This is a genomic window from Kitasatospora sp. NPDC093806 (assembly GCF_040683335.1).
Taxonomy (GTDB): Bacteria; Actinomycetota; Actinomycetes; order Streptomycetales; family Streptomycetaceae; genus Kitasatospora.
Genome location: NZ_JBFBDO010000029.1, coordinates 1 through 57075 on the forward strand (window position 1 = coordinate 1; position 57075 = coordinate 57075).

A 57075-nucleotide genomic window follows, 5' to 3' on the forward strand; every position below is an offset into this window, starting at 1 on the left:
CTGCCCTTCGTCGTCGCCCTCAACGGCTTCGACGGCCACCAGCCGCACACCCCCGACGAGGTCCGCGAGGCCCTCCAGCTCGGCCCCGACACTCCCGTGGTCACCCTGGACGCCCGACGCCGCGACAGCGCCAAGAGCACCCTGATCACCCTCGTCGAGCACGCCCTCCTCGCCCGGCTCCGCTGAACCCGCTTCTGCTGAACCCGGCTCCGCTGAACCCGGCTCCGACCCGCGACGACGCGGTGCGGCCCCCGGACCCTCCGGTCCGCGGGCCGCGCCGCCGCGCCGGTCACTGCGCGCCCGGCTCCACGCCGACCCGCAGCAGTCCGTAGGTGTAGGCGTCCTCCAGTGCCAGCCAGGAGGCGGCCACCACGTTGTCCGCCACCCCGACGGTGGACCAGGTGGCGGTGCCGTCGGTGGTGTCGATCAGCACCCGGGTCTTGGAGCCGGTGCCGTGCTGGCCCTCCAGGATGCGGACCTTGTAGTCCACCAGCTCCAGCTTGGCCAGCTGCGGGTAGATCCGCTCCAGCGCGGTGCGCAGCGCCTTGTCCAGCGCGTCGACCGGGCCGTTGCCCTCGCCGGTGGCGATCATCCGCTCGCCCTTGGCCCACAGCTTGACCGTCGCCTCGTTGCCCGCGGTGCCCTCCGGGCCCTGCTCGCTGATGGTCCGCCAGGACTCCAGCCGGTAGTAGCGCTCGCGCCGGCCGCGCACCTCGTCGCGCAGCAGCAGCTCGAAGGAGGCGTCGGCGGACTCGTAGGTGTAGCCGAGGCTCTCCTGCTCCTTGACCCGGGCGACCACCCGGCCGGCCAGGTCCCGGTCGGTGGACAGGTCGTAGCCGAGCTCCTTGCCCTTGAGCTCGACGGAGGCACGGCCGGCCATGTCGGAGACCAGCATCCGCATGGTGTTGCCGACCGTCTCCGGGTCGATGTGCTGGTACAGGTCCGGGTCGACCTTGATCGCCGAGGCGTGCAGGCCGGCCTTGTGGGCGAAGGCGGAGAAGCCGACGTAGGGCTGGTGGGTGGACGGGGCGAGGTTGACCACCTCGGCGATGGCGTGCGAGATCCGGGTCATCTCGGCGAGGCTGCCGGCCGGGAGCACCCGGCGGTCGTACTTCAGCTCCAGCGCGCCGACCACCGGGAAGAGGTTGGCGTTGCCGACCCGCTCGCCGTAGCCGTTGGCGGTGCACTGGACGTGGGTGGCGCCGGCGTCGACCGCGGCCAGGGTGTTGGCCACCGCGCAGCCGGTGTCGTCCTGGGCGTGGATGCCGAGCCGGGCCCCGGTCCGGGCGAGGACGTCGGCGACGATCTCGTGGACGCCGGCCGGCAGCATCCCGCCGTTGGTGTCGCACAGCACGACCACCTCGGCGCCGGCCTCGTGGGCGGTGCGGACCACGGCCAGCGCGTACTCCCGGTTGGCCCGGTAGCCGTCGAAGAAGTGCTCGCAGTCGATGAAGACGCGGCGGCCCCGGGAGCGCAGGTACGCGACGCTGTCGCGGACCATCTCCAGGTTCTCCTCCAGGGTGGTGCGCAGCGCCAGTTCGACGTGCCGGTCATGGGACTTGGCGACCAGGGTGATCACCGGCGCGCCCGAGTTCACCAGCGCGGCCAGCTGCGGGTCGTCGGCCGCGCTGCCGCCGGCCCGGCGGGTGGCGCCGAAGGCGACCAGCCGGGCGTTGGCCAGCTCCAGCTCGGCGGCGGCGCGGGCGAAGAACTCGGTGTCCCGGGGGTTGGCGCCGGGCCAGCCGCCCTCGATGTAGCCGACCCCGAACTCGTCCAGGTACCGGGCGATGGCCAGCTTGTCGGCCACCGTGAGGTTGATGCCCTCGCGCTGGGCGCCGTCGCGCAGGGTGGTGTCGAAGACGTGGAAGGCGTCGTCGGGAAGGTTGCTCGCCTGGGTCATGACCCTGGGTTCTCCGTTCCGGGAGGTCGGGTACTGCTCTGCCGGTTCTGATCCGGCTCCACTGTCCAGCATCCCGCGCGCTCCCCGGTGTCCCTCGGCCCCTTGTGGGGGCTCCGGCCGGTCCGGGGGAAACAAAAAGACCCCTCGCGGGTGCGAGAGGTCTGCGCGCGGGTCTGGACGCTGGTGGTCGCTCCGCATGGGGTCCTGCGGAAGCGGTCACTGCGGACCGGCGCGCCTGCTGCTAATAATCAGGGACAGCGTGGACACGTTCGCAGTGTGGCACACGCGCTCGCCATGCGGCCCACCCGTCTCGCGATCCGGGACGGGTGGGCCAGTGGGGCCGGTGGGGCCGGTGGGACCGTCCGATCAGACGATCTTGTGCATCCAGCCGTGGGTGTCCGGGTGCTGACCGCCCTGGAGGGCGAGCAGGGTGCGGCGCAGCTCCATGGTGATCGGGCCGGGCTCGCCGGTGCCGACCGTCCAGTCGCCGCCGTTGGACTTCACCGAGCCGACCGGGGTGATCGCGGCGGCGGTGCCGCAGGCGAAGACCTCGGTGAGGGTGCCGTCGGCGTTGCCCCGCTTCCACTCCTCGGTGGAGATCTTCCGCTCCTCGACCGCGTAGCCGAGGTCGGCGGCCACCGTCAGCAGCGAGTCACGGGTGATGCCGGGCAGCAGCGCGCCGGACAGCTCCGGGGTGACGATCCTGGCGTCCTCGCCCTCGCCGAAGACGAAGTAGAGGTTCATGCCGCCCATCTCCTCGACCCAGCGGTGCTCGACGGCGTCGAGCCAGACCACCTGGTCGCAGCCCTTCTCGCTGGCCTCGGCGAAGGCCATCAGGGAGGCGGCGTAGTTGCCGGCGCACTTGGCGGCACCGGTGCCGCCGGGGGCGGCGCGGACGTAGTCCTCGCACAGCCAGACCGAGACCGGCTTCACGCCGCCGGGGAAGTAGGCGCCGGCCGGCGAGGCGATGATCACGAAGAGGTAGGAGTTGGCCGGGCGGACACCCAGGCCGACCTCGGTGGCGAACATGAACGGGCGCAGGTAGAGGCTCTGCTCCGGCTCGTTCGGGACCCAGTTCCGCTCCTGCTGGACGAGCAGCTCGACGGCCTCGACGAAGGTCTCGGTCGGCAGCTCCGGCATCGCCAGCCGGCGGGCCGAGGCCTGCAGGCGGGCCGCGTTCGCCTCCGGGCGGAAGGTCGCGATCGAGCCGTCGGCCTGGCGGTAGGCCTTGAGGCCCTCGAAGATCGCCTGGCCGTAGTGCAGGGTCATGTTGGCCGGGTCCATCTCGATCGGCGCGTACGGCGCCAGCTGGGCGTCGTGCCAGCCCCGGCCCTCGGTCCAGCGGATGGTGACCATGTGGTCGGTGAAGACGCGACCGAAGCCGGGGTTGGTCAGCCGGGCCTCGCGCTCCGCGTCGGACAGCGGGTGGGCGGAGGGCTTGAGGTCGAACGTGATGGGCGCCTGGGTGGGCGTGCTCATGGCTGTGTGTCCTTCACCGTGGGGTTGGTCCGGGCCGCCTCCGCCGGGTGAACGTTCCGGTGCACCACACCGGAACGGACGCACGACGACACGGCCCACTGTCGATACTCGCATCCAGAGGGCCGTGCCGAACAGCCGCGGTCTGCTACGAGATCCGCAAGCTGCCGTTATGGGGTCCGGCCCACCTGGGCCGGAACACCGTCTGTCGGGTTCCGGCCTCCTAGGCGGATACTCGGGCGGCGAGCGCGTCGCCGACCTGGGCGGTGGTACGGGTTCCGGTCCGCTCGGCGAGGTCTGCGGCGACCGCGGCCTCGATCCGGGCGGCCTCGGGGGCGTGGCCGAGGTGGTCGAGCAGCATGGCGACCGACAGCACGGTGGCGGTCGGGTCGGCCTTGCCCTGGCCCGCGATGTCCGGCGCCGAACCGTGCACCGGCTCGAACATCGACGGGAACTCGCCGCTCGGGTTGATGTTGCCGCTGGCGGCCAGGCCGATCCCGCCGGTGACGGCGGCGGCCAGGTCGGTCAGGATGTCGCCGAACAGGTTGTCGGTCACGATGACGTCGAACCGCTCGGGCTGGGTGACGAAGAAGATGGTCGCCGCGTCGACGTGCAGGTAGTCGGTGGTGACCTCGGGGTACTCCTGGCCGACCTGCTCGAAGATCCGGGTCCACAGGTGGCCGGCGTGCACCAGCACGTTGTTCTTGTGGACCAGGGTCAGCTTCTTGCGCGGCCGCGCCTGGGCCCGGCGGTAGGCGTCGCGCACCACCCGCTCGATGCCGTACGCGGTGTTGAGGCTGACCTCGGTGGCCACCTCGTGCTCGGTCCCGGTGCGCAGCGTGCCGCCGTTGCCGACGTACGGGCCCTCGGTGCCCTCGCGGACGACCACGAAGTCGATGTCCGGGTCACCGGCGAGCGGCGAAGGGACGCCGGGGAAGAGCCGCCCCGGGCGGAGGTTGATGTGGTGGTCGAAGGCGAACCGCAGCTTCAGCAGCAGCCCGCGCTCCAGCACGCCGGACGGCACGCTCGGGTCGCCGATGGCCCCGAGCAGGATCGCGTCGTGGGCCTTGAGCTCCGCCAGGACGCTGTCCGGCAGGGTCTCCCCGGTGCGGTGGTAGCGCCGGGCCCCGAGGTCGAACTCGGTGGTCTCCAGCTTCACGTCGGCGGGAAGCACCGCGCCGAGGACCTTGAGGCCTTCGGCCACCACTTCCTGGCCGATGCCGTCACCGGGGACTACTGCGAGACGAATGGTGCGAGACATGCTCGGAGGCTACTCCGGCATCCCAGAGCCTGACATCCCACGTCCACCATCCGGACAGGAAGCCCTCCGGAGAGGGAGCGCCCGGGTTTTGGTGGGCGCTCCCTCGGTGGGGTTACGGGAGGGTGAGGATCTGGGTGTGGTGGTCGGGGGTGTTGAGGTGGTGGAGGAGGAGGACGCGGGACTTGTCGCCGTCGGCGCGGCGGATGTCGAGGACGGTGGCCGGGTGGACGGGGGTGGCGATGGCGGCGGGGCCGCCGGGGCCGGTGCGGACGTCGACGGCGGGGTTGAGGACGTCGATGGTGAGGGTGGGCCGGGTGCCGCGCAGGCCGATCGCGGAGAAGGCCTCGGCCGGGTCCGGCTTGCCGCCGGTCGCGAGGCCGGTCCACAGGGCGTAGCGGACGGTGCTGTGCCCGGGGCGGACGCCCGGCAGGGCGCTCAGCCGGACCGGCAGCACCAGCGCGTCGCCGTCCAGCAGCGCGGTGTCGGTGTCGCCCCAGCGGGCGTTGAGCGGCTGGACGTCCAGCTCGGCGCCGGTGCGGGCGTCCAGGGCGCGGGCCACCAGGACGTCGCTGCCGCGCAGCCGGTCGGCCTTGACCAGGACGTCGGTGACGCCGTCCCCGTCGGTGTCCAGTGAGGCGCGGACGCCGAACAGGCCGACCGGGGTGGCGGCCTGGGCCCAGACCTGGGCGCCGAGGTAGAGCAGGCCCTGGGCGAGCGGGTCGCCGGTGACGGCGGGCGCGTCGCTGGCGGCCCCGGCGGCGCGCAGGTTGGCGGCCCGGTCGCCGGCGCGTTCGACGCACACGTCCCGGACCTCGGCCGCCTCCTCGGTGCTGTCCTCGGGGACGATGCCCGCGCCGGGGCCGACCGCAGCCCCGCTGTTCGGCGGGCAGTCCGGCCAGCGCGCGCCCTCGCCGCCCAGCGCGAAGGCGCTGAGCAGGCCGGGCCGGTCGCCGGGCGCACCGGTGCCAGTGAGCACCGCCAGCGCCCCGGCCCGGCCGCTGCGGACCTGGAGGCCCGCGGTCAGGTCGGTGGCCGGGCGGGGGGCGGCGAGCAGCGGCACCCGGAGTTCGGGGGCGGCCGGGTCCTCGGGGGTGAGCAGCAGCCGGCCGGAGAGTTCGCCCCGGTAGCTGCGGGCCTTGCCGCCCTGGAGCCGGGCGATGGTCGGGTCGGGGACGCGGTCGAGGGCGCCGGGCACGGACAGGGTGACCCGGACCCGGGCGGTGCCGCCGGCCGGGACCTCGACCCGGTCCGGGGCGAGGTCGAAGCGGGCGCCGGGCAGTTCGGTGGCGGCCGCGTAGCCGGTCCGGTAGGCGACCGGGGCGGCGGAGAGGTTGCGTACCTCGACCTCGCGCACCAGGGCGAGCGGTCCGGTGACGGCGACCGGCCCGAAGGAGACGCCGACGGCGCCCTCGACCGCGCCCTCCCCCGCCGCGTAGGCGACGGCGGGGGTGCGGACGGCCCGGTCCACCCGGGCCCGGCCGGCGCCGGTGCGCTCGGGGCCGTAGACGGGGCCGGTGCCGCCGTCGCCGAGCCAGGTGTCGCCGGCGGTGTTCATCAGCGCGGCCTTGACCTGCTCGACGGTCAGCTCGGGGTGGGCGGCGCGGACCAGCGCGGCCAGCCCGGCGATCAGCGGGGTGGCCATCGAGGTGCCGTCGTCGCGCTGGCCGCCGGTGCCGGTGCCGACCTTGGCGGACCAGATGGTCTCGCCGGGGGCGGCCAGGTCGGGCTTGACCACGCCGGGCACGCCGATGCCGCGCGAGGTGAAGTCGGTGAGGGTGTCCAGCCGCTGCGGCTGGTCCTGCGGGACGACGCCGTGCAGCGGGTTGCCGGGGGCGGCGAGCCGGACCCGGACCGGGCCGGCCGCGGCGCCCTGGCGCAGCCGCTCGCCGTCGGCCCGGGCGAGCAGGGCGAGCGGGACCCGGTCGTTGCCGGCGATCTCGGCGAGGTGGTCGTCGTCGGCGGCGAGCAGGGCGCCGATCGCGCCGGCCTCGGCGGTGTGGTCGGCGCGCGGGCCGGAGCCGCAGGCGCGCTCGGACTCGCGGGTGCGCCAGGCGAGGACGGCGATCTTCCCGGCGAGCCGCTGCCGGTCGGCCTCGGTGAAGGCCGCGCAGCCGTCGGACTGGTCGGCGGGCAGGGCGAGTTCCCCGGCCACGTCGGCGGTCGACCAGCCCTGGTAGCGGGCGCTCCAGTGGGCCGGGACGACCCCGGCGAGCGGTTCGGGGGCGAGCACGGTGAGGCCGTCGGCGTCGCTGTGCGGGTCGACGGAGGCGGCGACGGCGAGCGCCCGGGGGGCGGTGCCGGGGCTGCCGCCGACGCCGTAGACGTCGCCCTCGTTGCCGGCCGCGGCGACCACGACGGTGCCGAGGGCGGCGAGCTTGTCGACGGCGAGGGCGTCGGCGTCGTCGGTGGCGCCGAACCGGCTGCCGAGGGAGAGGTTGAGGACGTCGAGCCGGTCGCCGAGGTCGCCGTCGCCGTTCGGGTCGGCGGCCACGTCGAGGGCCTGGGTGAGCTGGTCGGTGGAGCCGTCGCAGCCGAAGACCCGGATCGCGTACAGCTGGGCCCCGGGGGCGGCGCCGGGGCCGATCCGGAAGCCGGCCGGGTCGAGGCCGGGCCGGTAGGGGCCGCGGTAGGGCCGGCCGTCGGCGGTGACGCCGAGGCCGGCGGCGGTGCCGGCCACGTGGGTGCCGTGGCCGTTGCGGTCGCAGTCGATCGGGTTGTCGTCGGGGTGCGGGTCGGGCTGGTAGTGCGGGGAGGCCGGGTCGGGGTTGTAGTCGTCGCCGACCAGGTCCCGGCCGCCGATCACCTTGGCGTTGGGGAACAGCCCGGCGGGGGCCGGGGCGGCGCCGTCGACGGAGCGGAACGCCTCCTCGGTGCCGGGGCCGCCGAAGTCGGCGTGGGTGTAGTCGATGCCGCTGTCGGCGACGCCGATCCGCACGCCCTCGCCGGTGGTGCCGGCGGTGTCCGGGGCGGCCCAGACCGCGGGCGCGCCGGTGACCGGCACCGCGTGCGCGTTGTCGCGCTGCTTGCGGACGATCGGGTGGACCGCCGCGACCCCGGGCAGGGCGCGCAGCGCGGGCAGCCGGTCGGCGGGCGCGGTGACGGCGAGGCCGGTGACCAGGGTGCGGGTGCGGTAGAGCTCGCGGGCGGCCGGGACGGCCTGGTGGACGGCCCCGGCGAGCCGGTCCAGCGCGCTGCCGGCCAGCGCCCGCTGGGCGGCGCCGGCCCGGGCGGCCTCCCGGCGGACGGCGTCCGGGGAGCGCTGGGCCCGCCGGGCCTCGGCCCCGGCCCGCCGCCAGGCCGGGGCGGCGGGCTCGGTGCCGAGTTCGAGCAGGACCGAGGCGGTACGCCCGGCGGCGGCCGGCGGCGGACTGCCGGCGGCCGGGGCGGCGCCGGTGAGCAGCGCCGGGCCGGCCAGCAGGGACAGCGCGAGGCCGATCCGGGCGAGCGGCCGGTGGGCGCGTGGTCGGCGGACGAGCGGTCGGCGGACGTGCGGCTGACGCATGGGTCCTCTCCCCCGGCCGGGGGAACCGATCCGCGTGCCGTACCGCTGACGCCCGCCCGTGCGGCCGTCGATCACCCTCCCGGGGGCCCCAAGTTAGGAACGTCGCGGCGGTCGGGGCGAGCAATTTCCCCCGAACGACGACGACTTGCACTCTCCGGGGTGACGGACCGTCACCCCGGACGGCCCATTCGGCGGATGAACGCCACCGGGCGGCGCGCCCGGGCCCGCGGTCAGTGGTGGCCGGTCACGCCGCCGTTGTCGCGGCGGTCCAGCGCCCGCTGGAGCGCGGCGGCGGCGAACGGGTTCCGCTCGGCGGCCCGGCGGCGGCGCGGGGCGCGGGTCTGCGGGGCGGCGGGGGCGGAGGTGACGTGGCGGTCTGCGGTCGAGGGCATACCGGGCTCCTTGGAAGCGGCACGCGCGAGGGCGCGGCGGACGAGCGGGGAGGGGTACGCGCGGGGCAGGGATCACCTGCCCGTGGAGGCGCACGCGCACACGGGCCGCACGCCCTGGCTACAGGGGCGGCACACCGTATGGCTCTTCCACGGTACGGCCGGAGCCCGCCGGTGTCTGCACGGATACTTGGATTTCCTACTATCTGAGACGGCCCTCACCCGGAGGCAGCAGCCGGAGGCCCGCAGCGGGGCCCGGAGGCCCGCAGCGGGGCCCGGAGGCACCCAGCGGGGGCCCGGGGGAACGCGACGGGGCCCGGACCGCCGTTCACACGGTGGTCCGGGCCCCGGGGGGCGCCGAGGTCAGGCGCCGAGGTCGACCGAGCGGGCGAAGCGGGCGCCGATCTCGGCGGCGATCGCGGTCAGCACCTCCTGCGGGATCTGGCTGTCCACCGTGATGGAGGCCAGCGCGCCGCTGCCGTCCCGGGCCACCTGCATGCCCGCGATGTTGATGCCGGCGTCACCGAGGTGGCGGCCGAGGACGCCGACCACGCCCGGGCGGTCCTCGTACTTGAAGAAGGCCATGTGGTCGGTGAGCGCCACGTCCACGTCGAAGGCGTCCACGCCGACGATCTTCTGGATCTGCTTCGGACCGGCCAGGGTGCCGGAGATGGCGATCTCCTCGCCGCCCGCGAGGGTGCCGCGCACGGTGATCACGTTGCGGTGCTCGGGGCTCTCGCTGGAGGTGGTCAGGCGCACCTCGACACCGCGCTCCTGGGCGAACAGCGGGGCGTTGACGTAGGACACCGTCTCCGCCACCACGTCCTCGAACACACCCTTGAGGGCGGAGAGTTCGAGCACCTTCACGTCGTGCTGGGTGATCTCGCCGCGGACCTCGACGTCGAGCCGGACGGCGACCTCGCCGGCCAGCGCGGTGAAGATCCGGCCGAGCTTCTCGGCCAGCGGCAGGCCCGGGCGGACGTCCTCGGCGATCACGCCGCCCTGGACGTTGACCGCGTCCGGCACCAGCTCGCCGGCCAGCGCGAGGCGCACCGACTTGGCGACCGCGATGCCGGCCTTCTCCTGGGCCTCGTCGGTGGAGGCGCCCAGGTGCGGGGTGGCCACCACGTTGTCGAAGGCGAACAGCGGCGAGTCGGTGCACGGCTCCTTGGCGTACACGTCCAGGCCGGCGCCGGCCACCCGGCCGTCGCGCAGGGCGGCGGCCAGCGCCTCCTCGTCGACGATGCCGCCGCGCGCGGCGTTGACGATCCGGACGGTCGGCTTGACCTTGTGCAGCGCCTCGTCGCCGATCAGGCCGATGGTCTCCGGGGTCTTCGGGAGGTGGACGGTGATGAAGTCCGAGACCTCCAGCAGCTCCTCCAGCGAGACCAGCTTGACGCCCATCTGGGCGGCCCGGGCGGCCTGGATGTAGGGGTCGTACGCGACGATCTTCATGCCGAAGGCGGACATCCGCTGGGCGACCAGCACGCCGATCCGGCCGAGGCCGACGACGCCGAGGACCTTCTCGCTCAGCTCGACGCCGGTGTACTTGTTGCGCTTCCACTCGCCCTGCTTGAGCGCGGCGTTGGCCGGCGCGATGTTGCGGGCGACGGAGATCAGCAGGCCGCAGGCGAGCTCGGCGGCCGTGACGATGTTGGAGGTCGGCGCGTTGACGACCATGACGCCGGCCTTGGTGGCGGCGGAGACGTCCACGTTGTCGAGACCGACGCCGGCCCGGGCGACGACCTTGAGCTTGCGGGCGACGGCCAGCGCCTCGGCGTCGACCTTGGTGGCGGAGCGGATCAGGATGGCGTCGACATCCGCGATCGCGGTCAGCAGTTCGGTGCGGTCGGCGCCGTTGCAGTGGCGGATCTCGAAGTCGGGCCCGAGGGCGTCGACGGTGGCGGGCGACAGCTCTTCGGCGATCAGTACAACGGCGGTCTTGGATGTCACAGTGCTCACGACAGTGTGTCCTTAACTGTCCGGTTCCCCCGGCACGTAGGTGGCGTGGAAGGCGGGGGGAAGGTGGCATGCCGCGTAGGTAGACGCACGACGCTGTGGGCCTGACGCGCACTCGGAAGTGTATCGACGGGCTGAGTGCCAGGCTGCTCCCGTCCGGCGAAATCACCCGGACGAGAGCAGCCTAGTTGTACAAGGGCGTTACAAAATCGGTAGCACCCGGAACGGGCTTGGGCCCGGGGAGACTCAGGCCTCTTCCTTGACCCAGCTCATCAGCTTGCGCAGCTTCTTGCCGGTGGTCTCCAGCAGGTGGTCCTCGTCGGCCTTCTTGTACTCGTTGTACTTGGGCAGGCCGGCCTTGTACTCGGCGATCCAGGTGTTGGCGAAGGTGCCGTCCTGGATCTCGGTGAGGACCTTCTTCATCTCGGCCTTGGTGTCCGCGGTGATGATCCGCGGGCCGGTGACGTAGTCGCCCCACTCGGCGGTCTCGGAGACCGACCAGCGCATCTTCTCCAGGCCGCCCTCGTACATCAGGTCGACGATGAGCTTCAGCTCGTGCAGGCACTCGAAGTAGGCGATCTCCGGCTGGTAGCCGGCCTCGACCAGGGTCTCGAACCCGGCCTTCACCAGGGCGGCGGTGCCACCGCAGAGGACGGCCTGCTCACCGAACAGGTCGGTCTCGGTCTCCTCGGTGAAGGTGGTCTTGATGACGCCGGCCTTGGTGGCGCCCAGGCCCTTGGCGTAGGACAGCGCCAGGTCGAAGGCCTTGCCGGAGGCGTCCTGCTCGACCGCGACGATCGCGGGGACGCCGCGGCCCTCCTCGTACTGGCGGCGGACCAGGTGGCCCGGGCCCTTCGGGGCGACCATGCAGACGTCGACGTCGGCCGGGGGCTTGATGAAGCCGAAGCGGATGTTCAGGCCGTGGCCGAAGAACAGCGCGTCGCCGGCCTTCAGGTGCGGGGCGATGTCCGCCTCGTAGACGTCGGCCTGGATCGGGTCCGGGACCAGGATCATGATGACGTCGGCCTCGGCCGCGGCCTCGGCGGGGGTGACCACGCGCAGGCCGGCCTCCTCGGCCTTGGCGCGGGACTTGGACTCCGGCTTCAGACCGACCCGGACGTCCGCGCCCGAGTCGCGCAGCGACAGCGCGTGGGCGTGGCCCTGGCTTCCGTAGCCGATGACCGCGACCTTGCGGCCCTGGATGATGGACAGGTCGGCGTCGTCTTCGTAGAACAGCTCGGCCACGGGGGCACATCTCCTTGCGAGTGGATTGCCGGGTCTGCGGTGGTTCCTACCGTATGCGGACCGGCGAAGGTTTGGGGCGGTGCTTCAGGGTTTGAGACAACAGGCGGTGCCGCGCGCCGGCGCGTCGCTGAAAGGGTGGTGGCGGGCGACGGGCGGGCGGTTATGCGCTGCGGTCGAGGGCCCGGAGCGAGCGGTCCGTGATCGAACGGGCGCCGCGTCCGATGGCGACCAGGCCGGACTGGACCAACTCCTTGATGCCGTAAGGCTCCAGCATCCGGAGCATGGCCTCCAGCTTGTCCGAGCTGCCGGTGGCCTCGATGGTCACCGCGTCCGGGGACACGTCGACCGTCTTGGCGCGGAACAGCTGGACGATCTCGACGATCTGCGACCGGGTCTCGTTGTCGGCGCGGACCTTCACCAGGACCAGTTCCCGCTGGATCGCAGCGGACTGGTCGAGTTCGACGATCTTTATCACGTTGACGAGCTTGTTGAGCTGCTTGGTGACCTGTTCCAGCGGGAGGTCCTCGACGTTGACCACGATGGTCATCCGGGAGACGTCCGGATGCTCGGTCGGGCCGACGGCGAGGGAGTCGATGTTGAAACCCCGACGGGAGAACAGCGCGGCGATCCGGGCGAGCACGCCGGGCTTGTTCTCGACCAGGACGGAGAGGGTGTGCTTGGACATTGGGTCGTCAGTTCCCTAGGTCGTTCCGGTGGGGGGCTCAGTCGAGGTCGTCGCCGAAGTCGGGGCGCACGCCCCGGGCGAACAGGATCTCGTCGTTGCTGGTGCCGGCCGCGACCATCGGCCAGACCATGGCGTCCTGGTGGACGATGAAGTCGATGACCACCGGGCGGTCGTTGATCGCCATCGCCTGCTCGATCACCGCGTCGAGGTCCTCGGGGCGCTCGCAGCGCAGACCGACGCAGCCCATCGCCTCGGAGAGGAGCACGAAGTCGGGAATCCGGGTGCCCTGGGCCGGCGGCTCGATGCCGTCGTGGCCGGGGCCGGAGTGCAGCACCGTGTTGGAGTAGCGCTGGTTGTAGAACAGCGTCTGCCACTGGCGGACCATGCCCAGCGAGCCGTTGTTGATGACCGCGACCTTGATCGGGATGTCGTTCAGGGCGCAGGTGACCAGCTCCTGGTTGGTCATCTGGAAGCAGCCGTCGCCGTCGATCGCCCAGACCGCGGACTCCGGACGGCCCGCCTTGGCGCCCATCGCGGCCGGCACCGCGTAGCCCATGGTCCCGGCGCCGCCCGAGTTGAGCCAGGTGCCCGGCTTCTCGAAGCGGATGAACTGCGAGCTCCACATCTGGTGCTGGCCGACGCCCGCCGCGTAGATCGCGTCCGGGCCGACCAGCCGGCCGATCCGCTCGATCACCTGCTGCGGGGAGAGCTGGCCGCCCGGGGCGGGCTCGTAGCCCAGCGGGTAGGTCTTCTTCCACTCGTCGAGCCGCTCCCACCACTCCGAGTAGTCGCCCTTGTGGCCGGCGTCGAACTCGGCCTGGACGGCGACGATCAGGTCGGCCAGCACCTCGCGGGCGTCGCCGACGATCGGCACGTCGGCCGGGCGGTTCTTGCCGATCTCGGCCGGGTCGATGTCCGCGTGGACGATCTTGGCGTACGGCGCGAAGCTGTCCAGCTTGCCGGTGACCCGGTCGTCGAAGCGGGCGCCGAGGGTGAAGAGCAGGTCCGACTTCTGCAGCGCGGTGACGGCCGGGACGGAGCCGTGCATGCCGGGCATGCCCAGGTGCTGCGGGTGGCTGTCCGGGAAGGCGCCGAGCGCCATCAGGGTGGTGACCACCGGGGCGCCGGTCAGCTCGGCCAGGATCCGCAGCTCGGCCGTGGCGCCGGCCTTGACGACGCCGCCGCCGACGTACAGGACCGGGCGCTTGGCGGTGACCAACAGCTTCGCGGCCTCGCGGATCTGCTTGGCGTGCGGCTTGGTCACCGGGCGGTAGCCGGGCAGCGAGGTCTCGACCGGCCAGCGGAAGGTGGTGGTGGCCTGCAGGGCGTCCTTGGCGATGTCGACCAGGACCGGCCCGGGGCGGCCGGTGGCGGCGATGTGGAACGCCTCGGCGATCACCCGGGGGATCTCGGCCGGGTCGGTGACCAGGTAGTTGTGCTTGGTGATCGGCATCGTGATGCCGCAGATGTCCGCCTCCTGGAAGGCGTCCGTGCCGATCGCCTTGGAGGCGACCTGGCCGGTGATCGCGACGATCGGCACCGAGTCCATGTACGCGTCGGCGATCGGGGTCACCAGGTTGGTGGCGCCCGGGCCGGAGGTCGCCATGCAGACCCCGACCCGGCCGGTGGCCTGGGCGTAGCCGGTGGCCGCGTGGCCGGCGCCCTGCTCGTGACGGACCAGGATGTGGCGCACCTTGGTCGAGTCCATCAGCGGGTCGTACGCGGGAAGGATGGCCCCGCCGGGGATGCCGAAGACGGTGTCCGCGCCCACGGCCTCCAGCGAGCGGATGAGCGACTGGGCTCCGGTCATGGTCTCGACGACGTGCTGGGGAGCGGGAGCGTGGGCGGCCGGGGTGTCCCCGCGGCGGGGGGATGCGGCGTGCTCAGTCATCTGCCTGTCTCTTCTCGGTTCTGGCCGGCCCGGTGGTTGCGGGCCCCGGGGTCGAGGGGTGGGGTCCCGCTTGCGGGCCGATCGCCGGCTCTGCCCCAATCGTCCCTTTCGAGGGGGCTCGGGGCCAGGGGTCTTGCGGTGGTGGAACAGCGTCAGTGCAACAAAAAACCCCTCGTGCCCGGGGGCATGCGAGGGGTGGCGCGTCGGTCTGTCACAAGCGGGGCATGGCCCGCTCAGCCGACGCGCCCGCCAAGTACGAGAATTCGGGTGCGCATGGCAACGACCTTCCTCCCGTCAAGGGTCGACTGTCAAGCAGGTGGGACGACAGTCTCGCCATGCGGACCCCCTCCCGGACCGGCGACGGCCCGGTGTTCGGGCAGGTCGGAGCCGTTGTGGTGAGGTACGACACGTCCCCCGCCGGGCTCGCCGCGGCCACTCGTCCGGGTGTCCGCGGCCAGGTAGCCGCGCCGGGCCGCGAGCGAGCCGAGCGGCCGGGGCACCGGGAAGGCCCGGCGGGCCAGCGCGCGCCGCAGCCGGGTCTCGTCCAGCGGCGCGGAGAAGGCCGAGCCCTGGACCTGGCGGCAGCCCAGCTCCTGCAGCACGGCCACCTGGCGGGGCAGGTCGACCCCCTCGGCACCGGTGACCAGGCCGAGGTCGCGGCCCAGCCGCAGGGCGTGCCCGGCCAGCGTCCGGCCGAGCGCCGACTCCCCCAGGTCCTGGACCAGCGCGCGGTCCAGCTTGAGGCCGTCGAACGGGAGCCGGGCCAGCGAGCCGAGCGAGCCGTTGCCGGCCCCGAAGCCGGCCAGCGCGGTGGAGACGCCGAGCCGGCGCAGCGCGGCCAGCCGGCGGCCCAGCTCGTCGGCCAGCTCGTCCGGGCCCATCCGGGCCACCTCGACGATCAGTTGGCCGCCGGGCAGCCCGCTGTCGCGCAGCGCCGCGACCACCGCCTCGTACAGGCCGGGCGAGCAGAGCCGCTCGGCGGAGAGCCGGATCGAGACCGGGACGGGCGGGGTGCCGGGGCGGCCGCGGGCGGGCAGGCCGCGGCGCAGCGCGGCGGCGGTGACCGCCTCGCGGATCAGCCAGCGGGAGAACCGGGCGGCGGCGTCGCCGTGCTCGGTGGAGCGCAGGAACTCGGCCGGGGTGAGCAGCAGGCCCTGGCTGGAGCGCCAGCGGGCCTGGGCCTCGACGGCGGTGACCACGCCGGTCGCGAGGTCCACCACGGGCTGGTGGAGCAGTGTGAAGCCGCCCTCCCGGACGGCCGCGCGGAGCCGTTCGTCGAGCTCGGTGCGGCGCTCCAGGTCGGCGCGCATGGCCGGGGTGTAGAGCATCACCCGGCCCTTGCCCTCGGACTTGGCGCGGTACATCGCGAGGTCGGCGTTGCGCATCAGCTCGTCGGCGGCGGCCCGCGGGTCGGCGGCCGGGCCGCGTTCGGGGGTGCCGAAGGCGATGCCGATGCTGGCGGCGACGCTGAGTTCGGTGCCGCCGATCCAGTACGGCTCGGAGAGCGCGGTGCGCAGCCGTTCGGCGAGCTCCTGGACCTGGAGCCGGCCGAGCGGGCCGCAGACCAGGGCGGCGAACTCGTCGCCGCCGAACCGGGCGACGGTGTCCCCGCAGCGGACGGCGCCCTGGAGTCGGCGGGCGGCCTGCACCAGCAGCTCGTCGCCGACCTGGTGGCCGGCGGTGTCGTTGACGGCCTTGAAGCCGTCCAGGTCGAGGAAGAGCACCGCGACCCCGGCGCCCGCCTCGTCCTGCGGACTGCGGGCGGCCAGCGCACCGCGCAGCCGCTGGGTGAACAGCGCCCGGTTGGGCAGGTCGGTGAGCGGGTCGTGGAACGCGTTGTGCTGCAACTGGGCCTGGAGCATGACCCGTTCGGTGACGTCGCGGCTGTTCAGGATGAGGCCGTCGCGGTACCGGTCGACGGTCGACTCGACGTGCAGCCACTCGCCGTCGCCGGAGCTGATCCGGCACTCCACCCGGGCGGCGGGCAGCGGCTCGGCGCCCGGGTCGCGGTGGGCGGCGAGCCGGCCGCGGGCCAGGAAGCGGCGGACCTCCAGCAGCACCCGGTCGATGTCCTCGGGGTGGATGAGGTCGAGCAGGTTGCCGCCAACCAGCTCCTCCGGATCGCGCCCGTAGACGCCGAGCGCGGCCGGGGATACGTAGGAGAGCACGCCGTTGGCCCCGGCGATCATGATGACGTCGCTGGAGCCCTGCACCAGGGAGCGGAAGTGCGCCTCCTTGTGGGCGAGTTCCTGGGCCAGCGAGAGGTTGTCGAGCAGCATGATGCCCTGCCGCAGGATCAGCGCCAGGCCGACGGTGCAGGCGGCCGAGGCCACCACCCGGTCCAGCGAGCGCCCGCCGAGGGCGTTGTAGAGGATGCCGGCGGTGCAGACCGCGGCGGCCGCGTACGGGGTGAGCGCGCTGAAGGTGGTGGCGACCCGGCGGCGGGGCAGGCCGCCGAGCGCGGGGTGTTCGCGCAGCTGCGGGCGGCGCCAGCGCGGGGACCAGGGCGCCCAGGCGAGCAGCAGGCTGCCGGCGAACCAGCCGGCGTCCAGGAGCTCGCCGGAGTGGTAGCTGCCGCGCAGTTCGGGCGAGGTGAACAGGGCGTCGCACAGCACCGTGACGGCGAGGCCGACCATCGCGGTGTGCACGGCGGCCCGGTTGCCGTCCCGGCCGCCGAAGCGCAGGCCGACGACCAGCGAGACCAGCAGGATGTCCAGCACCGGGTAGGCCAGGTTGAGGGCCAGCCGCAGCGGGGAGCCGGCCTCGCCGGCGGCGGTGCGGCCGAGCGCGAGGCTCCAGCTGAGGGTGAACAGCGAGCCGGCCACCAGCCAGCCGTCCAGCAGCAGGCAGAGCCAGCCGGCGGCGGTGCGCGGGCGCTGGGCGAGCACCAGGACGCCGGTGATGGCGAGCGGGGCGAACAGCAGGAAGGCGTACTCGGCGAGCGAGTTCTGCGGCAGCGGGGTCCGTTCGACCAGCTCGTACCAGCCCCAGGTGCCGTTGCCGAAGGCGACCATGAGCGAGGAGAGGCCGAACAGCAGCCAGGCCGGGCGGGCGTGGCCGCCGACCGTGCAGCCGTAGGCGAGGCAGGAGAGCGCGGCGGCGAGGGCGGCCGCGGCCAGGCCGAAGTCGCCCATGAAGACGGCGAGCTGGCGCGAGCCCCAGCCGAGTGCCGCGCCCAGGGTGTAGGCGAGGCAGAGCAGGGCGAGGGCGGCGCCGGGCAGCTTCCGGCTGTAGAGCGCCCGGCCGAGCGCCCCGGGTCTGCCGGGGCCGGCCGCCGGACGGGGCGCGGGTGGGCCGCCGAGGGGAGGGCCGCCGACGGCCGGTCGGCCCACGGCCGGGCGGCGGGCCGGTGGAGCGGCCGCGGGCGCACTGTGCCGGGGCCGGCCGGTCACCGGCCGGCTGTCGGGCGGGCTGTTCACCGGCGGGCTGTTCACCGGCTGGCCGTTCACGGGCGGGCTGCTCACGGGCAGGTCGGCGTCCGGCACCTCCGGTCGTCCGGCCCCGGGCAGCACCGCGTCGGTGGAGCTCACTCGACCTCTCCCCCTCCGGACCGGGACCTGGCGCCCCGGCCACGGACCACCGGCCGCGCGCCTGGTGGCCGTACGCGGTGACCTGGCGCCCCGTCAGGGCGGTGGCCCAGGGGACGGGGGGCCCGCGGGCCGCCTCGCCACACCGATGTTCCCGTTCGGGACCCTACACCACTTCGGTCACTCAATGACACGCACACTCAACTTAGAGTAATGGTGCGGAGGCGGGGAATTGCACCCGATTCCGCCGAAACGGGCCGGTTGGCGGGGGCGCGCGGGCGGGGGCTCACGCGGCGCGCACGGGAGCACGCGGCGGCGCCCGCCGGTCGGCGGCCGGACGGGTGCGGACCCGGCCGGCCGGCCGGCCGACGGCGGGCGGTCAGCGGCCGGACGGGGCCAGATCCTCGGGGAACAGCCGCAACCGGTGGGCCAGCGCGGCGGCTTCGCCCCGGCCGGTCACCGCGAGCTTGCCGAGGATGTTGGAGACGTGCACGCTGGCGGTCTTCGGCGAGATGTACAGTTCCTCGGCGATCTGCCGGTTCGTGCGCCCCCGGGCGAGCAACCGGAGCACGTCCCGCTCACGGGGGGTGAGGCCGAAGGAGTCCACGGCCGGTGCCGCCGGGGCGGGCGCGGGACGGCGCGCGGTGAGCGCCAGGCCGGCCCGGTCGGCCAGCGCGTCGATCTCGGCGCGCAGCCCGACATCGGACCGGGCGGACGCCAGTTCCCGTGCCTCGCGCAGCAGTTCGGCCCCGGTCTCGCGGCGGCCGGCCAGCACCTCGGCCTCGCCGGCCCGCAGCAGCGCGTGGCCCAGCGGGTACGGCAGGCCGGTCGCGCGCAGCTGTTCGATCGCGGCGGCCCAGTGCGCCGGGGTGTCCGCCCCCTCGGCCCGGGCCAGTTCGCCCGCCAGCAACCGGGCCCAGCCGTGGTGCAGCGGCGCGGTCGGGGTCAGCCCGGCGGCCACCGCGGCGATCCGGGCCAGCACGGCGGCCCGGCCCGCCTCGGCCTCCGGCAGGCCCCGGCTGTCCGCCTCGACGGCCGCGCCGTCGGCCAGCAGCGGGTAGACGTCGGCCAGGTAGCCGCAGGGGAAGTCGCCGTCCAGCGCGGCGATCAGCTCCGCCCGGGCGTCCAGCGGGCGGCCGGCCCGGACCGCGACCCGCAGCGCCAACCGGCTGATCGGGATGGAGTGCTGGATCTGGCCGACCCGGTTGGCCACCCGGGCCTGGGCGAGCATCCCGGCGGCGGCGGGCAGGTCGCCGCGGAGCAGCGCGAGTTCGCCCCGCATCCGGTCCAGGAACTCCGCGTGGGTGCCGGTCGGGCTGGTCAGGTCGCCGTCGGCGAGCACCCGCTCGGCCTCGTCGATCCGCCCGAGGTCCATCAGCGCCTCGGCGAGGTTGCCGGTCAGGATGGTGCCGATGTTGCGCTGCAGGCCGTTGCCGCGGGCCGCCTCCAGCCCCTCCCGGGCCAGCGCGGCGGCCTCCTCGGCCCGGCCGAGCCCGCGCTGCATGGAGGCCAGGTTGTTGATGCCGCGCAGCAGCAGGTCGGGGGCGCCGAGCCGGCGGGAGGCCTCGACCGCCGCGGTCAGCTGGGCCACCGCCGCGTCCGGGTCGGCGTCCAGGTCGTTGCGCAGCCCGCCGAGCGTCATCAGGGCGTGCTGCTCGACCGCGTGGGCGCCCACCTCGCGGGCGATCCGGACCGCGCGCTCGGCGAGTTCGACCAGTTCCGGGCGGGGGTTGGAGAGCATCGCGGCGCCGGCCCCGAGCGCGAACACCTCGGCCTGGACGGCGGACGGCGGCAGGTGCTCGACCAGCCGGTGCGCGTGCGCGATCTCCTCGGTGTCCCCGGAGCGGCGCAGGTGGCCGAGCATCCGGGCCCGGTTGATCCGGAACCAGGCGGCGCGGGCCGGGTGCTCGGTCTCGTCGACCAGTTTGAGCGCCCGCCGGGACAGGCTCAGGCCGCGCTCGCGGTCCCCGCTGCGGCGGGCCGCGACCACCGCCTCGGCCAGCACGTCGATCAGGCAGAGCCGGTCGCAGTCCTCGTCGTGCGCGTCGGCGTCGCAGGAGCACGGCGGGTAGGTCTCGGCCCAGTCGTAGGGCCGCAGGGTGCCGGTGAGCCGGTCCTCGGGGACCTCGTCCCAGAGCTCCAGGGCCCGCTCCAGCATCCGCAGCTGCTCGGCGAAGGCGTTGCGCCGCCGGGCCTCCCGGGCGGCGTCCAGGGCGGTCGGCAGGGCCCGGCCGGGATCGTGCGCGTGGTACCAGTAGTTGGCCAGCCGGGCGGGCCGGACGTCGGCGCCGACCAGCTGCGGCTCGGCCTCCAGCGCCTCGGCGAAGCGGCGGTTGATCCGGTGCCGCTCGCCGGGCAGCAGGTCGTCCGAGACGGCCTCGCGGACCAGCGCGTGCCGGAACCGGTAGCCGTCGCCGTCGGTGTCCGGGCGCAGGATGTTGGCGCCGACCGCCGAGCGGAGCGAGTCGATCAGCTCCTCCTCGTCGTCCAGGACGGCGGCGAGCAGGGCGTGTTCGACGTAGGAGCCGCCCTCGGCGGCGATCCGCAGCACCCGCTGGGTGGGCTCGTCCAGCGCCTCGACCCGGACCAGCAGGATGTCCCGCAGCGAGTCGGTGAGGCCGGCGAAGCAGCCCTCCCGGAAGGCGGTGGCGAGCTCCTCGACGAAGAACGGGTTGCCCTCGGAGCGGCGGTGGATGCGCTCGACCAGCTGCCGGTCGGCCACCTCGGTGCCGAGGATGCCGGCCAGCTGGGCGGCGACCTCGCCTGGCCCGAACCGCTCCAGCTCGATCCGCCGCACGGTGCGCAGCCGCTCCTGCTCGGCCAGGAAGGGCCGCAGCGGGTGGCGGCGGTGCAGGTCGTCGCTGCGGTAGGTGGCGACCAGCAGGACGCGGGCCCGGTGCAGGGTGCGGACCAGGTAGGCGAGCAGCTCCCGGGTGGACCGGTCGGACCAGTGCAGGTCCTCGACCGCGAGCACGAGGGTACGTTCCGCGCCGAGCCGTTCGAACAGCAGTGCCGTGTGCTCGAACAGCCGGGCCCGGCCGTACTCGTCGTTGGGTTCGCCGTCCGCCTCGCCAAAGTCGGGCAGCAGCCGGGCGAGATGGCCCTCCAGGCCGGCCGCGGCGGTCTCCAGTCCGGCGCCCAGGGTGCGGTGCAGCCGGCGCAGCGCGGTGGCCAGCGGGGCGTACGGCAGCCCTTCGGCGCCGACCTCCAGGCAGCCGCCGAGAGTGGTGAGCACGCCCTGCTCGTCGGCCTGGCGCAGGAACTCCTCCAGCAGCCGGGTCTTGCCGACGCCGGCCTCGCCGCCGATCAGCACGGCCTGCGGCTCGCCGGCGGCCGCCCGCCGCAGCGCGTCGGTCAGATCGGTGAGCTCCGGGGCGCGGCCGACGAAGACGGGACTCACCGATATCTGTTGCATGGAGGCGAGCATGCCATAAACGTCCTGCGCCGTCCGAGGGGTTATCCCGGCCCCCGTACGCCCGGAGGGGGAGGCGCCGACCTGCGGCGTCTCCCCCTCCGTGTCCTGCTCGGCACCTTGGTGCCGGTTCGTCAGCATTCGGTCGCGCGGACGGTGCGGCGCTGGGCGCGGAAGCCGACGTTCGGGCGCCAGCCGGTGCGCTTGACCGTCTTGGCCTCGCGGACCAGACGCTCGTGCCGGGCCTGGGCCTGGAGTTCGTACTCGTGCTGCTTGATGAGCTCGTACTCGATCACGGTGTGTCCCCTCAAGGGTTTCGGTGGTGCCGTTTCCTTCTGGGCTAAAGCTTCCTCTCCCAGGGGGGTGCCGGGCATCGGGCGCCTGCCGGATCTTCCGGGGGCGGTTCGCCTTAGATCGGGGACCTCAGGCATGGCAAAGGCCCGGTCTCACCCCTTATGAAGGGTAAGACCGGGCCTTAGGCATCTAAGTAGGCCTTAGAAAGCCTTAGACGCCTTGGAAACTCAGGCGGAGGCGCCCAGCTTCTCCAGGATCAGGTCCTTGACGCGGGCCGCGTCGGCCTGGCCGCGGGTGGCCTTCATGACCGCGCCGACCAGCGCGCCCACCGCGGCGACCTTGCCGTCGCGGATCTTGGCGGCGATCGCCTCGTTCTCGGCGATGGCCTGGTCGACCGCCGCGCCGAGCGCGGAGTCGTCCGAGACGACGGCCAGGCCGCGCTTCTCGACGACCTCGTCCGGCTCGCCCTCGCCGGCCAGCACGGCCTCGATGACCTGGCGGGCCAGCTTGTCGTTCAGCTTGCCCTCGGCGACCAGCGCGGTGACCCGGGCGACCTGCGCCGGGGTGATCGGCTGCTCGGTCAGCTCGGTGCCGGTCTCGTTGGCCCGGCGGGCCAGCTCGCCCATCCACCACTTGCGGGCCTGGTCGGCCGGGGCGCCGGCGGCGATGGTCTGCTGGATCGGCTCGACCGCGCCGGCGTTCAGCACCGACTGCATGTCCTTGTCGGTCAGGCCCCACTCGGCCTGCAGCCGGGCCCGGCGCACCCGCGGCAGCTCGGGCAGCGCGGCCCGCAGCTCCTCGACCCAGGCGCGGGCCGGGGCGATCGGCACCAGGTCCGGCTCCGGGAAGTAGCGGTAGTCCTCGGCGTTGTCCTTGATCCGGCCGGCCGTGGTGCTGCCGTCGTCCTCGTGGAAGTGCCGGGTCTCCTGGACGATCGTGCCGCCGTCGGTCAGCACCGTGGCGTGCCGCTGGATCTCGAACCGGGCGGCCCGCTCGACGCTGCGCAGCGAGTTGACGTTCTTGGTCTCCGAGCGGGTGCCGAAGGTCTCGGTGCCGTTCGGGCGCAGCGACAGGTTGACGTCGCAGCGCATCTGGCCCTTGTCCATCCGGGCCTCGGAGACGCCCAGCGAGCGGATCACCTCGCGCAGCTCGGCGACGTACGCCTTGGCGACCTCGGGGGCGCGCTCGCCCGCTCCCTCGATCGGCTTGGTGACGATCTCGATCAGCGGGATGCCGGCCCGGTTGTAGTCGAGCAGCGAGTGCGTGGCGCCGTGGATCCGGCCGGTCGCGCCGCCGACGTGGCTGGACTTGCCGGTGTCCTCCTCCATGTGGGCGCGCTCGATCTCCACCCGGAAGGTCGAACCGTCCTCCAGCTGCACGTCGAGGTAGCCGTTGAAGGCGATCGGCTCGTCGTACTGCGAGGTCTGGAAGTTCTTCGGCATGTCCGGGTAGAAGTAGTTCTTCCGCGCGAACCGGCACCACTCGGCGATCTCGCAGTTCAGCGCCAGGCCGATCTTGACGGCCGACTCCACGCCCACCGCGTTGACCACCGGCAGCGAACCGGGCAGGCCCAGACAGGTCGGGCAGACCTGGCTGTTCGGCTCGGCGCCCAGCTCGGTCGAGCAACCGCAGAACATCTTGGTCTTGGTGCCCAGCTCGACGTGGACCTCAAGGCCCATCACCGGGTCGTACGACGCGAGAGCGTCCTCGTAGGAGACCAGGTTCTTGACGCTCACAGCGTCCCCTTCACTTAAAAGTCTTCGGAGGTGCAGGCCCGGCCGGTACGGCGGTACCGGCCGGGCCGCGCGGGCTCGGTCAGCCCAGCAGGACGTCGTCGTCGCCGAGGCGGCGCAGCTCGCGCACCAGCAGGGCGGTGCCGGTGATCAGGGCGGCGGCGCCGACCAGGGCGTTGACCAGCTTGAGGGTGTCGCTCTCGTCGCGGGCCTTGCGGACGTCCTTGACGACGGAGATCGCGCCGAACGCGCTGGTCCCGATGGACAGCCAGAGACCGGGCTTGGAATGCTTGAAGCCCTTGGCCTTCTCGATCTTGCTCACAGTGCCGGTGCCTCCTCCAGCAGGGTGTGCCCCCACTTGTCGTTGAGTGCGGCCTCCACGGCGCCGCCCACGCGGTACAGGCGGTCGTCCGCCATCGCGGGCGCGATGATCTGCAGGCCGACCGGGAGATTGTCCTCCGGGGCCAGGCCGACCGGCAGCGACATGGCCGCATTGCCCGCCAGGTTGGACGGAATCGTGCAGAGGTCGGCCAGGTACATCGCCATCGGGTCGTCGGCGCGCTCGCCGATCGGGAAGGCGGTGGTCGGCGTGGTCGGCGAGACCAGGACGTCCACGCCGGCGAAGGCGGCGTCGAAGTCGCGCGAGATCAGCGTGCGCACCTTCTGGGCCGAGCCGTAGTAGGCGTCGTAGTAGCCCGAGGAGAGCGCGTAGGTGCCGAGGATGATGCGGCGCTTCACCTCGGCGCCGAAGCCGGCCTCACGGGTGAGCGCGGTGACGTCCTCGGCCGAGCGGGAGCCGTCGTCGCCGACCCGCAGGCCGTAGCGCATCGCGTCGAAGCGGGCCAGGTTGGACGAGGCCTCGCTGGGCGCGATCAGGTAGTACGCGGGCAGCGCCAGGGTGAACGACGGGCAGGAGACCTCGACGACCTCGGCGCCCAGCTCGCGCAGCAGCTCCACCGACTCGTTGAAGCGCTGCATCACGCCGGCCTGGTAGCCCTCGCCGGCGAACTCCTTCACCACGCCGATCCGCATGCCGCGCACGTCGCGCAGCTTCGCGGCCTCGACCACGGCCGGGACCGGCGCGTCGATCGAGGTGGAGTCCAGCGGGTCGTGCCCGGCGATGGCCTCGTGCAGCAGCGCCGCGTCCAGCACGGTGCGGGCGCACGGGCCGCCCTGGTCCAGGCTGCTGGAGAAGGCCACCAGACCGTAGCGGGACACCGAGCCGTAGGTCGGCTTCACGCCGACGGTGCCGGTGACGGCGCCGGGCTGGCGGATCGAGCCGCCGGTGTCGGTGCCGATCGCCAGCGGGGCCTGGAAGGCGGCCAGCGCGGCGGCCGAACCGCCGCCGGAGCCACCGGGGATGCGGGAGAGGTCCCACGGGTTGCCGGTCGGGCCGTAGGCGGAGTTCTCGGTGGAGGAGCCCATCGCGAACTCGTCCATGTTGGTCTTGCCGAGGATGACCACGCCGGCGTCCTTGAGACGCGTGGTCAGGGTGGCGTCGTACGGCGGGATCCAGCCTTCGAGGATCTTGGAGCCGCAGGTGGTCGGCACGCCCTTGGTGGTGAAGACGTCCTTCAGCGCCAGCGGGACACCGGCCAGCGGGCCCAGCTCCTCGCCCTTGGCGCGCTTCTCGTCGACGGCCCGGGCCGCGGCCAGCGCGCCCTCGGTGTCGACGTGCAGGAAGGCGTTGACCTTCTTGTCGACGGCGTCGATCCGGTCCAGGTGCGCCTGCGCGACCTCGACGGCGGAGACCTCGCCCTTGGCGATGGCGCCCGCGGTCTCGGCGGCGGTGTACTTGATCAGCTCGGTCATCTCGGTCAGTCCTCCCCGAGGATCTGGGGAACGCGGAAACGCTGCTCCTCGGCGGCCGGGGCACCGGCCAGCGCCTGCTCCGGGGTGAGCGACGGCCGGACCTCGTCCGCGCGCATGACGTTGGTCAGCGGCAGCGGGTGGGAGGTGGGCGGGACGTCCTGTCCGGCGACCTCGGAAACGCGGGCGACCGCGCCGATGATCACGTCGAGCTGCTCGGCGAAGTGGTCCAGCTCTTCGGCCTGCAACTCAAGACGCGACAGCCGAGCGAGGTGGGCGACCTCCTCGCGCGTGATGCCAGGCATGCAGCGATCCTCAGGGGGTGAGTTCTGGTGAGGCCCGGTACCGCCTGCCGGCGGCGCCCGGGCCCGGGCGGCAGCGGCCGGGTCCGGCGCTTCCGTCCTCTTGGTCTGTGGGCCCCATCCTATGGGGCGCGACCCGGCCACCGGCCAACGAGTAACGGCGGGCCCCGGTCACCCCCGCCGCGCGGACCGCCGCGCCGCGGTCGCACGGCCGCCTCACTGCGGGCGGGTCTGCGCCCAACTCTGCTGCCCGGGCGCCTGGATCTCGGCCCGCGCGGCCTGCACCGCCTGGATCACCGGCGGCAGGACCGGCTGGATGGCCGGCTGGATCACCGACGGCAGCACCGGCTGGATGGCGGACGGCAGCCGGTCCGCGGCGGACAGCCGATCGGCGGCGGACAGCCGGTCGGCCGAGGCCCCGGTGAGCCGCTCCACCGGCGAGGGGCCGGTGCGGTGCACCCGCAGCCAGGCGGTGGCCTGCTCGGCCGGCAGCGCCGCCGACACCAGCCAGCCCTGCACCGCGTCCACGCCCATGCAGTTCAGCCGCTCCCAGGTCTCGTCGTCCTCGACGCCCTCGGCGACCACGGTCAGGCCGAGCGAGTGGGCCAGCTCGACCGAGCAGCGGACCACCGCCGCGTCGTGGTCGTCGGCGACCATCCGGGAGACGAAGGACCGGTCGATCTTCAGCTCGCCGACCGGCAGGCTGCGCAGCCGCACCAGCGAGGAGTGGCCGGTGCCGAAGTCGTCCAGGGACATCCCGACGCCGTAGCCGCGCAGCTCGGCGAGGGTGTCGGCGGCCCGCCGCGAGTCGTCCAGCAGCAGCCGCTCGGTGATCTCCAGCTGGAGCGCGTGGGCCGGCACCTGGTGGCGGACCAGGTGGCCGGCGACCCGCTGGGCGAAGCCGGGGTTCAGCACGTCGCGCGGCGAGACGTTCACCGCGACCTGCACCTGGAGCCCGAGCTCGCGCCAGTGCGCGAGCTGGCCGACCGCGGCCTCCAGCACGTAGTCGGTCAGCCGGGGCATCAGCCCGCTGGACTCGGCGAGGCCGACGAACTCGTCCGGCGAGACCTTGCCCTGGCCGGGCCGCTCCCAGCGGAGCAGCGCCTCCAGTCCGACCACCCGGCCGTCGAAGGCCACCTTGGGCTGGTAGTGCAGCTGCACCTCGCCGGTCTCCAGCGCGCGCCGCAGGTCGCCCAGCAGCCCGATCCGGTACGGCGTGTCGGCGTCCTGCGCCTCGTCGTACTGCTCGACCGAGGTGCGGCCGCGCTGCGCGTGACCCATCGCGACGTCGGCGCGGCGCAGCAGCGACTCGGCGTCCTGGGCGTGCTGGGGGAAGACGCAGACGCCGGCGCTGGCCTCCAGGACCAGCAGCAGGCCGTCGAGGCGGATCGGCGCGGCCAGTTCGGCGATCAGCGCCTTGGCCACCTTCTCCAGCGAGTCGGGGCAGCCGATGCCGGGCAGCAGCACGGCGAACTCGTCGCCGCCCATCCGGGCGACCATCGGGCGGCCGCGGTAGTGCCGGGGCAGGCCGGCGAAGACGTCGTCGATCGACTCGCGGGTGGCGCTGCCGACCGCTCCGCCGGAGCGCAGCGCCCGGTGCAGTCTTCGGGCGATGTGGACGAGCAGCCGGTCGCCGGCGGTGTGACCGAGCGTGTCGTTGAGCGATCGGAAGCAGTCGAGGTCGAGCAGGATCAGTCCGACGCTGTACCCCTCGGCGTGCTCGGCGATCGCCTCCTGGGCGGCGAGCAGTAACGCCTGGCGGTTGGGCAGGTCGGTGAGCGGGTCGGTCAGCTGGTCCCGGGCCCGGTCCCGGGCGATCCGCCAGGCCGCGACCAGGACGGCCAGCGGCACCGCGAACAGCGGCAGCAGCTCGGGCTCGTAGCGGTAGACCAGCACGGCCAGCGGGATGAGCGGCGCGGCGCCGGCCAGCAGCACGCCGAGCAGCAGGACCGCACCTGCCACCCCCTGCGGCGGGCGTGTGGGCGCACCGCCGGTCGTACGATCCATAAGCCCAGTCCTCCGTCGGGCCCGCCCCGTCAGGCCGCCTAGCGGTGAGGCACCGTACCGGTGCCGGCAGCCTGCCGGGCATGGAGCGGCCCCGCGGAGTCCGGCTCAGCCGGTACCCCCACCCCTGCTGACACTCTGTTGCGCTCCAGGGTATGCGCGGCTTCACCCAACGGGCAGACTTTCGGACAACCGGAAATACGCCACCGCGCTCCGGTGCCGCACAGTGACACAATGCCCGCTCTCACTGTGCGGCACCCGATGACGTTGCATCAGGACGATAACAAGCCGGATTCGGCGCTTCCGCGCGCGGGGTCAGCCCTCGGCGGCGACCTCCCCGGCGGGCTCCTCGGTGGACTCCCCGGCGGACTCCTCGACGGGTTCCTCGGCCTCCGCGGCCTTCTTCGCGGCGGCCTTCTTGGCGGGCGCCTTCTTCGCCGGGGGCTCCTCCGGCTCCGGCGACAGCCCCAGGTGCACCCGGGCGGCCGCCGACCCCTGCTCCAGCAGGATCGCGAAGCCCGCGTCGTCCAGCACCGGCAGCCCCAGCTGGACGGCCTTGTCGTACTTGGACCCGGGGTTGTCACCGGCGACCACGAAGTGCGTCTTCTTCGACACCGACCCCGTCACCTTCGCGCCCCGCGAGGTCAGCGCCTCCTTGGCGCCGTCCCGGGTGTGCCCGGCGAGCGTGCCGGTGACGACCACCGTCAGCCCCTCCAGCGGGCGTTCGCCCTGCTCCTCGGCCGCCTCCTCGGTGAACCGGACCCCGGCGGCCCGCCACTTCTCGACGATCTCCCGGTGCCAGTCCACCTGGTACCACTCGATGATCGAGCGCGCGGTGCCCGAGCCGACCCCCTCGGTGGCGGCCAGCCGCTCCTCGCTCGCCGCGAAGATCGCGTCCAGGTCGCGGAACTCCCGGGCGAGGTCCTGGGCGGCGACCGGACCGACGTGCCGGATCGAAAGGCCGTTCAGGAACCGCCAGAGCGGGCGGTCCTTGGCCTTCTCGATGTTCTCCAGCAGCAGGCCGGTGTTCTTCTTCGGCGCCCCCGTGGTGGTCGCGAAGAAGGGCACCTCCTTCTCCTCGCCGGTCTCGTCGTCGAGCTTGGGCATGCCGGTCTTCTGGTCGCGCACCAGCACCCGGATCGGCAGCAGCTGCTCGACCGTCAGGCCGAAGATGTCGCCCTCGTTGCCCACCGGCGCGTCGGCCGGCTCCAGCGGCTGGGTCAGCGCGGTGGCGGCGACGTAGCCGAGGCCCTCGATGTCCAGCGCCGAGCGGCCGCCGAGGAAGGCGATCCGCTCGCGGATCTGGGCCGGGCAGAACTGCGCGTTGGGGCAGCGCAGGTCGATGTCCCCCTCGGCCATCGGACGCAGCTCGGCGCCGCACTCGTGGCAGTGCGAGGGCATCACGAACGCCTGCTCGGTGCCGTCCCGCAGGTCGTACACCGGGCCGAGGATCTCCGGGATGACGTCCCCGGCCTTGCGCAGCACCACGGTGTCGCCGAGCAGGACGTCCTTGGCCTTGACCACGTCCTGGTTGTGCAGCGTCGCGTACTGCACCATCGAGCCGGCCACCTTCACCGGCTCGGCCAGCACCGCGTACGGGGTGGCCCGGCCGGTGCGGCCGATGCCGATCTTGATGGCGGCCAGCTTGCCGGTGACCTCCTCCGGCGGGTACTTCCAGGCGATCGCCCAGCGCGGGGACTTGGAGGTGGCGCCGAGCCGGCCCTGCAGCGGGATCTCGTCCACCTTGACGACCACGCCGTCGATCTCGTGCTCGACCGAGTGCCGCTGCTCGCCGAAGTGCTTGATGAACGCCCGCACCTCGTCGAGCGTGCCGACCACCTTGTTGTGCCGGGCGGTCGGCAGGCCCCAGGCGCGCAGCAGGTCGTAGGCGTGCGACTGGCAGTCGATGTCGAAGCCGGACCGCGCGCCGATGCCGTGCACCACCATGTGCAGCGGACGGGAGGCGGTGACCAGCGGGTCCTTCTGGCGCAGCGAGCCGGCGGCGGCGTTGCGCGGGTTCATGAACAGCCGGATCATCGCCCGGGGCCGCTTGCCCTCCTTGGCGCGCTCCTCGTTCTCCAGCCGGCGGCGCTCGTTCTCCTCGGCGAAGGAGGCGTTGAGCGCCTCGAAGGCGTCGGTCGGGAAGTAGACCTCGCCGCGGATCTCCACCAGCTCGGGGACGTCGTCCCCCTGGAGCCGGTGCGGGATCTCCTTGATGGTGCGGACGTTGGCGGTGATGTCCTCGCCGACCCGGCCGTCGCCGCGGGTCGCCGCCTGCACCAACTGGCCGTTCTCGTAGGTGAGGTTGACGGCCAGGCCGTCCACCTTCAGCTCGCACAGGTAGTGGTACTCGATCCCGGCCAGCTCGCCCGCGACCCGCTCGGCCCAGGCGCCGAGCTCCTCGTCGTCCATCGCGTTGTCCAGGCTGAGCAGCCGCTCCCGGTGCTCGACCGGCGCGAACAGCCCGGTCGGCGCGCCGCCGACGACCTGGCTCGGCGAATCCGGCGTGATCAGCGCCGGATGCGCGGCCTCCAGCGCCTCCAGCTCGCGCATCAGCACGTCGAACTCGGCGTCGCTGACGACCGGCGAGTCCTGCTCGTAGTAGCGGGCCCGGTGGTCCGTGATCTCCGCCGCCAGCTCGGCGTGCCGCCCGCGCACCTCCGCCGGGACGTCCTCCCAACCCTCGACAGCCACCACCGCAAGCCCTCCGTTAACTTCTCATTCCGGGTTGTCCACCAGGCTCTGGCCCGCCTTCACGCTCAGTGACAGCGCCTTGCGCGCATACGCCGGGGAGGCCCCGGCCAGCCCGCAGGTGGGCGTCACCAGCACACGGCGGCCCAGCAGCTCCGGGGCGAACCCGAGCCTGCGCCACAACGTCCTGACACCCTGGACACTACCGGCCGGGTCTGACACTGCCCTTGATTGAACGGGGGCCTGGTCAGTGGAGGGGACGACACCCGCGAGGATCATGGTGCCCGCCTCGACCGCCTCGCCCAGGTCCTCGTCCTCACGCTCGGTCAGCAAGGAGAAGTCCAGCGAGACCCCCGCCACCCCGGCCCGGCGCAGCAGCGGCAGCGGCACCCGCGGCGCGCAGCAGTGCACCACGACGGGCGCGTCCAGGCCGCCGACCACGTCGCGCAGCACCTCCTCGGCCACCTGGCGGTCGACGGCGCGCAGCCGCTGGAAGCCGCTGGCGGTCTTCACCTCGCCGGCCAGCACGGCGGGCAGCGAGGGCTCGTCCAGCTGGAGCACCACCTCGGCGCCCGGCACCCGCCTGCGGACGTCGGCGAGGTGGCGGCGCAGGCCCTCGGTGAGCGAGCCGGCGATGTCCCGGCAGGCGCCGCGGTCGGCGAGCGCCTTCTCGCCGTACTTGAGCTCGATCGAGGCGGCGAGCGTCCACGGCCCGACCGCCTGGACCTTCAGCGCGCCCCGGTAGTCCTGGGTGAACTCCTCCAGCGCGTCCAGGTCCTCGCCGAGCCAGGAGTGCGCGCGCCGGGTATCCCGGCCCGGACGGTCGGTGAACCGCCAGCCGCTCGGCTCGGTCTGCGCGAACAGTTCGACCAACAGTCCGGCGGAGCGGCCGATCATGTCGGCCCCCGGCCCGCGCGCGGGCAGCTCCGGCAGGAACGGCAGGTGCTCCAGCGCGCCGGTGGCCGTCTTGGCGGCCTCCCGGGCGTCGGTGCCGGGCAGCGAGCCGACGCCGGTGGCGGCGCCGACCAGGTCGGGGAAGGGGTGTCCGTTGCTCACCCGCCCGAGCCTAGTCGGCGCGGCCTCCCCCGCCTCAGTACCCCGGGCGGACGGTGAGCTCGGTGATCTCGGCGTCCCGGGAGGCGTCCAGCGCGGCCAGGATCGCCTTGGCCACCGACGCCGGCTCGATCCAGCGGCCGCCGTCGTACTCCTTGCCCTCCTGCTGGTGCACCTTGACCTGCATCGGGGTGTCGGTCCGGCCCGGGAACACCGAGGTGACCCGGACGCCGTGCTCGTGCTCCTCCAGCCGCAGCGCGTCGGCGAGCGCCCGCAGCCCGTGCTTGCTCGCCGCGTACGCCGACCACTCGGCGCTGGTCCGCAGCCCGGCGCCCGAGTTGACGAAGACCACGTGCCCCTTGGCGAGCCGCAGCGAGGGCAGCAGCAGCCTGGTCAGCTCGGCGGGGGCGACCAGGTTGACGTTCAGCTGCTCCTGCCAGGCCTTGACCGGCAGCTCCCCGACCTGGCCCAGCTCGACGATGCCGGCCAGGTGCAGCAGCGAGTCCAGCTCGACCGGCGGCTGCTGGTGCCCGAGGGCCCAGGACAGCTTCGCCGGGTCCGCCAGGTCGCCGACCAGGGTCTTCGCCCCGGGGAAGCGCTCACGCAGCTCGGCGGCGCGCCGGGCGTCGCGGGCCAGCAGCCAGAGCTCGTCCCCGCGCTTGGCGAGGAGGGTGGCGAGGACGGCGCCGATGCCGGAGCCGGCGCCGGTGATCAGATGTGCAGCCATGGCCCCGATCCTCTCAGGCCTTCAGCTGCTCGAAAACCTGCGCCGGGGCGTCGGCGAAGGTGATCAGCTCACCGAGCGGCCTCGACAGGAACCCCTCCGCGTCCATCCGCTCCAGCTGGGTGCGCAGCCCCGCGTAGAACCCCTCGGTGTCCAGCACGATCACCGGCTTGTCGTGCAGCGCGTGCTTCTTGAGCTCCAGCACCTCGGTGACCTCGTCCAGCGTCCCGAGCCCGCCGACCAGCACGACGACCGCGTCCGCCCGCATCAGCAGCTGCGCCTTGCGCTCGGCCAGGTCGGCGGTGGTGATCAGCTCGTCGGCTCCCACGTACGCCTTGTGCTTCAGCAACTCGACCGAGACCCCGACCAGCCGCCCCCCGGCCGCCTTCACCCCGTCGGCCAGCAACCCCATCAGCCCGGCGTTGGACCCACCCCACACCAGGGTGTGCCCGCCCTCCCCGAGCAGCCGCGCGAACTCGGCGGCGGGGGCGGAGTAACGGTCGTCGAGCGAGTACGCGGAGCAGAAGACAGTGATGTTCATAGTGCTCCCCGGTCTATCACGGCGACCGATCCACCCACTACCGAATTGGCCCCGCCCGGCCTCAGATCGCGATGAGCCGGACCCGGCCGCCGCAGAGCTTCGCCATGTCGTCGACGTCCGAGGTGAGCATGGCCACCGGACCCGGCTGGCGCAGCGCCGCCTCGGCGACCGTGGCGTCGATCGCGTACTTGTGACCGTGCAGCGCGGCCTGCGCCAGCAGCTTGGCCGCGGCCCTGGCAGCCTGCCCGGTGACCGGCTCCACCTTGACCCGGGAGAGCGTCCGGCTGAGCCGGGCCTCGTTCACGCGTGCGTGCGTGACCTCCACGATGGTGTTCGCGCCGACCACGAGGTCAGCCCCCATGGCGTGGAACACCTGGAGCATCGCGAGTACGCCCCGGTCCTGCGCGATCCACGCGGACAGACCTTGCGAGTCCAGCACGACCGTCTCGAAGCGCTCGGTCACGCGGCGCTCGGTCACGCGGCGCTCGCCGAACCCGCGGACCCGGCGGGGCCGAAGATCCTGGCGTGCGCCTCGGACATCTCCTCATCGGTGAACCGGCCCTGCTCGTCCTGGTAGCGGCGGAGGTCGTCCGCGAGCAACTGGTGCCGGATCTGGCGGGCGACCGCCTCCGCGACGTAACCGGAGACGTTGTCGGTGAGCTTCTTCAGCTCGGCCACCTGCTCCGTCGGGAGCGTGACGGTGATGCGCGTGGTTCCTGCCACAGGGAAAGCATACGGCGGTATGCGCCATCGCGGCGGGCTTCCCCGGCACGTCCGTGGTCATGTGCGCGGCCCCGCTCAGACGGCGGCCCGGGTGGGGCGTTCGCGCAGGAGGAGGGCGGCGTTCAGGGCGACCGTCGCGGCCGCGGCGCCGTGGACGCCGAACGCGATGGCGGTCGACCCGTGGTTGCCCAGGACCGTCAGCATGTCGGTGAGCGGCGCGAAGGTGAGCCCCAGCAGCACCCAGCCGAGCGCCTTGCGGTGGCCGGTCAGCAGGAGCGCGAAGACGCCCAGGCAGATCCCGATGTCGCGGCCGCCCTTCACGGTGAGGAAGCCGGTGCCCTCGTGCTCGGGCCAGCTCGGCAGGCCGAACCCGGCCGCGGACCCCTGCGGGTCGAGCAGGAAGAGGAGGCCGATGTAGAGGAGGAACAGGCCGCTCAGGGCGGAGAGGACGGTGGTGAAGCGCTTCATGGCTCTTCCTGTCTTTCGGATCGTTCGGATCGTTCGGAGGGAGTGCGGGGAGGGAGTGCGGGAAGACATCGGCGCCTTCCCGGTGTCCGTGCGAGAAGCCTCGCCGGGGGCTCATGGAGGCCGTTTGGAAGCGACTTGGAAAGCGATCGTCGCCGTCTACGCTGTGCCGGGTGACGGTCTCCATACGCGTGCTGGGCTCCTTCGCCGCCGAGCTGGACGGCGGGCCAGTCCCGCTCGGCGGCCGGCGGCAACGCGCGGTCCTGGCCCGGCTGGTGGTGGCGCGTGGCGAAGTCGTCTCGGTCGACCGGCTGGTCGAGGAGGTCTGGCAAGGAGCCCCGCCCGCGCGGGCGGTGACCTCACTGCAGGCGTACGTGTCGAACCTGCGCCGGCTGCTGGAGCCCGGCCGGGCGCCGCGCACTCCGGCCGCACTGCTGGTCAGCGCACCCCCCGGATACGCGCTGCGGCTGCCCGGCGAGGCCGTCGACGCCGGGCGGTTCGAGCGGCTGCTGCGCGAGGCCCGCGACGCCGCGCAGCGGCAGCCGGACACCGCGCGGCGCCTGTTCGGCGAGGCGCTGTCGCCGTCGCTGTGGCGGGGCGGCGCGTACGCCGAGTTCGCCGACGACTCCTGGGCCCGCGCCGAGATCGCCCGCCTGGACGAGCTGCGGCTGGTCGCGCGCGAGCTGAACGTCGCCGCCGGACTGCGGTCGGCGCAGGCCGCCGTGACCGTCCCCGAGGCCGAACTGCTCACCCGCGAGGAGCCGTTGCGCGAGGAGGGCTGGCGCCTGCACGCGCTGGCGCTGTGGGCGGCGGGCCGGCAGGCCGACGCGCTGGCCACGCTGCGCCGGGCCCGCGCCGTCCTGGCGGCCGAGGTGGGCCTCGATCCGGGGCCGGCGCTGACCGAGCTCGAAGCGGCCGTCCTGGGCGGCCGCACCGCCGTCCTGCGCACCGCGACGGAGGCGCCGCGACACCGGACACCGGTCCCGTCCGAGGGCCGCGGAGCCCCGGCCCCGCCTCCCCTACCCACCACCGCCGACGCGCCGTTCGTCGGCCGCGAGACCGAACTCGCCCGGCTGCTGGAAGCCGCCGACCGGGCCGCCGGCGCGGGCCCCGGCGTCGCGCTGGTCACCGGCGAGGCGGGGCTGGGGAAGTCGGCACTGCTGGAGCGGCTCGGCGAGCGGCTGCACGGCGCCGGCTGGCTGGTCGCGACCGGCCAGGCACCCGACGACGAGGGCGCGCCGCCCGGGTGGCCCTGGGTGACGGCGCTGCGCGCGATCGCCGCCGCCGCGCCACCCCCGGCCGGGTCAGCCGAGGTCCTGGCCCCGCTGCTGTCCGACCGCGCGTCCGATCTCGCGTCCGGCCGGGAGCCCGACGAGGACGCGGCCGCCGGCCGGTTCCGCCTCCACCGCGCGGTGTCGCGGTGGCTCGCGGCGGTGGCCCGCGAGCGGCCGCTGGCCCTGCTGCTGGACGACCTGCACTGGGCCGACGCCGAAACGCTCGCCCTGCTGACGGCCCTGACCGAGCTGCCCCCGGGAACACCGGTCCTGCTCGTGGCCGCCTACCGGCCGGACGAGACCGGGGGCCCGCTCACCGACCGACTCGCCGCGCTCGCCCGGCGCTCGCCGCTGCGGCTGCCGCTGCCGGGACTGCCCGTGTCGGCCGTCGCCGAGGTGATCGAGGCCGCGGGCGGCGGGCCGGTGGACGCCCGGACGGTCGCCGCGCTCGCCGAACGCACCGGCGGCAACCCCTTCTACCTGCGGGAGAGCGCCCGGCTGCTCAGCGGCGAAGGCGCGCTGGTGGCCCTGTCCGAGGTCCCCGAAGGCGTCCGGGACGTGCTGCGCCGCAGGCTCGGCCACCTCCCCGAGCCGGTGGTGGCGGTGCTGCGGCTGGCCGCGGTCGTCGGACGCGAGGCGGACATCGAGCTGTTGGTCGGCGCCGCGGACACCGACGAGGACGGAGTGCTGGGCGCGCTGGACTCCGGCCTGGTCGCCGGACTGCTGACCGAGCCCGCCCCGGGCCGGGTCCGGTTCACGCACGCGCTGGTGCGCGACACACTGCTCGCCGATCTGAGCGGCCTGCGGGCCAGGCGCCTGCACGGGCGGATCGCGGCCGGCCTGGAACGGCTCGGTTCGGGTGACGTCTCGGCGCTGGCCCACCACTTCGCGCGCTCGGCGGCGTCGGCGACGGCCGCCAAGGCCGTGCAGCACTGCCTGCGCGCGGCCGAACTGGCGGCCCGCCGCCACGCCCACGACGCGGCGGCCGAGCTGCTCGCCACCGCGCTGGACTGCTTCGACCGGGCCCCGGCCGAGCCGACGGGCGACCTGTCGAGAGACCGCGAGGCGGACCGCGTCGACCTGCTCGGGAGGCTGCTGCGCGCCCAGGTGCGGGCCGGGGCCGTCATGGCCGCCCGCGCGACCCGGCAGCGGGCGATCGACCACGCGGTCGACACCGGGCGCAGCGAGCTGCTGGTCCGCGCGCTCACCGCCTGGTCCGAGCCGACGCCGTGGCAGACCCGGCCGTACGGCGCGGTCGACGAGCCCGTCGTCGCGCTGCTCCGCCGCTCGCTGGACCGGCCGCTCCCCGAACCGACCACCCGGTGCGAGCTGCTGCTCGCCTACTGCGCCGAACTGTCCGACGTGCGCGACCCGCGGGCGCGGGCCGCCGCCGAGGAAGCCGTCGACCTCGCGACGGCCTCCGGTGACCCGCGCCTGCGCGCGCGGGCGCTCGCGGCGCTGCTCCGCGAGCTCGACGCCGAGCGCGAGGGACGCGAGCTGGCGGTCCGTAGCGAGGAGCTCGTCCGGCTCGCCACCGAGCACGAGCTGCCCGCCCTCCGCTGGTTCGGCCTGTCCAGCCTCTCGACCGCCGCAGCCGCCGAAGGCGACGTCGCCGCCGCGTACGACCACATCGACACCTGCGTGGAACTCGCCCGGACGTACCGCATGCCGGGGCCCGTCGTGACCGGTCAGACCGCGCTGGCGACGCGGGCGCTGATCGAAGGGCGCGGGGAGGACGCCGAGCGGCTGTACGCCGAGGCCGCCGCCGGGATGGCCCGGCAGGGCTCCCCGCACGCCGACGGCTTCCTGCAGGTCGCGACGGCGACGATCCGGGCCGCCCAGGGCCGGCTCGGCGAGTTCGTCCCGCAGGCCCGGCGGCTGACCGAGGAGTACGGACCGTCGATGGCGGACCTGCTCGCGGCGGCCCTGTGCGCCGCCGGGGAGCCGGACGAGGCCCGCGCCGTCCTCGCCCGGGTCGGCCCGCTGCGGACCGACTACCTCCTCACGGTCTTCGCGACCTTCCGCGCGATGGCGGCGGTGGCCCTCGGCGACCGGCGGCGGGCCGAGGAGCTGTACGACGTCCTACTCCCCCACCGCGACGCACCCCCGCCCGCCGCAGGCTTCACCCTGGCCATCCCCCCGGTCGCCCACACCCTCGGCGAACTCGCCCGCCTGCTCGGCCGCGACACCGAGGCGGCCGAGCACTTCGCGCACGCGGCCGCCATAGCCGAACGGTGGGGCACCACCCTGGGGCGCGGCTGACCTGCGCGTCCACTGGTGGAGCGCCCGTGAAGCACGCCGGGCCGGATCCGCCTCCTGCGGATCCGGCCCGGCGGGGTCACAGTCCCTGTACAGCACGGGGTTCGACAGACTCAACGTGAAGCCCGAAGGATTTCGGGAAGCGGATCGCAGCGGGTCAGGCCTCGCTCGCATCAATCGCCTAACCGGTCGAGTCCGGCTTTGCGCTGGGCGGCATGAGGCAACGTGTGCTGATCCGGAACATCAGGTCCCCGCTCGCCATCGTCTCGACGCTCACCAAATAACGTCCGGAAGGCTGGAAGGCGTCGAGCAAGGCCTGGACCTTGCCGTTCAACGTTTCCCGGTAGCCGCTGACCTGGAACTCCTGTTGTTCCAGCATCGTGCGGATCCGACGAGCAGCCTCCGGATGCTGCTCCAAGGCGATCGGACTGTAGGCGGCGTAAGACATCGTGTACCGGCCGTCGTTCGCGACCTCGTCGTTCTTTCCGACACATTGCCTGAATGATGGTCGAACCGTGTCCGGCGTGATGGTCCCCCCGGCGGTCTGGGCCATGTACTCGGTCATGTGCTGGGCCCAGTCCTGGGCCTCCTGGCGTGCCATGACGGGTATGGGGTCGGTCGGGCTGGTTCGGGACATGCATCCTCCCAGGAGCAGGGGCAGCACGAAGGCCACGGCTGCGGTGAAACCCGGGCGTCCGAAGCGCCGCGTGGAGGTCCGGGATGGAATGGTGGCTGACATGGGCGTTCCCTGTGGGCGGTCTGGTAGCGGACCGAGCATCCCAGTCGTGTGCCGGCCGCATTCGGGCGGACGGTCAGATACCCGGTGCAACATTGGGATCGACCTCCGGCTCCTTGGGAACGGTGTTCGGTGGTTGTCCGGCGATGATGCGCCCCTGATTGGCGAGGCTCTGGGAGTTCTCGTCCCAGTAGCCGCTGTGGCCGGAGGTGTCGATCTGGATGTTGTTACCACCGAATTTCTCGAACATCGGATCATCGCCGAGCGTGAAGCCCGCCACTTTTCGAATGTTGTCGTCATCCGCGGCACCGACCCAGAAATGGCTGGGATCGATGTGCAGTTTCTCAGCCTCGGTCACTGTCATTCCAGGACTGGCGACGGCCACGATGTCATCGGCTCCCAGGCCTTGCCCCCCGGCTGCGGCAGCACCTACGGCCGTGGTGCCGTAGCTGTGGCCGAGGACCGTGAGATGGCTGCGGTGGTCGCCTTGGGCGACCCTCGTTCCCAAGGTGAACTGGCGCATCGCCTCAGCACCGTCCTTGGCGCGGCCAGTACCCGCGACCCCCAAGCTCTCCGGAGGGATCTCGGGGGCGTCATATCCCAGCCACGAGATCACCGACACATTCTTGTTTCCATGAGCTGCGTCGATGGCGGCGTCCTGAAGTGCAGTGATCCGCGTGATTTGGCCAGGCATGCTTCCCAACGTGGTGCCGGTGCCAGGAACCATGACGGCGGTATGGTCGGCGGTATCCGGGTTCCCAAGAGCGACGATGGCTTTGCCGTCGCCCTTCGCATCAAGACCCAGCAGGAATAGCTTTTTTTCCGCAGCTTCACCATCCTGCCGGTCGAGCCGCTCTTTGAGTTCGCGCAGGGCACCTTCACGCTTGTTGTACTCCTCGAACGTGAGCCCACTTCCACGCGCGTCTCCGGCCTTCATCTCATCCAGCTGCTGCTCGAGAAGCAGTCGGTTGGCTTCGTCCCGTACGGTGGCCGGAAGGCCGTCCAGCCGTCCGACCTGGTCAGGGTGCAGCGCCAGGTAACTGCTCTGCTGGTCAGGCGTGAGGGACTTCCACCAGTCAGCGGACTTCTGCGGGTCGGTGTTCTCCGGGATGTACGGGCCGCTGAGACCGAGGTCCTTCTCGATGTCCTTCACATCTCGCGCGGTCTCGGCCGCTGAGCCGAAGACTCGGGGCCGAGTCAGGATGTCGGCGTCGAGACGACTGAGGGCCAAGGCACCCTTGTCGCTGGCCTCCTGGGCGCTGGCAAGAGCCTTGTTGATCCGATCCTGGGCCTCTCCCCTCAGCGTCACCAATGCCTTCCGATCCGCCTGGCCGTCGGCGTCGTGCTGCTCCGCATAGCTCTGCTTGGGCAATTGCACCGTCCCGTCCGAGGCAACCGACAGGCCCCACTCCTCAGCTCGGTAGATGGCGTTCTTGAGATTCGTCTGTGCTTGGTACATGCGGTCGGCGACGGTATCCAGGACGAGTGCGATGGCAGCCGACTCGACTCGTACAATCTCCAGGATCTGCTCGGTACGCTCCAGATTGGAGAAGGCATACTCGGCATCCTTGCCCGACCACTGCATATGGCGCAGCGGCCCGTTCACCTGGCTGCGGTGGCGGCCGTCGGCGCTGTGCGCAAAGCTCGACAATCCGCGCCAATTCTTCGCCGCATCATGCAATCCGGCCGGGTCGAATCGAAGAAGCAGTTCGAGGTTGGTGCTCACATCGGCCCCTGCTTCTGCCACACGTCGGTGATCGCATTCTCGTTGCGATCGTATTCCTGCGCGGTGGAATCCAGACTGTTCGCCGTTTTGGTGAAACGTTCCTGAACGGTCGCCAGGGCCGGCGCCCAACCGTTTGCCAGTTGGTCCAGTCGCGCGGCGACCGACCAACCTGACAGATGTCCGGCGGTCTGGTGGCTGGCGGCTATGGCAGCCTCGACAGGTGCTTTAAATTCCCCGCCTATCGCTCGAGCCGCGCCGCCGGATTTGCGTATCTCACCTGGATTGACCTTGATGTCGCCCATGTACCCCTCCCTCGCTGATGCCGGCACGCATCGGGCGCATGCTATTCCCCACGTGGCCTGGTGCCCATCCGTACAGATACTCAGATCGGGGGCACCAGCCCGTTGGGCGCGGCGCGCTGCTGCCAGCTCCCGATCAGCGTCTCCGGTCGACCACAGCCAGGCTCAGCGCATACGGCCGAGTACGGTGACCCCTCCCCATCCACATGTGGGCGAGGGACAGATGTGGCGGCGGACCGAGTGTCTCGGGTTCATGCCGCATCACGTATGACCACCTGTCGCGGCGATCGTTCCGGGACGAGCCGCGGCGAGACAGCCATCGGGAGCGTCCTGTTCGAACTTCCGGCACGCCTGGGCAATATCGAGCTGGACGTTCGAGGGCAGCCTCTGGATGATCAGCATGTCGCCGAACCACTCGACCCGGCTCAACCACCCCTGAGCCATCACGGGCCGGACCTGCGGGAAGCGAATCCGACCAGTCAGGTGTCAGTCCTGGTACGGGACGAGCGCCGACAGGCTCAGGGTGAAGCCGAAGGGTTCCGGGATGCGGATCTCGTCGCCGAACTTCCGGTCGCTGCGGGTGTGGTAGCGATCGTGGTTCGGTTCGGAGAACAGCGTCACCGTCTGCTGGCGCGGGTCCACGATCAGGTACAGCGGGATGCGCATCACGGCGTAGTCGTGCAGCTTGTCCATCCAGTCGTTGCCCGGGTTGGACGGCGACACGACCTCCACGGCGATCAGGGCTTCCGCGGCGGGGGCCTTGTTGCCCGGCTCGGAGAGGACCTCCACCGGCAGGTAGGTGAGGTCCGGCCCGCGGCCCTTTGAGCCATCCGGACTGACGATGGCACTCCGCTCGCTGGGCAGGTAATCGTCGGGCGCGTACCGCTCGAACTGCCTGCGCACCTGGGCGATGTTGAGCTGGTGGATGTTCGACGGCCTCCCCTGGAGGATCAGCGTGTCCCCGGACCACTCGATCCGCACACCCTCCGGGGTGATCCGCTCCAGTTCCTCGACGAAGTCACGGTACTGCTCATGGAAACCCATGCCGTCCTCTCCAGTGCCACGCGGTACGGGCCCGTACCGCGTGGCACTGGTCCCTTCGGCGGTTACGGCAGCTTCAGCCAGGGGCTCTTGTTGGCCAGCGTGGCGGTGTGGCGGCTGGTCCAGTAGATGGTCGTGTAGTTGCCGTAGGCCCGGCCGTCGCGGCCGGTGAAGTCGGGCGCGGTGAAGTGCATGTTCCGGACGGCCCCCGCAGGGCAGTCGTAGATCTTCTGCGACATGATCCGCGAACCGCCGGTCTCCAGCGTCTGCAGCTGGATCTTGCACGCGGGGTGCCCCGCGCGCAGGGTCACGTAGGCGTCCGGCCGGCCGACGCCCGCCCGCGGGGCACTGATGCAGGACTTCCAGTCGACGTAGTCCTCCCGGAGGCCCTCCGAGTACTCCCAACAGCCGCCACCGCTCGCCGCGTGCGCGGCGGGAGCCATGATCAGCGACGAAGCCATGATCGCGGCCGCACCCAGGATGCCCGCAGTGGCCCGAGTGAATTTCGACATTGAACAACTCCCCGTGAATTCCGCCTGGTTGACGGATGATCAAGGCCTGAACGTATGAGCTTGGTCATGAGCCTGTCCATCGCCTCGGCGATCTTCAGAGCTTTATTTGAGGAAGCACCCCCGCCATGCCCGCGTGCGTCGCGAAGCAGCTCGCCAGACCCGTCAGGAATCGAGAAGCCCCGTCCTCCACCCCGCCCCTAGCGTGATGGTCATGACGAACAACACCGCCCCCACCGCCCCCACCGCCATCACCTCCGTCACCCTCGAGGTCGCCGACCTCGACGCCGCGACCCGCTTCTACACCGCCTTCGGCCTGCACACCCACCTGCACCTGCGGACCTCCGACACCCACACCACCGGCTTCCACGGCTTCACCCTCGCCCTCACCGTCTCCAGCCCCGCCAACGTCGACCACTTCCTCACCGCCGCCCTCACCGCCGGCGCCACCGTCCTGAAGCCCGCCGCCAAGTCGCTGTGGGGCTACAGCGGCGTCGTCCAGGCCCCCGACGGCACCATCTGGAAGATCGCCACCTCCGCCAAGAAGGACACCGGCCCCGCCACCCACGAGATCGACGACATCGTCCTGCTCATCGGCGTCGACGACGTCAAGGCCACCAAGCAGTTCTACGTCGACCGCGGCCTCACCGTCGCCAAGAGCTTCGGCGGCAAGTACGCCGAGTTCGCCACCGGCCAGGCCAGCCCCGTCAAGCTCGCGCTCTACAAGCGCCGCGCCCTCGCCAAGGACCTCGGCGTCCCCGTCGACGGCACCGGCTCCCACCGCATCGTCCTCGGCAGCACCACCGACACCTTCACCGACCTCGACGGCTTCACCTGGGAAGCCACCACCGCCGCGTAGTTCACCCCCCTGCCCTGCCCGACTCCCCCTGAAGGAACACACATGTCGAAGCGCCTCATGACCGGTCTGTACTGGTTCCTGGCTTTTGAGTTCGCCCTGGGCGCCGTGACCAAGTACTGGTCGGGCGACACGATGTTCAGCTCGGCGTACTCCGCAAAGTTCGTCGAGTGGGGGTACCCGTCCTGGATGCGCTTCGTGGTCGGCGCCCTGGAAGGCGTCGCCGCCGCCCTGCTGGTGATCCCCGACAAGCGAGCACGCTTCCTGGGCGCCACGACGCTGATGTTCGTGCTCACCGGCGCGGCCACCACCCACATCGTCAACCACGACCCGGCGATGGAGAGCTGGGCCGCCCCGGTCCACCTCGTCATCATGGGCGTCCTCGCCCTGGCCAACTGGCCCGCCGACTGGCGCGACCTCCTGCGGGCCCCTGGCGTGGCAACCGCCCGCACACCGCGCCCGTCCGGCGAGCCGGCAAGCGTGCGACACCTCGGCGGAACCCCCTGACCCGCACCATCCGGCGGCGGTCTCTCACGGCCTCCGCCGGCTCCAGCGCCCTACCCGGCGGGCTCACTGACATCCGCCCGTCCTCGCGGCACCACCACTCATGCGCAGGACGGCAGCGGCCGGGGGTGCCGCTGATGTGCGCGTCGGTCCGAGAGGGCGCACAGGATGGCAACCAGGCCGGCGGCGAGACGGTCGGCGGGGGCGGCACCGGGATCACGCTCCGGCCGATGCGAGGCCAGGCGGGCGGCCAGCCAGCCAGGGGACGCCCAGCCGTCCTGGAGCGCCGCGACCGTGACCCGGCGCAGCAGATCGTCCTCCGGGACGGCGCGGGCGGCCTCCTGGAGCTCGGGCGGCAGGTGCTCGGCCATCCGCGCCCATCCGGCAGCGGGATCGTCGCCCGCGCGCGGAGTGGTAGCTGTCACCGCAACAGCAGCCATCTTCTCTACCTGGTAAGGGACTTCCTGGTTCAGTCCGCACGTGCGGAGCTTCGAGCCCGCACGTGCGGAGCCCCCCGAATCCGCACGTGCCGACTTCCGCTCGGCGTCGCACGGCCTCGGCAACACCGCACGTGCGGACTTCACCGGCAAGTCCGCAGGTGCGGACTCACCGGTGCCGCAGCGGAGCAACTCCTGCTTCACGCGGCGGCCGTCGGCACGCAGGACGGCGAGGGCGGCGTCCCAGTCGGGGACGCCGCCCAGGGGCATCGTGACGGCGTAGCCGCGCACCCGGGTGCCGGAGGGGCCGTGGACCAGGGCCAGCACGCCGGCGGCCTCGGCGGCGCGGTAGAACCCGGGGACGGAGTCCTTGGAGACCCGGCAGGCGCGGGAGAACCAGAGGTTGGACGGCGGGCAGTGCAGGTTGGTCCCGTCCGCGTCGGCCTTCTGCGCGGCATGCATGAGGAAGAGGACGAAGGACGGCCCCAGGGACTTCCAGGGCCCGCCGGTCGGGACGCTCTGCATCCACTGCCCGACGCGGACCCGGAACTCGTTCGCGGGTGGAGTGCCGGTAGGACGGGCGAGGGCAAGCGCTTCGGTGGTGACGACGTGCACGTTCGACCTTTCGTGGCCGAGATGCGAGTCGGCAGACAGCCCGACTGGCATACTGGCCGATGTTGGTTGGAAACGCGCGTGCCGGAACCGCCAAGTTGTAGGCACACGCGTGGAATGGCCACCGCCCAACTGGGCGGTGGCCATTCCAGTTTACGCCCACAGATCAGCAGATTTGACGTACAGTCACAGATCCGCAGCAATGAGTGCGCGACCGTCCCGGACAGCGACGTTGATGCCAACCGGCCGAACAGCAAAGGGTGGGCACCACGTGATCAAGGGCGAAGACTTCGGTCGGCTGTTCCAGATCTTCGAGCGGACGGCGTTCCGCCTGGAGACGCTGGCCGAGTACGACGTCGACGCTGAGCGCGAAGAGTTCGCCGACTTCCTCGCGGGCAAGGGATTGCCCGCGAAGCGCTCGGACAACCCGTCCGTGGTGGCCGGATTGCCGGCCACCACAGTCAGAGGTCCTGTGCGCTCTCGTGCGGATCGCTCGCGGGCTACGCGGCTACTTCGTGGCGACCACGTAGACGCTGGCCCACTGGCGCTTCGGATTGGCCATCGTGGGGTCGAAGGTCCACGGCTCGACGGTGCGGAAGCCCGCCTCGGTGAAGAGCTGGGCGAGCTTCTCGTGGTCGTACGCCCAGCAGTGGGGGTTATAGGTCGGGTCGTCGTCCTGGTCACGGAAGACGTAGTTGATAAGGTCGAGGTAGGTGTTGATGTCGCGCCGGCACTGCCGCTTGGCGTACCACCGGTCGATCATCTCGCTGGCCCGGTCCGGCGGTGCCGGGTACTGGTTCAGAACGAAGGCGGCGTCGGGGACTCCGGTGATGAGCTGGCCTCCGGGCGCGAGGACGCGCTGGGCCTCGCGGGCGTAGGACTTGGCGGACCGCGGGTAGTCGATGTGCTCCAGGAAGTGCTCGGAGAAGATCGTCTCGGTGCCGGCATCGGCGAGTGGGATGCCCTCGCGTACGTCCCACAGGAGGTCGGCCGGCGAGACGATGTCGATGTTGAAGAAGCCGTCGATGCGGTGGCCGCCGCCGCCGATCTGGACCTTGGTGGGGCCGGGCTTGAGGACGCCGTCGGGCAGGGCAGCGACGCTGGCCCGGTGGTGACGGTGCAGTTCGACTTCCTTGACCGCCGCCCGGAGGGTACGGGCGAGACCGTGCGCGGTCGCAGGTGAGTCGAGGGCCTGGTCGAGCCGAGCGAGCAGTGCGGTTATCTGCTGGTCGTGCGAGGTCATCGGGGGTCTCGCTTCCTGGGTCGCCTGGGGTGGTGGTTCAGGTGGTTCGGGAGCTGAGCTGGTCGATCGTCCACAGGCCCAGCCCGTTGCCGGGGTGGTGCCGGCCGCCGTCCGTGAAGTCGGTGTCGAAGTGCTCGACGGGCTCGGGCAGGTGGAACGGGGCCGACTGAAGGTTGAGCGGGCGCCAGTGGGTGTCCGCGGTGTCGCGGTTCTCGGCCACGCCGACATAGGTGGTGGCGAGCAGGTAGGTCGAGCGGCTGGCGGTGGCGTGGTCGAGGAATGCGAGCACCTCGTGGTGGGTGAGGTGGACGAGGCAGTCCCGTGCGATGACGAGGTCCGCAGCCGGGATGTCGTCCCTGCTCAGGTCGGCCTGCCGGAAGGAGATGCGCTCGCTGCCGTGCCGTTCCTGGTTGAGCTGGACGAGGTCGGGGACGACGTCGAGGCCGACGTAGCCGTCCAGCTGATCGAACCCGTCGACCTGGCGGATCCAGTTGACGTCACCGCATCCGACGTCCGTGACGGTGCGGATCGGGTAGCGCGCGAGAACCGAGGAGAGGGCGGCCCGGACGGCCTCGGTCTGACGGATCTCGGAGCCGGGACCGGAGACCGACTCGGGAGATCCCCAGTGGTTGGTGCGGTAGATCTCGGTGAAGAGCGTCTCGGCGGGCTGGGTGGGTGCCGGCCAGGCAGCGGTGGACTGGGTGGCGGGGCCGTGGGTGGACATGCGTCTCCTCTGCGATCGGTCATCGAGGGGCGTGGGGCAGCGGTCAGCGGCTGCTGCTGCGCATGAGCGTGTACTTGATGTCGACCAGGCGCGGCGCGATGCTGAGCGCCAGCTGCTCGGTCGGGTGGAGGTGCCCGGCGTCGTCCGGCTCGGCACGCCAGACGCGGTAGTCCAGGTTCGGGTAGGCCGGGTTGATGCCGATCTCACCCTTGGGCATCGTGCCGTTGAACGGCACGACGATGTCCATGTGGTTCCAGTAGTTCCATGCTTGCAGAGCCTTGTGCTGGTCGAAGTAGAAGTAGAAGTCGGGGTAGCGGCCGAAGCTGCGGAGTTCGCGGTGGATGAGGTGGCCGAGCAGCGGGCCGAGTTGGGTGGCGAGGCTGTCGAACTCCCAGCGCGTGCGGTGCCAGGCTTCGGGCACCTGCCCGCTGGTGAAGAGCCGGGCCGCCACGAGGTAGCTGATCCGCTCGACCATGTACGCGCGGGCATGGTCAGCGTCGATGGTCGGGTCCACCCGCTGAAGAAGTGCCGCCAGCTGCTGCGGGCGGGGACGGAACCTGGCGAGGTTGAATTTACCGGCCATGTCCGGGAAGGAGGCGAACAGCATCTCCTTGTAGAGCCAGTTGTTGAACTCCCCGAGGTCGGCCAGCTGCCGGGTCCGTACAGAGGTGGAGTGGAGCATCAGGTACTCGGCGAGGGCCTCGAAGTAGAGGTAGCCAAGGATCGGCAGCCGGGGGATGGCCGCATCCAGCAGCTGCAGGAAGCCCTCCGTGGCCACGGTCGAGCCCTGGTAGACGATGCCGGCGGCCAGGGCCAGGAAGGCGGCCGAGTTCTTGATCCGGCCGACGACGGTCTCGCGCAGGTGGTGTCGCTCGGTCTTGCTGAGCAGGTACTCCAGGTCGGTGTGGATCTGCAGGTGGATCGAGCCCAGCCGCAGGTAGTCCACGCCCGCCAATCCGCGGTACGCCTGGGGCGGCGCGGTGATCTCGAAGATCAGCGGCGTGGGTGCGCGTCCGCCCAGGCCGACCCTGGCGAGGGAGGCGGGGGCCTCCCTGGTGAGGACGTAGGCGGCCAGGTTGTGCATGCGGAAGCCGTGCTCGGTCGCTGTGAGAGGCGCGCAGTAGATGCTCCCGACGAGGCATCCGCCGGAGGGGTAGAGCACCCCCTCCTCGCTGATCTCTTCCAGGGCGTGGGTGACGTGGAGCAGGTGCAGCTTGCCGTCGCTGCTCAGGCTGTCGAAGAGCGCGTTCTTGCGGAGGAGGCTGCCGTTCGGCGTCTCATCGGTCAGGCGCTTGTGCCAGGAGGCCGTCTGGGCTGCCAGCGGGTCGGCCTGCCCGGCCTCGGGCAGCAGCGCGGAGTCGAAGAAGGCATGCGCGTCGGCCCACAGGTCGTAGGCGTCGCGGAGGCTCACGGCTACACCAGCCCTTTCTCAGCGAGCGCGTACAGAACGGCTTCGGCGCTGCTGACTCCGGCGAGGTGCGCGGTCTCGGAGACGGCGACGAGGTCGAAGGCCACGGCGCGGAGCTGGTCAAATGCCGGCTCACGAACATGCCGCGCGTCGGGCCACCAGCTGAGCTTCGGCAGGCGGTAACGGTCGAGCGCGTCTGCCGCCTTGACCAAGTCGCAGATGAGCCCGGCGCGGTGGTAGTCGGCCTGGTCGTCCAAGCAGAAAGCGCCGTACGGCACGTCGTGCAGGCGGATGGCGGTTGCTGCCTGGATGATCCGCCGGGGCGTTGCCACCAAGCCGAAGTAGGTCCAGATGGTGTCCGCGTTGGCGGCGAGCCAGACGGCGGCACGAGCACCGTGGCCACGGTCGTCCTGGTCATGCAGGCGCTGGCAGTCGTGGACGGCTGCTGCCAGGACGACCGTGGCGGTATCGGTGTCGTCCAGCTCGTGGATCTCAGCGAGCAGAGCGGCCAGTGCGGCGGTCCGCATGCTGTGCCTGAGACCGTGGAGCGAGTCGTGGAGGCGAGGCTCCGCCAGCCACGTTGCCGGAAGAGCGGACCGGCTCAGGAGGTGCTTCGACGCTGGCCGCAGGGGCGGCGGCCAGGCCGCGCCGAGGTCGGGCCGGTTGGCCTTGATCCACTCAACGGTTGCCGGGTCCATGTACTGGTGGTGCGGCAGCTGCCTTCGGACAGCCAGGTCGACCAGACTCGTGGTCGTCGGGGTCGTGCTCATCTGTGCCCACCCCCTTCTGGTGGTCCACCGCGGTGACGTGCTCCTACCGGATCGGCGCGGCCTGTGCCTCGCGAGCCTTGCGCTCCTGCTCGGCGGCCTCGAAGGCGGCGGCGAAGTCGGCCAGCTCCTGCTCGCTCATCAGCGTCACGCCGAGCTCGGCGGCGACGTCGACGATCTGGGCGGACGCCTCGTCGCGGGCGACGTCCGAGGCACCGTCGTCGAGCAGCACCTCGAACTCGGCGTGATAGCCCCATGCCTCGCTCCACTTGAGGGCGATCTCCACGCCCTGGAAGCGGAAGTTGTGGCGGAAGTTGAACGCCTCGTGCATCGCGGACTCGAAGCCGAGCGCGTTGAACACCTTCACGGCCGCCGGGACGTCCTCGCGGGCGATCACGAACTCGGTCTCGTGGAAGGCGGCGCCCTGGCCGATCTTGCTACCCTTGAGGGTGATCTTGGCGGTGCCGGCGGCCGTGTTGTCCGTGACCTTCAGCAGCTGCTCGGGCAGCACGTAGAAGTAGATGTGCTTGGCGTCGTCGCCCAGGTCCTCGCCGTCCTTCCGCAGGCGGTCCATGAGCTGGTCGTGGGTCTCCTTGTCGAAGCGGGCGCGCATCTCGATCTCGACAGCCACGGTCGTGTCTCCTCGTTTCAGGCATGGCGGATCCAGCCGAACCAATGCGGGGTGGCCCCTGGCTGGTCCGGATGGGGCGGTATGGAGTTGGTGGTTGGTGTCGGGTGATGCGGCCGACTTCTGTTCGGCGGCCGCACCACCCGAGACGGGGTCAGCCCAGGTCGCCGAAGCGCTCGCGGATCACGCCGGCGTGCAGGTAGTTCGGCAGCGGGACGCCACCGACCGCCACACGGGTGGTCGCCGCCTGGTCCTCGGTCTCGCCCGGGAAGCCCTCCAGGAGCTGGAGGCACTGCTGGACCCACTCGCGGGACTTGGGCCAGTCGCCAGCATCCCGAAGGTTAACCGCCAGAGCGTAGGCGGTCTCGGTGGCCGCCCAGCGATCGGTCGCCAGCTCGCGCTGGAAGACCGACTCCAGCTCCTCGGCGGAGGCCAGGCGGGTCTGGTTGGTCATAGTGCCCTCTCAGATCAGACGGTGGTACCCCGGTGGTTCTCAACGCAGCGGCGTCTCAGTGGTGACGCCGCAGCCTGACGTCAGTTGGTGAAGATCTCGGCCAACGTGCGGTACTCGTGCAGCTCATCCTTGGCGAACCACAGCTCAACCTCCTGCGCAGCCTCATCCTTGTTGCCTGAGGCGTGGACCAGGTTGGCCACCGCCTTACCTACTGCCACGCTGCCCGCGGAGCTCATGTGCGAGAGGTCGCCGCGGATCGTTCCGGCCGGAGCCTGGTTCGGGTATGTGCTGCCCACGATCTTCCGAACGGTGGCGATGGCGTCGTAGCCCTCCAGCACCAGGGCGATGACCGGCCCCTGCTGCATGAAGGTGGCTGTGAGGTTGTAGACCTCTGCCCCGAGTCGCTCTTCGAGGTCGAAGTAGTGCTTGCGGGTGAACTCCTCGTCCATCCACTTCATCTTGACGCCGACGATCTTCAGCGCGGCATCCTCGAAGCGCGAGATGATCCGGCCTCCGAGGCCGCGCACCAGCGCGTCGGGCTTGAGCAGGACGAGCGTGCGCTCGACCGTGTGGACCTGGTCCTCGGCCATCAGTTCCCTTTCGGCTTATCGACACTCAGACATGACGGACAGTCAACCCGTCATGGACTGAGGTTACCGGCGCCAGGGAGTCACTTTTGGCGAGCCAGACCGCCCTGCAAACGAGTGAATCCCGTTCGGCTCGGCGGCGCTCGATCCGCCGGCGCGTCGGAGCGAGGCCCCGCAGGCGAACTCGCCCAACTACCTGTCTTGCCATGGTTGTTAACCTAGAATCTCCGAGAGGTGGAGCCATCCCACTGCCCGCACGGGAGCTACCCAGATCTCACGTTGCCCGGCAACGCCAGACCTTGAGCTTCCTAGCGAAAGTCTTCCGTTGCCCATGCCACGTAGCGATGAAGTGGCAGTGCAGTCGATGTGCATCTTCGACGCATGCCCTCTTCCGCGGTAGCAGCCATGATGGAGGGGGAAGGGCGTTGGACGTCATCGAGGTCTGGAGCGGTCGCTATGCCTGCCTGCTCCAGTCCGCCCTCCGCCTTACGAACGAGGCATTCGCCAACCAGCTCGGGATCGCAGTGCGCACCGTGGCAGCATGGCATGCTGATCCGTCCGTCGTACCGCGAGCCGAGATGCAGCAGCTCCTCGACGCTGCTCACGAGAGGGCATCGGGCTCCGCCCGCCAGCGCTTCGCGCTTCTGGCAGCGAAGAAGGACGGCAACGGAGCCTCCAAGTCCGACACGCCAGCTGCACAGGTCCTACGAGTGGCCATCTCGGTTGTTGTCCGGCAAGGCGAAGTGCTGCTGGTCTGCCGACGCGACGACGACGCGTCCGGGATCACTTGGCAGTTTCCAGCCGGGGTGATCAAGCCGGGCACCAAACCAGAGACCGCGACCGTCCGGGAAGCACTGGACGAAACCGGAGTCCACTGCGCAATCCGCCAGAACCTCGGCAGCCGCCTCCACCCGGTGACAGGGGTGATCTGCGAGTACTTCCTATGCGAGTACCTGACCGGCGAGGCGACTAACAGTGACACCATCGAGAACGTCGACGTGATGTGGGTTCCTCGAAACTCGGTGGCTCGCTTTATCAGCGCCGATACGATCTTCCCACCCATCCTGGCCGCCCTGGAGGAGCAGACGTGACACAACAGACTGCCGAGGAACGCCCGGGAATCTCCGCCGCGATCGTGGTCTGCGAAGGCCACGTCCTGATGGTCCGGCGACGGGTCAGTGAGGGCCCGCTCTCCTGGCAGTTCCCGGCTGGCGAGATCGAGCCCGGCGAGTCGCCGGAGCAGGCGGCTGTCCGCGAAACCGCGGAGGAGACTGGGCTGGAAGTGGACGCCATCAAGCACCTGGGCGTGCGCGTTCACCCGAAGACCGGCCGACTGATGTCGTACACGGCCTGTGAGGTAGTGAGTGGTACCGCTGACGTGGTGGACACCGACGAGCTGGACGCGCTCGCCTGGGTGGCTCTCGCGGAGATCCCCGAGTACGTGCCATATGGACTCTTCGAGCCGGTGCAGGAGTTCCTGGACGGTGCGCTGACCAGCTGACCAAGTACGAGCGGGGACCGCTCCGTGCAGGCCGGATGGTCAGGATTCGGCCTGCCTGGCCACACAGGATCATGCCCACCGAGATGCACTACCGCGCCTGTGGCATTGCCCCTTGGCGAGGTAGACGCTCCATACATCGGTGTCGGTAGATGCATGCCTCACATCGAACACACCATCGGGCGGAGCAGGTCAAGGACGTGAGTCCAGCTGTACTTGTCGCGGCCGCCACCGGACTTGGGCTTGTGGGGCACGTAGTCGCCGACCAGGACTCCCATGGTGCGGAGTCGGGCCAGGCTCTCCGCATAGGCCGGGTGAGCGGCAAGAGCGGAGTTGACATAGGGCTGGACGGCCACCGGGATGCCCAGACCGTAGGCCTCGCAGAGGATGCCGAGCGCCAGCGTGTCGGCGATGCCGAGGGCCCATTTGTTGATGGTGTTGAACGTGGCGGAGACGACCGCGATGGCATCGGCGGCAGGCAGCGGCCGGGGGCTGCCAGGGGTCCGCCAGGCGGAGCGGATCGGGTAGCCCGTCTGGGCCTCGATGGCTGCCTGGTCGATGAGGCCGAGCGCGTTGGGGGTGGCGATCACCCCGACCTTCCAGCCTTCGGCGTGAGCGGAGGTGATCAGTTCCCCGACCCCGTCGGCGATTCCCGAAGCGCAGACGACGACGTAGAGAAACGGTTCGCGGTGCTCCGTCAAACCCGAACTCCCGTTCGTGAGGGCACATCCCGCCATCCGCAGCGGGTATCGTCCGCACTGGTCGCTACGAACGGAGTATCAGTATGCCTAGGCACGTCTCCGAGCACATGGGCGAACGCATCGCCCAGTACCGCAAGCTTCGCCATCTCACCCAGCGCGAACTCGCCGCCCGCGCCCACATCTCCTACAGCATGCTGGCCAAGGTCGAGCAGGGCGCCAAGCCCGCCACACCCGCCGTGATCGCCGCTGTCGCCCGGGCGTTGTTCGTGCAGACCGTCGACCTCACCGGTCAGCCGTACATGACCGAGCTGCGACAGGACGAGCTCGACGTGCTGATCCAGCCGATCCGGGAGGCGCTCGACCTGTACGACCTGGGCGCCGATCCCGACATCGCGCCCCGCCCGGTGGATGAACTGCACACCGCTGCCGAACATTTGTGCGCCCTGATTCGTGGCACCCACATCAAGGACGCTGCCCGGGAGCTGCCGGCCTTGATGACAGAGGCCACGACAGCTGCACATTCGACGCCTTCAGCGAAGGCGTGGCAGGTATTGGCGAGCACGTACCGCACGGCCTACGACATCACCACGAAGTTGGGCTACAGCGACCTCTGCGTGGTGGCTCTGGATCGGATGGCCTGGGCGGCCGAGCGCGCATCCGATCCGGTACTCGCCGGGGTCCGGCAATATCTGCGCTCGATCGTCTACCTGCGCTCGGGCCAGTTCGAGTTGGGGAAGCGGCTCGTCGGGGTGGGCATGGACACTCTCGGGCAGGCCGACACCGGCCAAGTCCGGGACGTGGCGGTGGGGCAACTCCATCTCGGCGCCGCCATGTTGGCCGCACGGTCCGGGGACGGCGAGACAGCCGCCGAGCACATCGCGCAGGCGGCTCGGATTTCCGAGGTCACGGGCGAGGCCACCCAGGTGCACTGGCTGTCGTTCGGGCCGACGAATGTGGCCGTGCACCAGGTGGCGACGCTCGCGGAGCAGTACAAGTACGCGGAAGCCGTACGAGCCGCCGAGCGGGTCCGGATCCCGGCGAATTGGCCGGCTTCGCGGGCGGCCGCGCACATCGCGGAGGTGGCCCGGGCCCAACTGTGGGTCGGACGGTCGGAGGCATCGCTGAAGTCGCTGCAGCACGCCCGGACACTCGCACCACAGCAGATGCGCTACCACCCGATGGTGCGCGAGACGGTCACCGGACTCGTCTCCGCACACCGGTCGACGCCGGACACGCTCACCAACATGGCGCACTGGGTCGGAATCTGATAACCACTCTATGGAGTCGGACTATCACCCGAGAGTGATAGTCCGACCCTTCCTCTACGGCGATGCTCTACGCAACGAGCCGACTTCGCCAAGGGGAAGCGTCGATGAGCCTGATCTCGAACGCCGCAAGAGAACACGCCGTAGCGGGAATCCACCCGCGAACCGGACCGGCGGCCCTGCACCTGCCCTACCTGCCTGAGTCGGTGGCAGCTGCGCGCCGATTCGTCGGCGCGCAGCTGCGGCAGTGGGGGCTGGACGCACTCGTGGACGACGCATCGGTGATCGTCAGCGAGCTGGCCACCAACGCCGTCAAGACCGGATGCCAGACCCGCATGCTCGTTGCCGTCCGCTGCCCGACCGACCGGATCGTCCGCATCCTCGTCGGTGACGGCTCCCCCGTGATGCCCGTGATGCTCCAGGCCGGGCCCGACGCCACGTCCGGGCGGGGCCTGGCGATGGTCCACCGGCTCACGCACGGCCGGTGGGGCGTCACGGTGTCCCCCTCCGGGAAGGTCGTTCACGCCGACCTGGCGATCCCCCGGTGAACCGGCAGCCGTCGGATGACGATCCCGGCTTCGAGGACGTGCCGCCCTCCGACACCGATCCCGTCCGGGTGTGGGCCGCCTACGGGGTGTCGGTGGCGGCCGCGCTGCACGTGGTGGCAGTTGCCGTGGTGCTGATCAACCGGGCCCACTGAACCCCCGCCTGCACCGCCGGGCCGGCGGCGCAGGCGGGATCAAAAACCGCTTTCAGTGGGCCTGGCTGGACAGGCCCACCCACCCCACCCTCAGGCCGTGACGGCCGGGCGTTCCGTCGTGGCGATGGTGGCGGAGCCGACCACGCGGGTGCCGTCGTACAGGACCACGGCCTGGCCGGGGGCGATCCCACGCGCCGGGGTGTCGAGGCGGACGTGGAGGGTGTCGTCCACCACCGACGCCGAGACCGGGACCTCCTCGCCGTGGGCGCGCAGCTGGGCGGTGTAGCGGCCGTCGACCAGCGGCTCGGTACCGCACCAGCGCGGGCGGATGCCGGTGAGCCCCGTGACGTCCAGGCCTTCCACCGGGCCGACCGTGACCGTGTTGTTCACCGGCGAGATGTCCAGCACGTACCGCGGCTTGCCGTCCGCCGCCGGGCGGCCGATCCGCAGGCCCTTGCGCTGGCCGATGGTGAAGCCGTACGCCCCGTCGTGCTCGCCGATCTTGGCGCCGTCGACGTCGACGATGTCGCCGGTCGCGGTGCCGAGGTGCTTCGCCAGGAACCCCTGGGTGTCCCCGTCCGCGATGAAGCAGATGTCGTGCGAGTCCGGCTTCTTCGCGACGGCCAGACCCCGGCGGGACGCCTCCTCGCGGATCACGTCCTTGGTGGTGTCCCCGAGCGGGAAGAGCGAGTGCGCGAGCTGGTCCGCGTCGAGCACGCCCAGCACGTACGACTGGTCCTTGGCCCCGTCCACGGCCCGGTGCAGCTCGCGCTCGCCCGACGGCAGGTCGACGATCCGCGCGTAGTGCCCGGTGCAGACGGCGTCGAAGCCGAGCGCGATCGCCTTGTCGAGCAGCGCCGCGAACTTGATCTTCTCGTTGCAGCGCAGGCACGGGTTCGGGGTCCGCCCGGCCGCGTACTCGGCGACGAAGTCGTCGATGACGTCCTCGCGGAAGCGCTCGGCGAGGTCCCACACGTAGAACGGGATGCCGATCACATCGGCCGCCCGGCGGGCGTCCCGGGAGTCCTCGATGGTGCAGCAGCCGCGCGCCCCGGTCCGGAAGGACTGCGGGTTGCTGGACAGCGCCAGGTGCACGCCGGTCACCTCGTGGCCGGCTTCGACGGCGCGCGCGGCGGCGACGGCGGAGTCCACCCCGCCGGACATCGCGGCGAGCACGCGCAGGCGGCCGGTGGCGGACGGAGCGGTCGGGGCACCCGGGAAGTCAGTCATGATGCGTCCAAGCGTACGTGGTACCGAAAGGCTTCCCGCAGCGGATTACCGGGCGCGCGCGGCCGCCGCCAGCCCCGCGTTGCGGGCCCGGTGGACGGCGGGCCCGATCGCCGCCGCGAGCGCGTCCACGTCCGAACGCACCGAGGTGTGCCCGAGCGAGAACCGCAGCGAGGCGCGCGCCAGCAGCGGGTCCACGCCCATCGCCAGCAGCACATGGCTGGGCTGCGGGACACCCGCCGAGCAGGCCGAACCCGTCGAGCACTCGATGCCCTGGGCGTCGAGCAGCATCAGCAGGGCGTCGCCCTCGCAGCCGGGGAACGAGAAGTGCGCGTTGGCGGGCAGCCGCCCCTCCGCCGCCGGGTCGCCGTTGAGGACGGCGTCCGGGACGGCCGCGAGCACCGCCGCGACCAGCTCGTCCCGCAGCGCGCCCAGCTCCACGGCGTGCTCCGCGCGCCGTTCGACGGCGAGCGCCGCGGCGGCCGCGAAGCCGGCGGCGGCGGGCGCGTCCAGGGTGCCGGAGCGGACGTCGCGCTCCTGGCCGCCGCCGTGCAGCAGCGGGACGGGCGCGGCGCCGCGCGAGAGCAGCAGCGCGCCGATGCCGAACGGGCCGCCGATCTTGTGGCCGGTGACGGTGAGCGCGGTCAGCCCGGACTCGGCGAAGGAGACCGGCACCTGGCCGAGCGCCTGCACCGCGTCGGCGTGCATCGGGATGCCGTACTCCCCCGCCACGGCGGCGAGTTCGGCGACCGGCTGGACGGTGCCCACCTCGTTGTTGGCCCACATCACGGTGACCAGCGCGACCGAGGCCGGGTCGCGCTCGATGGCCTCGCGCAGCGCCGCCGGGTGGACCCGCCCGAACGCGTCCACCGGCAGGTAGTCCACGGTGGCGCCCTCGTGCTCGGCGAGCCAGTGCACGGCGTCCAGCACCGCGTGGTGCTCGACCGGGCTGCACAGCACCCGGGTGCGGGCCGGGTCCGCGTCGCGGCGGGCCCAGTACAGGCCCTTCACCGCGAGGTTGTCGGACTCGGTGCCGCCGCCGGTGAGGACGATCTCGCTGGGCCGGGCGCCGAGCGACTCGGCGAGCGACTCGCGGGCCTCCTCGACGACGCGGCGGGCCCGGCGACCGGCCGCGTGCAGGGAGGAGGCGTTGCCGACGACCCCCAGGTGCGCCGACATCGCGGCGATCGCCTCGGGCAGCATCGGCGTGGTCGCCGCATGGTCCAGGTATGGCATAACCATCCGATTGTAGAGGGCCTTCGGTCGGCTGAGGGTCCGCCGGATCGGCCGCGCACCATTGCGATCCGGCCATCAGCCACGAGCCGGGGCAGAGTGGAGGGGCCGGAAGGGCAGGAGGGCCGGGGCCCGGTACGGCGGACGGCCCCCGAACGGTTAGCCTGACGGCCACCACCGAGCGGCCTCCACGGCAACCACCGCACCACCGCGCCGCCGGACCGGAACCAGGACTGGGGGGCGCAATGTCGCAGTCGGTCGATCGCGCGCTGACCCTGCTCGGCTCGCTCGGCGACGGCCCGGTCACCCTGGAGCAGGCCGCCACCTCGATCGGCGTGCACAAGTCCACCGCGCTGCGCCTGCTGCGCAACCTGGAGGAGCACGGCTTCGTCCACCGCCAGGCGGACCGGCGCTACCGCGTCGGCGGCAAGGTGCTGTCGCTGGCGCAGCAGGCGCTGCGCGGCATCGACGTCCGGCAGGTCGCCGCCCCGTACCTGGCCGCGCTGAACGAGCGCTCCGGCTGCACGGTGCAGCTGGCGGTGCTGGAGGAGAACGGCGAGGTGCTCTACCTGGACGAGCTGCCCGGCCGCTGGAGCACCGAGGCGAGACGGAGCACCGAGGCGAGACGGGGCAACGAGCCGACCCGGATCGGCCAGCGGGCCCCGGCCGCCGGGACGGCGATCGGCCGGGTGCTGCTGGCCGGGCTGCCCGAGGACGGCCGGCCCGCCCACCAGCTCTCCCCCGACCTGGCGGCGGTCCGCACCCGCGGCTGGGCGGCGGAGTCGGCCGAGCACCGCGAGC

At 72.0% G+C, this 57075-nt stretch carries 50 protein-coding genes and 2 pseudogenes (1 of these 52 only partly in view); 11 read left to right on the plus strand and 41 right to left on the minus strand.

Annotated elements, in window-relative coordinates:
* Positions 1 to 186 (plus strand): annotated as a pseudogene (locus AB0N76_RS16780) (ATP-binding protein); the annotation flags it as partial.
* Positions 187 to 289: 103 nt separating this feature from the next.
* Here AB0N76_RS16780 and cimA read toward each other — a convergent pair.
* The 24 genes from cimA to AB0N76_RS16900 form a co-directional block, all read right to left on the minus strand.
* The gene (gene cimA, locus AB0N76_RS16785; RefSeq protein ID WP_363557709.1) at positions 290 to 1900 is read right to left on the minus strand and encodes a citramalate synthase; all 1611 of its coding nucleotides are present in this window, start codon (positions 1898 to 1900) and stop codon (positions 290 to 292) included.
* 366 nt (positions 1901 to 2266) lie between these two features.
* Positions 2267 to 3379 carry a branched-chain amino acid aminotransferase gene (locus AB0N76_RS16790; RefSeq protein WP_363557711.1) on the minus strand — a complete coding sequence of 371 codons (1113 nt, stop codon included), beginning with the start codon at positions 3377 to 3379 and terminating at the stop codon, positions 2267 to 2269.
* 220 nt (positions 3380 to 3599) lie between these two features.
* Positions 3600 to 4637, minus strand: coding sequence for a 3-isopropylmalate dehydrogenase (locus AB0N76_RS16795; RefSeq protein ID WP_363557713.1), 1038 nt, complete (start codon positions 4635 to 4637; stop codon positions 3600 to 3602).
* Positions 4638 to 4749: 112 nt separating this feature from the next.
* Positions 4750 to 8139, minus strand: coding sequence for a S8 family serine peptidase (locus AB0N76_RS16800; RefSeq protein ID WP_363557715.1), 3390 nt, complete (start codon positions 8137 to 8139; stop codon positions 4750 to 4752).
* Positions 8140 to 8369: 230 nt separating this feature from the next.
* Positions 8370 to 8531: a hypothetical protein gene (locus AB0N76_RS16805; protein WP_363557717.1), complete on the minus strand. Its 162-nt coding sequence runs from the start codon at positions 8529 to 8531 to the stop codon at positions 8370 to 8372.
* Positions 8532 to 8891: 360 nt separating this feature from the next.
* Positions 8892 to 10481 carry a phosphoglycerate dehydrogenase gene (serA, locus tag AB0N76_RS16810; RefSeq protein ID WP_363557833.1) on the minus strand — a complete coding sequence of 530 codons (1590 nt, stop codon included), beginning with the start codon at positions 10479 to 10481 and terminating at the stop codon, positions 8892 to 8894.
* Positions 10482 to 10733: 252 nt separating this feature from the next.
* Positions 10734 to 11732, minus strand: a complete 999-nt coding sequence (ilvC, locus tag AB0N76_RS16815) for a ketol-acid reductoisomerase (RefSeq protein ID WP_093860427.1) — start codon at positions 11730 to 11732, stop codon at positions 10734 to 10736.
* Between the two features lie 160 nt (positions 11733 to 11892).
* A complete protein-coding gene (ilvN, locus tag AB0N76_RS16820) occupies positions 11893 to 12417 on the minus strand; it encodes an acetolactate synthase small subunit (RefSeq protein WP_030302941.1) in 525 nt (174 codons plus the stop codon).
* 37 nt (positions 12418 to 12454) lie between these two features.
* Complete coding sequence (locus tag AB0N76_RS16825) at positions 12455 to 14308, minus strand: acetolactate synthase large subunit (RefSeq protein ID WP_363557719.1); 1854 nt, start codon at positions 14306 to 14308, stop codon at positions 12455 to 12457.
* A gap of 308 nt (positions 14309 to 14616) precedes the next feature.
* Positions 14617 to 17529: an EAL domain-containing protein gene (locus AB0N76_RS16830; RefSeq protein WP_363557835.1), complete on the minus strand. Its 2913-nt coding sequence runs from the start codon at positions 17527 to 17529 to the stop codon at positions 14617 to 14619.
* A 685-nt stretch (positions 17530 to 18214) separates the two neighbouring features.
* Positions 18215 to 21250, minus strand: coding sequence for an AAA family ATPase (locus AB0N76_RS16835; protein ID WP_363557721.1), 3036 nt, complete (start codon positions 21248 to 21250; stop codon positions 18215 to 18217).
* A gap of 131 nt (positions 21251 to 21381) precedes the next feature.
* Positions 21382 to 21543 carry a hypothetical protein gene (locus tag AB0N76_RS16840; RefSeq protein ID WP_363557723.1) on the minus strand — a complete coding sequence of 54 codons (162 nt, stop codon included), beginning with the start codon at positions 21541 to 21543 and terminating at the stop codon, positions 21382 to 21384.
* A 225-nt stretch (positions 21544 to 21768) separates the two neighbouring features.
* Positions 21769 to 23277: an Asp-tRNA(Asn)/Glu-tRNA(Gln) amidotransferase subunit GatB gene (gene gatB, locus AB0N76_RS16845; RefSeq protein ID WP_363557725.1), complete on the minus strand. Its 1509-nt coding sequence runs from the start codon at positions 23275 to 23277 to the stop codon at positions 21769 to 21771.
* A gap of 79 nt (positions 23278 to 23356) precedes the next feature.
* A complete protein-coding gene (locus tag AB0N76_RS16850; RefSeq protein ID WP_363557727.1) occupies positions 23357 to 23596 on the minus strand; it encodes a hypothetical protein in 240 nt (79 codons plus the stop codon).
* On the minus strand, positions 23593 to 25086 hold the full coding sequence (gene gatA, locus AB0N76_RS16855; RefSeq protein WP_363557729.1) for an Asp-tRNA(Asn)/Glu-tRNA(Gln) amidotransferase subunit GatA: 1494 nt from the start codon (positions 25084 to 25086) through the stop codon (positions 23593 to 23595). Before gatA ends, AB0N76_RS16850 begins: the two co-directional genes overlap by 4 nt.
* 5 nt (positions 25087 to 25091) lie before the next feature.
* Positions 25092 to 25388, minus strand: a complete 297-nt coding sequence (gene gatC / locus AB0N76_RS16860; protein WP_035845952.1) for an Asp-tRNA(Asn)/Glu-tRNA(Gln) amidotransferase subunit GatC — start codon at positions 25386 to 25388, stop codon at positions 25092 to 25094.
* A gap of 213 nt (positions 25389 to 25601) precedes the next feature.
* Positions 25602 to 27392: a bifunctional diguanylate cyclase/phosphodiesterase gene (locus AB0N76_RS16865; RefSeq protein WP_363557732.1), complete on the minus strand. Its 1791-nt coding sequence runs from the start codon at positions 27390 to 27392 to the stop codon at positions 25602 to 25604.
* Between the two features lie 312 nt (positions 27393 to 27704).
* Positions 27705 to 30083, minus strand: coding sequence for an NAD-dependent DNA ligase LigA (gene ligA / locus AB0N76_RS16870; RefSeq protein WP_363557734.1), 2379 nt, complete (start codon positions 30081 to 30083; stop codon positions 27705 to 27707).
* Between the two features lie 24 nt (positions 30084 to 30107).
* The gene (locus tag AB0N76_RS16875; RefSeq protein ID WP_363557736.1) at positions 30108 to 31136 is read right to left on the minus strand and encodes a methionine synthase; all 1029 of its coding nucleotides are present in this window, start codon (positions 31134 to 31136) and stop codon (positions 30108 to 30110) included.
* 34 nt (positions 31137 to 31170) lie between these two features.
* Positions 31171 to 31860 carry an SDR family oxidoreductase gene (locus AB0N76_RS16880; RefSeq protein ID WP_363557738.1) on the minus strand — a complete coding sequence of 230 codons (690 nt, stop codon included), beginning with the start codon at positions 31858 to 31860 and terminating at the stop codon, positions 31171 to 31173.
* Positions 31861 to 31873: 13 nt separating this feature from the next.
* Positions 31874 to 32398: a TIGR00730 family Rossman fold protein gene (locus AB0N76_RS16885; protein ID WP_363557740.1), complete on the minus strand. Its 525-nt coding sequence runs from the start codon at positions 32396 to 32398 to the stop codon at positions 31874 to 31876.
* 61 nt (positions 32399 to 32459) lie between these two features.
* The gene (locus tag AB0N76_RS16890) at positions 32460 to 32861 is read right to left on the minus strand and encodes a DNA-binding protein (RefSeq protein WP_363557837.1); all 402 of its coding nucleotides are present in this window, start codon (positions 32859 to 32861) and stop codon (positions 32460 to 32462) included.
* Between the two features lie 11 nt (positions 32862 to 32872).
* A complete protein-coding gene (locus AB0N76_RS16895; protein ID WP_363557742.1) occupies positions 32873 to 33121 on the minus strand; it encodes a hypothetical protein in 249 nt (82 codons plus the stop codon).
* 75 nt (positions 33122 to 33196) lie between these two features.
* Positions 33197 to 33589, minus strand: coding sequence for a DUF4267 domain-containing protein (locus AB0N76_RS16900; protein ID WP_363557744.1), 393 nt, complete (start codon positions 33587 to 33589; stop codon positions 33197 to 33199).
* Positions 33590 to 33759: 170 nt separating this feature from the next.
* Here AB0N76_RS16900 and AB0N76_RS16905 point away from each other — a divergent pair, with 170 nt between their 5' ends.
* Positions 33760 to 37122 (plus strand): BTAD domain-containing putative transcriptional regulator, encoded by a 3363-nt coding sequence (locus tag AB0N76_RS16905; protein ID WP_363557746.1) that lies wholly within the window; start codon positions 33760 to 33762, stop codon positions 37120 to 37122.
* A 178-nt stretch (positions 37123 to 37300) separates the two neighbouring features.
* Here AB0N76_RS16905 and AB0N76_RS16910 read toward each other — a convergent pair whose 3' ends face one another.
* The 6 genes from AB0N76_RS16910 to AB0N76_RS16935 form a co-directional block, all read right to left on the minus strand.
* A complete protein-coding gene (locus AB0N76_RS16910; RefSeq protein ID WP_363557748.1) occupies positions 37301 to 37858 on the minus strand; it encodes a hypothetical protein in 558 nt (185 codons plus the stop codon).
* Between the two features lie 73 nt (positions 37859 to 37931).
* Positions 37932 to 39581, minus strand: coding sequence for an alpha/beta hydrolase (locus tag AB0N76_RS16915; RefSeq protein WP_363557750.1), 1650 nt, complete (start codon positions 39579 to 39581; stop codon positions 37932 to 37934).
* Positions 39578 to 39883: a hypothetical protein gene (locus tag AB0N76_RS16920; protein ID WP_363557752.1), complete on the minus strand. Its 306-nt coding sequence runs from the start codon at positions 39881 to 39883 to the stop codon at positions 39578 to 39580. Before AB0N76_RS16920 ends, AB0N76_RS16915 begins: the two co-directional genes overlap by 4 nt.
* A gap of 258 nt (positions 39884 to 40141) precedes the next feature.
* Entirely contained in the window at positions 40142 to 40282 is a 141-nt protein-coding gene (locus AB0N76_RS16925) for a hypothetical protein (RefSeq protein ID WP_363557754.1), read from the minus strand.
* Positions 40283 to 40366: 84 nt separating this feature from the next.
* Positions 40367 to 40924, minus strand: coding sequence for a Uma2 family endonuclease (locus AB0N76_RS16930; protein ID WP_363557756.1), 558 nt, complete (start codon positions 40922 to 40924; stop codon positions 40367 to 40369).
* A gap of 62 nt (positions 40925 to 40986) precedes the next feature.
* A complete protein-coding gene (locus AB0N76_RS16935; RefSeq protein ID WP_363557758.1) occupies positions 40987 to 41433 on the minus strand; it encodes a hypothetical protein in 447 nt (148 codons plus the stop codon).
* A gap of 205 nt (positions 41434 to 41638) precedes the next feature.
* On the opposite strand from AB0N76_RS16935, the gene AB0N76_RS16940 reads away from it, so the two are divergent.
* Both AB0N76_RS16940 and AB0N76_RS16945 read left to right on the plus strand, forming a co-directional pair.
* Complete coding sequence (locus AB0N76_RS16940) at positions 41639 to 42289, plus strand: glyoxalase (protein WP_363557760.1); 651 nt, start codon at positions 41639 to 41641, stop codon at positions 42287 to 42289.
* 42 nt (positions 42290 to 42331) lie between these two features.
* Positions 42332 to 42793, plus strand: a complete 462-nt coding sequence (locus AB0N76_RS16945) for a DoxX family protein (protein WP_363557762.1) — start codon at positions 42332 to 42334, stop codon at positions 42791 to 42793.
* Between the two features lie 98 nt (positions 42794 to 42891).
* Here AB0N76_RS16945 and AB0N76_RS16950 read toward each other — a convergent pair whose 3' ends face one another.
* Positions 42892 to 43842 carry a hypothetical protein gene (locus tag AB0N76_RS16950; RefSeq protein ID WP_363557764.1) on the minus strand — a complete coding sequence of 317 codons (951 nt, stop codon included), beginning with the start codon at positions 43840 to 43842 and terminating at the stop codon, positions 42892 to 42894.
* 232 nt (positions 43843 to 44074) lie between these two features.
* On the opposite strand from AB0N76_RS16950, the pseudogene AB0N76_RS16955 reads away from it, so the two are divergent.
* A pseudogene (locus tag AB0N76_RS16955) lies at positions 44075 to 44296 on the plus strand (DUF6879 family protein); the annotation flags it as partial.
* Positions 44297 to 44347: 51 nt separating this feature from the next.
* On the opposite strand, the gene AB0N76_RS16960 reads toward AB0N76_RS16955, so the two are convergent.
* From AB0N76_RS16960 to AB0N76_RS16990, 7 genes are all read right to left on the minus strand, one after another.
* Complete coding sequence (locus tag AB0N76_RS16960) at positions 44348 to 45082, minus strand: methyltransferase domain-containing protein (protein ID WP_363557766.1); 735 nt, start codon at positions 45080 to 45082, stop codon at positions 44348 to 44350.
* Between the two features lie 37 nt (positions 45083 to 45119).
* Entirely contained in the window at positions 45120 to 45806 is a 687-nt protein-coding gene (locus AB0N76_RS16965) for a class I SAM-dependent methyltransferase (protein ID WP_363557768.1), read from the minus strand.
* 43 nt (positions 45807 to 45849) lie between these two features.
* Positions 45850 to 47217, minus strand: coding sequence for a hypothetical protein (locus AB0N76_RS16970; protein ID WP_363557769.1), 1368 nt, complete (start codon positions 47215 to 47217; stop codon positions 45850 to 45852).
* A 2-nt stretch (positions 47218 to 47219) separates the two neighbouring features.
* On the minus strand, positions 47220 to 47984 hold the full coding sequence (locus AB0N76_RS16975; protein ID WP_363557771.1) for a hypothetical protein: 765 nt from the start codon (positions 47982 to 47984) through the stop codon (positions 47220 to 47222).
* Between the two features lie 43 nt (positions 47985 to 48027).
* The gene (locus AB0N76_RS16980) at positions 48028 to 48612 is read right to left on the minus strand and encodes a hypothetical protein (protein ID WP_363557773.1); all 585 of its coding nucleotides are present in this window, start codon (positions 48610 to 48612) and stop codon (positions 48028 to 48030) included.
* Positions 48613 to 48763: 151 nt separating this feature from the next.
* Positions 48764 to 49063: a hypothetical protein gene (locus AB0N76_RS16985; RefSeq protein WP_363557775.1), complete on the minus strand. Its 300-nt coding sequence runs from the start codon at positions 49061 to 49063 to the stop codon at positions 48764 to 48766.
* Positions 49064 to 49143: 80 nt separating this feature from the next.
* Positions 49144 to 49653: a nucleoside-diphosphate kinase gene (locus AB0N76_RS16990; RefSeq protein ID WP_363557777.1), complete on the minus strand. Its 510-nt coding sequence runs from the start codon at positions 49651 to 49653 to the stop codon at positions 49144 to 49146.
* 422 nt (positions 49654 to 50075) lie between these two features.
* Here AB0N76_RS16990 and AB0N76_RS16995 point away from each other — a divergent pair, with 422 nt between their 5' ends.
* Positions 50076 to 50741, plus strand: coding sequence for an NUDIX hydrolase (locus tag AB0N76_RS16995; protein WP_363557779.1), 666 nt, complete (start codon positions 50076 to 50078; stop codon positions 50739 to 50741).
* Positions 50738 to 51151 (plus strand): NUDIX hydrolase, encoded by a 414-nt coding sequence (locus AB0N76_RS17000; RefSeq protein ID WP_363557781.1) that lies wholly within the window; start codon positions 50738 to 50740, stop codon positions 51149 to 51151. The genes AB0N76_RS16995 and AB0N76_RS17000 overlap by 4 nt, the downstream gene beginning before the upstream one ends.
* A gap of 158 nt (positions 51152 to 51309) precedes the next feature.
* Here AB0N76_RS17000 and AB0N76_RS17005 read toward each other — a convergent pair whose 3' ends face one another.
* Positions 51310 to 51849, minus strand: a complete 540-nt coding sequence (locus tag AB0N76_RS17005) for a flavoprotein (protein WP_363557783.1) — start codon at positions 51847 to 51849, stop codon at positions 51310 to 51312.
* Between the two features lie 107 nt (positions 51850 to 51956).
* On the opposite strand from AB0N76_RS17005, the gene AB0N76_RS17010 reads away from it, so the two are divergent.
* The 3 genes from AB0N76_RS17010 (at position 51957) to AB0N76_RS17020 (ending at position 53814) form a co-directional block, all read left to right on the plus strand.
* Positions 51957 to 53117, plus strand: coding sequence for a helix-turn-helix transcriptional regulator (locus AB0N76_RS17010; RefSeq protein WP_363557785.1), 1161 nt, complete (start codon positions 51957 to 51959; stop codon positions 53115 to 53117).
* Between the two features lie 104 nt (positions 53118 to 53221).
* On the plus strand, positions 53222 to 53662 hold the full coding sequence (locus AB0N76_RS17015; RefSeq protein WP_363557787.1) for an ATP-binding protein: 441 nt from the start codon (positions 53222 to 53224) through the stop codon (positions 53660 to 53662).
* Positions 53659 to 53814, plus strand: a complete 156-nt coding sequence (locus AB0N76_RS17020; protein WP_363557789.1) for a hypothetical protein — start codon at positions 53659 to 53661, stop codon at positions 53812 to 53814. Before AB0N76_RS17015 ends, AB0N76_RS17020 begins: the two co-directional genes overlap by 4 nt.
* A gap of 90 nt (positions 53815 to 53904) precedes the next feature.
* Here AB0N76_RS17020 and mnmA read toward each other — a convergent pair whose 3' ends face one another.
* Entirely contained in the window at positions 53905 to 55044 is a 1140-nt protein-coding gene (gene mnmA, locus AB0N76_RS17025) for a tRNA 2-thiouridine(34) synthase MnmA (protein WP_363557791.1), read from the minus strand.
* 45 nt (positions 55045 to 55089) lie between these two features.
* Positions 55090 to 56277: a cysteine desulfurase family protein gene (locus tag AB0N76_RS17030; RefSeq protein WP_363557793.1), complete on the minus strand. Its 1188-nt coding sequence runs from the start codon at positions 56275 to 56277 to the stop codon at positions 55090 to 55092.
* Between the two features lie 242 nt (positions 56278 to 56519).
* On the opposite strand from AB0N76_RS17030, the gene AB0N76_RS17035 reads away from it, so the two are divergent.
* Positions 56520 to 57075: the 5' portion of an IclR family transcriptional regulator gene (locus AB0N76_RS17035; protein ID WP_363557795.1), read on the plus strand. Its footprint extends 230 nt past the window's final position; only the first 556 of its 786 coding nucleotides appear in the window; the start codon lies at positions 56520 to 56522; its stop codon lies beyond the right edge, outside the window.

Coding starts and splice junctions, on each gene's coding strand:
- AB0N76_RS16990 (WP_363557777.1), bottom strand. CDS start 49,653: ATGGCCGAGGACCAGGTCCACACGGTCGAGCGCACGCTCGTCCTGCTC.
- AB0N76_RS17015 (WP_363557787.1), top strand. CDS start 53,222: ATGAGCCTGATCTCGAACGCCGCAAGAGAACACGCCGTAGCGGGAATC.
- gatA (WP_363557729.1), bottom strand. CDS start 25,086: ATGACCGAGCTGATCAAGTACACCGCCGCCGAGACCGCGGGCGCCATC.
- gatC (WP_035845952.1), bottom strand. CDS start 25,388: ATGCCTGGCATCACGCGCGAGGAGGTCGCCCACCTCGCTCGGCTGTCG.
- AB0N76_RS16930 (WP_363557756.1), bottom strand. CDS start 40,924: ATGGGTTTCCATGAGCAGTACCGTGACTTCGTCGAGGAACTGGAGCGG.
- ilvN (WP_030302941.1), bottom strand. CDS start 12,417: ATGTCCAAGCACACCCTCTCCGTCCTGGTCGAGAACAAGCCCGGCGTG.
- AB0N76_RS16975 (WP_363557771.1), bottom strand. CDS start 47,984: ATGAGCACGACCCCGACGACCACGAGTCTGGTCGACCTGGCTGTCCGA.
- AB0N76_RS16935 (WP_363557758.1), bottom strand. CDS start 41,433: ATGTCGAAATTCACTCGGGCCACTGCGGGCATCCTGGGTGCGGCCGCG.
- AB0N76_RS16790 (WP_363557711.1), bottom strand. CDS start 3,379: ATGAGCACGCCCACCCAGGCGCCCATCACGTTCGACCTCAAGCCCTCC.
- AB0N76_RS16945 (WP_363557762.1), top strand. CDS start 42,332: ATGTCGAAGCGCCTCATGACCGGTCTGTACTGGTTCCTGGCTTTTGAG.
- AB0N76_RS16925 (WP_363557754.1), bottom strand. CDS start 40,282: ATGCTGATCATCCAGAGGCTGCCCTCGAACGTCCAGCTCGATATTGCC.
- AB0N76_RS16835 (WP_363557721.1), bottom strand. CDS start 21,250: ATGCAACAGATATCGGTGAGTCCCGTCTTCGTCGGCCGCGCCCCGGAG.
- AB0N76_RS16900 (WP_363557744.1), bottom strand. CDS start 33,589: ATGAAGCGCTTCACCACCGTCCTCTCCGCCCTGAGCGGCCTGTTCCTC.
- AB0N76_RS16940 (WP_363557760.1), top strand. CDS start 41,639: ATGGTCATGACGAACAACACCGCCCCCACCGCCCCCACCGCCATCACC.
- AB0N76_RS16885 (WP_363557740.1), bottom strand. CDS start 32,398: ATGAACATCACTGTCTTCTGCTCCGCGTACTCGCTCGACGACCGTTAC.
- AB0N76_RS16920 (WP_363557752.1), bottom strand. CDS start 39,883: ATGGGCGACATCAAGGTCAATCCAGGTGAGATACGCAAATCCGGCGGC.
- AB0N76_RS16805 (WP_363557717.1), bottom strand. CDS start 8,531: ATGCCCTCGACCGCAGACCGCCACGTCACCTCCGCCCCCGCCGCCCCG.
- cimA (WP_363557709.1), bottom strand. CDS start 1,900: ATGACCCAGGCGAGCAACCTTCCCGACGACGCCTTCCACGTCTTCGAC.
- AB0N76_RS16795 (WP_363557713.1), bottom strand. CDS start 4,637: ATGTCTCGCACCATTCGTCTCGCAGTAGTCCCCGGTGACGGCATCGGC.
- AB0N76_RS16825 (WP_363557719.1), bottom strand. CDS start 14,308: ATGACTGAGCACGCCGCATCCCCCCGCCGCGGGGACACCCCGGCCGCC.
- AB0N76_RS16985 (WP_363557775.1), bottom strand. CDS start 49,063: ATGACCAACCAGACCCGCCTGGCCTCCGCCGAGGAGCTGGAGTCGGTC.
- AB0N76_RS16960 (WP_363557766.1), bottom strand. CDS start 45,082: ATGACCTCGCACGACCAGCAGATAACCGCACTGCTCGCTCGGCTCGAC.
- AB0N76_RS17010 (WP_363557785.1), top strand. CDS start 51,957: ATGGGCGAACGCATCGCCCAGTACCGCAAGCTTCGCCATCTCACCCAG.
- AB0N76_RS16965 (WP_363557768.1), bottom strand. CDS start 45,806: ATGTCCACCCACGGCCCCGCCACCCAGTCCACCGCTGCCTGGCCGGCA.
- AB0N76_RS16800 (WP_363557715.1), bottom strand. CDS start 8,139: ATGCGTCAGCCGCACGTCCGCCGACCGCTCGTCCGCCGACCACGCGCC.
- AB0N76_RS16865 (WP_363557732.1), bottom strand. CDS start 27,392: ATGGATCGTACGACCGGCGGTGCGCCCACACGCCCGCCGCAGGGGGTG.
- mnmA (WP_363557791.1), bottom strand. CDS start 55,044: ATGACTGACTTCCCGGGTGCCCCGACCGCTCCGTCCGCCACCGGCCGC.
- AB0N76_RS16910 (WP_363557748.1), bottom strand. CDS start 37,858: ATGTCAGCCACCATTCCATCCCGGACCTCCACGCGGCGCTTCGGACGC.
- AB0N76_RS16880 (WP_363557738.1), bottom strand. CDS start 31,860: ATGGCTGCACATCTGATCACCGGCGCCGGCTCCGGCATCGGCGCCGTC.
- AB0N76_RS17030 (WP_363557793.1), bottom strand. CDS start 56,277: ATGCCATACCTGGACCATGCGGCGACCACGCCGATGCTGCCCGAGGCG.